General features: G+C 71.4%; 50 protein-coding genes and 2 tRNA genes (2 of these 52 only partly in view). 20 read left to right on the forward strand and 32 right to left on the reverse strand.

All coding sequences use genetic code 11. The annotated features are described in order from the left end of the window. Positions 1 to 899, reverse strand: partial view of an ArsA-related P-loop ATPase gene (locus tag ABEB12_RS02185; RefSeq protein WP_185058688.1) — the 5' portion only. The gene continues 142 nt to the left of window position 1, outside the view; the window shows 899 of its 1,041 coding nt (coding positions 1-899); it begins with the start codon at positions 897 to 899; the stop codon falls past the left edge of the window. 156 nt (positions 900 to 1,055) lie between these two features. Between ABEB12_RS02185 and ABEB12_RS02190 the strand changes: the two genes are divergently transcribed. The 4 genes from ABEB12_RS02190 (at position 1,056) to ABEB12_RS02205 (ending at position 3,610) form a co-directional block, all read left to right on the forward strand. Next, a complete protein-coding gene (locus ABEB12_RS02190; RefSeq protein ID WP_185058689.1) occupies positions 1,056 to 1,229 on the forward strand; it encodes a DUF4177 domain-containing protein in 174 nt (57 codons plus the stop codon). Next, positions 1,229 to 1,699: an Atu1372/SO_1960 family protein gene (locus ABEB12_RS02195; RefSeq protein ID WP_185058690.1), complete on the forward strand. Its 471-nt coding sequence runs from the start codon at positions 1,229 to 1,231 to the stop codon at positions 1,697 to 1,699. The genes ABEB12_RS02190 and ABEB12_RS02195 overlap by 1 nt, the downstream gene beginning before the upstream one ends. Next, complete coding sequence (locus ABEB12_RS02200) at positions 1,696 to 2,379, forward strand: hypothetical protein (RefSeq protein ID WP_185058691.1); 684 nt, start codon at positions 1,696 to 1,698, stop codon at positions 2,377 to 2,379. The genes ABEB12_RS02195 and ABEB12_RS02200 overlap by 4 nt, the downstream gene beginning before the upstream one ends. A gap of 61 nt (positions 2,380 to 2,440) precedes the next feature. Further along, positions 2,441 to 3,610: a hypothetical protein gene (locus ABEB12_RS02205; protein WP_185058692.1), complete on the forward strand. Its 1,170-nt coding sequence runs from the start codon at positions 2,441 to 2,443 to the stop codon at positions 3,608 to 3,610. A gap of 63 nt (positions 3,611 to 3,673) precedes the next feature. On the opposite strand, the gene ABEB12_RS02210 is transcribed toward ABEB12_RS02205, so the two are convergent. Next, a tRNA-Gly gene (locus ABEB12_RS02210) sits at positions 3,674 to 3,749 on the reverse strand. Between the two features lie 170 nt (positions 3,750 to 3,919). Between ABEB12_RS02210 and ABEB12_RS02215 the strand changes: the two genes are divergently transcribed. Further along, positions 3,920 to 5,677, forward strand: a complete 1,758-nt coding sequence (locus ABEB12_RS02215) for a sodium:solute symporter family transporter (RefSeq protein ID WP_185058693.1) — start codon at positions 3,920 to 3,922, stop codon at positions 5,675 to 5,677. Here the strand turns inward: ABEB12_RS02215 and ABEB12_RS02220 are convergent. Further along, on the reverse strand, positions 5,672 to 5,986 hold the full coding sequence (locus ABEB12_RS02220; protein WP_185058694.1) for a hypothetical protein: 315 nt from the start codon (positions 5,984 to 5,986) through the stop codon (positions 5,672 to 5,674). The two genes, ABEB12_RS02215 and ABEB12_RS02220, sit on opposite strands and share 6 nt — an antisense overlap. Before the next feature lie 138 nt (positions 5,987 to 6,124). On the opposite strand from ABEB12_RS02220, the gene ABEB12_RS02225 reads away from it, so the two are divergent. After that, entirely contained in the window at positions 6,125 to 6,886 is a 762-nt protein-coding gene (locus ABEB12_RS02225) for a GntR family transcriptional regulator (protein ID WP_345702493.1), read from the forward strand. 20 nt (positions 6,887 to 6,906) lie between these two features. Continuing rightward, positions 6,907 to 7,575, forward strand: a complete 669-nt coding sequence (locus tag ABEB12_RS02230) for an ElyC/SanA/YdcF family protein (protein WP_185058696.1) — start codon at positions 6,907 to 6,909, stop codon at positions 7,573 to 7,575. 107 nt (positions 7,576 to 7,682) lie between these two features. On the opposite strand, the gene ABEB12_RS02235 is transcribed toward ABEB12_RS02230, so the two are convergent. The 11 genes from ABEB12_RS02235 to ABEB12_RS02285 form a co-directional block, all read right to left on the reverse strand. Continuing rightward, positions 7,683 to 9,299, reverse strand: coding sequence for a GmrSD restriction endonuclease domain-containing protein (locus ABEB12_RS02235; protein WP_185058697.1), 1,617 nt, complete (start codon positions 9,297 to 9,299; stop codon positions 7,683 to 7,685). A 207-nt stretch (positions 9,300 to 9,506) separates the two neighbouring features. After that, positions 9,507 to 9,583 (reverse strand) — tRNA-Thr (locus ABEB12_RS02240). A gap of 49 nt (positions 9,584 to 9,632) precedes the next feature. Continuing rightward, on the reverse strand, positions 9,633 to 11,033 hold the full coding sequence (locus tag ABEB12_RS02245) for an amidohydrolase family protein (protein WP_185058698.1): 1,401 nt from the start codon (positions 11,031 to 11,033) through the stop codon (positions 9,633 to 9,635). A gap of 54 nt (positions 11,034 to 11,087) precedes the next feature. Then, complete coding sequence (locus ABEB12_RS02250) at positions 11,088 to 11,972, reverse strand: LysR family transcriptional regulator (protein ID WP_185058699.1); 885 nt, start codon at positions 11,970 to 11,972, stop codon at positions 11,088 to 11,090. A gap of 839 nt (positions 11,973 to 12,811) precedes the next feature. Next, positions 12,812 to 13,966: a DNA polymerase III subunit delta' gene (locus ABEB12_RS02255; protein ID WP_185058700.1), complete on the reverse strand. Its 1,155-nt coding sequence runs from the start codon at positions 13,964 to 13,966 to the stop codon at positions 12,812 to 12,814. Positions 13,967 to 13,969: 3 nt separating this feature from the next. Further along, positions 13,970 to 16,105 (reverse strand): MFS transporter, encoded by a 2,136-nt coding sequence (locus ABEB12_RS02260; RefSeq protein WP_185058701.1) that lies wholly within the window; start codon positions 16,103 to 16,105, stop codon positions 13,970 to 13,972. A gap of 40 nt (positions 16,106 to 16,145) precedes the next feature. Beyond that, positions 16,146 to 16,793, reverse strand: a complete 648-nt coding sequence (locus ABEB12_RS02265; RefSeq protein ID WP_185058702.1) for a hypothetical protein — start codon at positions 16,791 to 16,793, stop codon at positions 16,146 to 16,148. Positions 16,794 to 16,872: 79 nt separating this feature from the next. Further along, positions 16,873 to 19,572, reverse strand: coding sequence for a type I DNA topoisomerase (gene topA / locus ABEB12_RS02270; RefSeq protein WP_345702494.1), 2,700 nt, complete (start codon positions 19,570 to 19,572; stop codon positions 16,873 to 16,875). Positions 19,573 to 19,827: 255 nt separating this feature from the next. Beyond that, positions 19,828 to 20,415: a hypothetical protein gene (locus ABEB12_RS02275; RefSeq protein WP_221497780.1), complete on the reverse strand. Its 588-nt coding sequence runs from the start codon at positions 20,413 to 20,415 to the stop codon at positions 19,828 to 19,830. Between the two features lie 695 nt (positions 20,416 to 21,110). Further along, positions 21,111 to 21,653 carry a hypothetical protein gene (locus ABEB12_RS02280; protein ID WP_185058705.1) on the reverse strand — a complete coding sequence of 181 codons (543 nt, stop codon included), beginning with the start codon at positions 21,651 to 21,653 and terminating at the stop codon, positions 21,111 to 21,113. Positions 21,654 to 21,730: 77 nt separating this feature from the next. Beyond that, positions 21,731 to 24,046, reverse strand: coding sequence for a sodium-translocating pyrophosphatase (locus ABEB12_RS02285; protein ID WP_185058706.1), 2,316 nt, complete (start codon positions 24,044 to 24,046; stop codon positions 21,731 to 21,733). A gap of 266 nt (positions 24,047 to 24,312) precedes the next feature. Between ABEB12_RS02285 and ABEB12_RS02290 the strand changes: the two genes are divergently transcribed. The 3 genes from ABEB12_RS02290 to ABEB12_RS02300 all read left to right on the forward strand — a co-directional run bounded on the left by ABEB12_RS02290 (position 24,313) and on the right by ABEB12_RS02300 (position 28,267). Continuing rightward, positions 24,313 to 26,964 (forward strand): DEAD/DEAH box helicase, encoded by a 2,652-nt coding sequence (locus ABEB12_RS02290; RefSeq protein WP_425572186.1) that lies wholly within the window; start codon positions 24,313 to 24,315, stop codon positions 26,962 to 26,964. A 733-nt stretch (positions 26,965 to 27,697) separates the two neighbouring features. Continuing rightward, positions 27,698 to 27,907 (forward strand): hypothetical protein, encoded by a 210-nt coding sequence (locus tag ABEB12_RS02295; protein ID WP_185058707.1) that lies wholly within the window; start codon positions 27,698 to 27,700, stop codon positions 27,905 to 27,907. Positions 27,908 to 28,120: 213 nt separating this feature from the next. Beyond that, on the forward strand, positions 28,121 to 28,267 hold the full coding sequence (locus ABEB12_RS02300) for a hypothetical protein (protein WP_185058708.1): 147 nt from the start codon (positions 28,121 to 28,123) through the stop codon (positions 28,265 to 28,267). Between the two features lie 581 nt (positions 28,268 to 28,848). On the opposite strand, the gene ABEB12_RS02305 is transcribed toward ABEB12_RS02300, so the two are convergent. The 7 genes from ABEB12_RS02305 to ssd form a co-directional block, all read right to left on the reverse strand. Beyond that, positions 28,849 to 29,226, reverse strand: a complete 378-nt coding sequence (locus ABEB12_RS02305) for an Rv3654c family TadE-like protein (protein WP_185058709.1) — start codon at positions 29,224 to 29,226, stop codon at positions 28,849 to 28,851. Further along, positions 29,223 to 29,666 carry a TadE family type IV pilus minor pilin gene (locus ABEB12_RS02310; RefSeq protein ID WP_185058710.1) on the reverse strand — a complete coding sequence of 148 codons (444 nt, stop codon included), beginning with the start codon at positions 29,664 to 29,666 and terminating at the stop codon, positions 29,223 to 29,225. Before ABEB12_RS02310 ends, ABEB12_RS02305 begins: the two co-directional genes overlap by 4 nt. 17 nt (positions 29,667 to 29,683) lie before the next feature. Beyond that, complete coding sequence (locus ABEB12_RS02315; RefSeq protein ID WP_185058711.1) at positions 29,684 to 29,872, reverse strand: DUF4244 domain-containing protein; 189 nt, start codon at positions 29,870 to 29,872, stop codon at positions 29,684 to 29,686. A gap of 37 nt (positions 29,873 to 29,909) precedes the next feature. After that, positions 29,910 to 30,641 (reverse strand): type II secretion system F family protein, encoded by a 732-nt coding sequence (locus ABEB12_RS02320; protein ID WP_185058712.1) that lies wholly within the window; start codon positions 30,639 to 30,641, stop codon positions 29,910 to 29,912. After that, a complete protein-coding gene (locus ABEB12_RS02325) occupies positions 30,638 to 31,270 on the reverse strand; it encodes a type II secretion system F family protein (RefSeq protein WP_185058713.1) in 633 nt (210 codons plus the stop codon). Before ABEB12_RS02325 ends, ABEB12_RS02320 begins: the two co-directional genes overlap by 4 nt. A 200-nt stretch (positions 31,271 to 31,470) precedes the next feature. Next, positions 31,471 to 32,631, reverse strand: a complete 1,161-nt coding sequence (locus ABEB12_RS02330; protein ID WP_185058714.1) for a TadA family conjugal transfer-associated ATPase — start codon at positions 32,629 to 32,631, stop codon at positions 31,471 to 31,473. Then, positions 32,628 to 33,719, reverse strand: coding sequence for a septum site-determining protein Ssd (ssd, locus tag ABEB12_RS02335; RefSeq protein WP_185058715.1), 1,092 nt, complete (start codon positions 33,717 to 33,719; stop codon positions 32,628 to 32,630). The genes ABEB12_RS02330 and ssd overlap by 4 nt, the downstream gene beginning before the upstream one ends. 563 nt (positions 33,720 to 34,282) lie before the next feature. Here ssd and ABEB12_RS02340 point away from each other — a divergent pair. Then, positions 34,283 to 35,281: an HAD-IB family hydrolase gene (locus ABEB12_RS02340; RefSeq protein WP_185058716.1), complete on the forward strand. Its 999-nt coding sequence runs from the start codon at positions 34,283 to 34,285 to the stop codon at positions 35,279 to 35,281. 501 nt (positions 35,282 to 35,782) lie between these two features. Here ABEB12_RS02340 and ABEB12_RS02345 read toward each other — a convergent pair. Beyond that, positions 35,783 to 36,556 (reverse strand): Fic family protein, encoded by a 774-nt coding sequence (locus tag ABEB12_RS02345; RefSeq protein ID WP_185058717.1) that lies wholly within the window; start codon positions 36,554 to 36,556, stop codon positions 35,783 to 35,785. A 182-nt stretch (positions 36,557 to 36,738) separates the two neighbouring features. On the opposite strand from ABEB12_RS02345, the gene acs reads away from it, so the two are divergent. From acs to ABEB12_RS02375, 6 genes are all read left to right on the forward strand, one after another. Further along, a complete protein-coding gene (gene acs, locus ABEB12_RS02350) occupies positions 36,739 to 38,718 on the forward strand; it encodes an acetate--CoA ligase (RefSeq protein ID WP_185058718.1) in 1,980 nt (659 codons plus the stop codon). 44 nt (positions 38,719 to 38,762) lie between these two features. Beyond that, positions 38,763 to 39,191 (forward strand): alternative ribosome rescue aminoacyl-tRNA hydrolase ArfB, encoded by a 429-nt coding sequence (gene arfB / locus ABEB12_RS02355; RefSeq protein ID WP_185058719.1) that lies wholly within the window; start codon positions 38,763 to 38,765, stop codon positions 39,189 to 39,191. Positions 39,192 to 39,267: 76 nt separating this feature from the next. Next, entirely contained in the window at positions 39,268 to 40,080 is an 813-nt protein-coding gene (locus ABEB12_RS02360; RefSeq protein WP_185058720.1) for an SDR family oxidoreductase, read from the forward strand. 107 nt (positions 40,081 to 40,187) lie between these two features. Beyond that, complete coding sequence (locus tag ABEB12_RS02365) at positions 40,188 to 40,637, forward strand: CBS domain-containing protein (protein WP_185058721.1); 450 nt, start codon at positions 40,188 to 40,190, stop codon at positions 40,635 to 40,637. Between the two features lie 143 nt (positions 40,638 to 40,780). Continuing rightward, on the forward strand, positions 40,781 to 41,269 hold the full coding sequence (locus ABEB12_RS02370) for a phage holin family protein (RefSeq protein WP_185058722.1): 489 nt from the start codon (positions 40,781 to 40,783) through the stop codon (positions 41,267 to 41,269). 12 nt (positions 41,270 to 41,281) lie between these two features. Continuing rightward, positions 41,282 to 42,208 carry an alpha/beta fold hydrolase gene (locus ABEB12_RS02375; RefSeq protein WP_185058723.1) on the forward strand — a complete coding sequence of 309 codons (927 nt, stop codon included), beginning with the start codon at positions 41,282 to 41,284 and terminating at the stop codon, positions 42,206 to 42,208. A 16-nt stretch (positions 42,209 to 42,224) separates the two neighbouring features. On the opposite strand, the gene ABEB12_RS02380 is transcribed toward ABEB12_RS02375, so the two are convergent. Genes ABEB12_RS02380 through nth form a run of 4 tightly spaced genes read right to left on the reverse strand, consistent with a single transcriptional unit; the run spans position 42,225 to position 45,881 of the window. Next, positions 42,225 to 43,424, reverse strand: a complete 1,200-nt coding sequence (locus ABEB12_RS02380; protein WP_185058724.1) for a MarP family serine protease — start codon at positions 43,422 to 43,424, stop codon at positions 42,225 to 42,227. Then, positions 43,421 to 44,389: an NUDIX hydrolase gene (locus ABEB12_RS02385; protein WP_425572188.1), complete on the reverse strand. Its 969-nt coding sequence runs from the start codon at positions 44,387 to 44,389 to the stop codon at positions 43,421 to 43,423. Before ABEB12_RS02385 ends, ABEB12_RS02380 begins: the two co-directional genes overlap by 4 nt. Next, entirely contained in the window at positions 44,386 to 45,093 is a 708-nt protein-coding gene (locus tag ABEB12_RS02390; RefSeq protein WP_185058725.1) for a redoxin family protein, read from the reverse strand. Before ABEB12_RS02390 ends, ABEB12_RS02385 begins: the two co-directional genes overlap by 4 nt. After that, complete coding sequence (gene nth / locus ABEB12_RS02395) at positions 45,090 to 45,881, reverse strand: endonuclease III (RefSeq protein WP_425572189.1); 792 nt, start codon at positions 45,879 to 45,881, stop codon at positions 45,090 to 45,092. The genes ABEB12_RS02390 and nth overlap by 4 nt, the downstream gene beginning before the upstream one ends. A gap of 154 nt (positions 45,882 to 46,035) precedes the next feature. Between nth and ABEB12_RS02400 the strand changes: the two genes are divergently transcribed. From ABEB12_RS02400 to ABEB12_RS02410, 3 genes are all read left to right on the forward strand, one after another. Further along, the gene (locus ABEB12_RS02400; protein WP_185058727.1) at positions 46,036 to 46,311 is read left to right on the forward strand and encodes a hypothetical protein; all 276 of its coding nucleotides are present in this window, start codon (positions 46,036 to 46,038) and stop codon (positions 46,309 to 46,311) included. Between the two features lie 182 nt (positions 46,312 to 46,493). Continuing rightward, the gene (locus tag ABEB12_RS02405; RefSeq protein ID WP_185058728.1) at positions 46,494 to 47,168 is read left to right on the forward strand and encodes a cyclic nucleotide-binding domain-containing protein; all 675 of its coding nucleotides are present in this window, start codon (positions 46,494 to 46,496) and stop codon (positions 47,166 to 47,168) included. 281 nt (positions 47,169 to 47,449) lie between these two features. After that, a complete protein-coding gene (locus ABEB12_RS02410; protein ID WP_185058729.1) occupies positions 47,450 to 48,727 on the forward strand; it encodes an MFS transporter in 1,278 nt (425 codons plus the stop codon). A gap of 54 nt (positions 48,728 to 48,781) precedes the next feature. Here ABEB12_RS02410 and ABEB12_RS02415 read toward each other — a convergent pair whose 3' ends face one another. From ABEB12_RS02415 to gcvP, 6 genes are all read right to left on the reverse strand, one after another. Then, positions 48,782 to 49,570, reverse strand: a complete 789-nt coding sequence (locus tag ABEB12_RS02415) for an MBL fold metallo-hydrolase (RefSeq protein WP_425572204.1) — start codon at positions 49,568 to 49,570, stop codon at positions 48,782 to 48,784. Positions 49,571 to 50,603: 1,033 nt separating this feature from the next. Continuing rightward, a complete protein-coding gene (locus ABEB12_RS02420) occupies positions 50,604 to 51,986 on the reverse strand; it encodes an L-serine ammonia-lyase (RefSeq protein ID WP_185058730.1) in 1,383 nt (460 codons plus the stop codon). A 5-nt stretch (positions 51,987 to 51,991) separates the two neighbouring features. After that, on the reverse strand, positions 51,992 to 53,263 hold the full coding sequence (glyA, locus tag ABEB12_RS02425) for a serine hydroxymethyltransferase (RefSeq protein ID WP_185058731.1): 1,272 nt from the start codon (positions 53,261 to 53,263) through the stop codon (positions 51,992 to 51,994). Next, the gene (gcvH, locus tag ABEB12_RS02430; RefSeq protein ID WP_185058732.1) at positions 53,260 to 53,664 is read right to left on the reverse strand and encodes a glycine cleavage system protein GcvH; all 405 of its coding nucleotides are present in this window, start codon (positions 53,662 to 53,664) and stop codon (positions 53,260 to 53,262) included. The genes glyA and gcvH overlap by 4 nt, the downstream gene beginning before the upstream one ends. Beyond that, complete coding sequence (gcvT, locus tag ABEB12_RS02435) at positions 53,657 to 54,760, reverse strand: glycine cleavage system aminomethyltransferase GcvT (RefSeq protein ID WP_185058733.1); 1,104 nt, start codon at positions 54,758 to 54,760, stop codon at positions 53,657 to 53,659. The genes gcvH and gcvT overlap by 8 nt, the downstream gene beginning before the upstream one ends. After that, positions 54,757 to 57,671, reverse strand: partial view of an aminomethyl-transferring glycine dehydrogenase gene (gcvP, locus tag ABEB12_RS02440; RefSeq protein ID WP_185058734.1) — the 3' portion only. The gene runs 16 nt beyond the window's last position; only the last 2,915 of its 2,931 coding nucleotides appear in the window; its start codon lies off the right edge, out of view; the stop codon is at positions 54,757 to 54,759. The genes gcvT and gcvP overlap by 4 nt, the downstream gene beginning before the upstream one ends.

Here is a 57,671-nt window from a genome sequence, read left to right on the forward strand (position 1 = left end):
CCCTCCGGCGGGCCGGCCTCCAGCCGGGCCAGCGCGGCGGCCTCGGCGCGCACCCGCATCGCGTGTTCCACCGTCTCGGCGATCAGCCCGTCCAGCTGGGCGTCGGTGAGCTCGATGTCGGCCGAGGCCAGCCCGGACCGCACCCGGGTGCGGTCGACCCGCCCGTCCGCCGCGCTGTCCACCGAGCGGGTGGGCAGCCGCCGCTCGTCCGCCCGGTTGACGATCACCGCGCCCGGCCGCAGCTCGGCCGCCTCCAGTTCGGCGACGGTCTCCAGCGACTCGGTGACCGGCAGGTCCTCCAGCGTGGTGACCAGGTGCACCGCCGTGTCGGAGGAATGCAGCAGCCGCACGACGCCTTCGCTCTGCCGGTGGATGGGGCCGGCCTTGGCCAGGTCGGCCATGGCCTTGGTCACGTCCAGGAAGGTGACCACCCGGCCGGTCGGCGGCGCGTCCAGCACAACCGCGTCATATAGATGACGGCCGTCCTTGCCGGTGCGCCCGACACACTCCTTCACCTTCCCGGTGAGCAGTACGTCGCGCAGGCCGGGGGCCAGCGTGGTGGCGAACTCGATGGCGCCCATCCGGCGCAGCGTGCGCCCGGCCATGCCCAGGTTGTAGAAGGTCTCGAAGTAGTCGAGCAGCGCTTCCTCGGCGTCGATGGCCAGCGCGCGGACCTCGCCGCCGCCGGGGGCCACCGCGATGCGCTGCTCGGCGTAGGGCAGCGGGCTGGTGTCGAACAGCTGGGCGATGCCCTGCCGTCCCTCCACCTCCACGAGAAGGGTGCGCGCGCCGCCGGTCGCCAGGGCCAGCGCCAGCGCGGCGGCGACCGTGGTCTTCCCCGTGCCACCCTTGCCGGTGACGACATGCAGGCGAGCGCGCGCGAGCTCATCGGGCCACATGGCTGTGCAGCCTACGTCGCGGTAGGTACGGCGGCCGGACAGCGCGCGTCCGCACGTGCTTGAGCCCGGGCTTGGCCCAACAGATGCAGATGCCTCGCGGAGCGGTCATCGACTCACGTGAGCCCGGGCTTGGCCCAACAGATACAGTGACGAACCATGAGCGCCTCGGTGACCGCGTGGGAGTACGCAACCGTGCCGTTGCTGACCCATGCCACCAAGCAAATCTTGGACCAGTGGGGCGGCGAAGGGTGGGAACTGGTGACCGTGTTGCCCGGCCCAACGGGTGAACAGCACGTCGCGTACCTCAAACGCCCGGCGGGGTCCGGCTGATGTCGGCCCGCCAGCGACTGCGTGACCTGGGGATCGAGCTTCCCGGGGTGGTGCGGCCGGCCGGTGCGTACCTGCCCGCCGTGCGGACCGGGTCGCTGGTCTACACCGCCGGCCAGGTGCCCATCGTGGACGGCAAGGTGGCCGCGACCGGCAAGGTCGGCGGCGATGTTTCTGTCGAAGAGGCGGCCGACCTGGCGCGCATCTGCGCGCTGAACGCGCTGGCCGCCGTGCACGACCTGGTCGGCATCGACGCGGTGACCCGGGTGGTCAAGGTCACCGGATTCGTCGCGTCGGCGCCCGGTTTCGGCGGCCAGCCGAAGGTGGTGGACGGCGCCTCGGCGTTCCTCGGCGAGGTGTTCGGGGACGACGGGCGGCACGCCCGCTCCGCCGTCGGGGTGGCCGAATTGCCGTTGAACGTGCCGGTCGAGGTGGAGATCATCGTCGAGGTCAACGGGGAGGTTGCCGGATGAGCGAACCGACTACGGCCATTACCGGTGCGGACCGCGCCTGCCACGATCTGCTGGTACGGCTGGCCGGTCGGCTGCCGGACCGGCTGGTCTGGCGGCTGCGCGACTGGCTCGCCGCCGGCGCGTACACCGCGCTGGTCCGCGCGCTGCCCAAGGCGCTGCTGCGGCACCGGATCGGGCTCACCGACGCCGAGCGCGAGCTGATGGAGGCCTGCCTGCCCCTGTGGGGCGCGCCGCGCCGCTCGCTGGACGCGGTGCTGCCGGCGGTGGAGGCTCCCGAGACCAAGGCGAACTTCCGCGCCGAGCTGAACCCCGGCGAGCCGTGCACCGACCTGCCCGGCCCCGGCGCCTGGCGGGACAGCGTGGACATGATGCTGGCCGCCGTGGTGCGCGGGCACCCCGGCGCGAAGGAACTGCGCCGCAGCTGGCGGATGGACGACGGCAAGCCGCAGCGGGTCGTGCTCGCGCACGTCACCAGCGACCTGCCCACGCTCACCGGCACGCTGCAGCGGATGCTCCGCGCGCACGGTGACGTGACGCCGTGCGTCGAGGTGGTCGCGCCGCCGCTGGCGCTGCCCACGTACCACCGGCTGGCGCTGCGCGAGTCCGTCTCGCTGTGGCGCACGCCGGAGCGAGACCAGTCCGGCCGGGCCAGGCGCGACCCGGCCATGGCGGATGCTTGAACGAGCGCTCCCGCGCGACCGGGTGGGGACCCCGGAGGACTACCAAGGTGAAGGAGGCGAAGTGCTGGACGGCCAGGAAGACACCGACCTGACAGTCGAAACGCACAGCCTGCTGCTCTCACTCGCCGGCTTGCTCGATGACGAGCTGCTCGGCTGGTGCCGTGAGCTGGTGGCGGTCGGCGAGGGGGACTATGCGCTAGAACTGATCACCGGCACCGTGCAGGCGGACCGGCTGCGATTGCCCGAGGGCGCGCACGATGCGCTGCTGGGGATCGTCCGCCGGCGCCAGCTGCTCGGCCGGTCCGACACACTGCCACCGTCGGACTCGGCGCCGAGGATGCGCCACCGGTTCGTGGCCGACCCGGTCAGCGCGGGTTTCCCGCCGGTCGGTGAAGACCACTCACCGGAGCTGGCACTGCAGACCGTGCCGGCCCGCTTGCTGCGGGACTGCCAGCTGTTCGTGACCTGGCGGATCACGCCGGCGGGCGGCTCGCCCGGCCCGGTGCCGCACCCGGTGGTGCTGATCGAGACCCTCGAACTGGACGGCGCGGACGTGCTCGCGTACCAGGTCGGCGAGGTCCTCGCCCGGGCCGGCCTGTTCGCCTCGGTAGAGGTGTTCGCGGCCGGCATGGAGCTGACCGACTACCACCGCGCAGCCCTGGACGCGGCCCACCGGATCGAGTTCACCGGCCCTGACGGTGCTCCTTCCTCCGGGGCCGGTACCCCGGCGACAAGGTTTGCCGAGGTGAACCGCCCGGAACCACCGGCCGCCGGTCCTCAACCGGGTGACGTCAACCGGCGGGCTCCGGCCGCCGGCCCGAACGCCACCCGCGACGATGGCCGGCGGGCGCCCTTACACCCGGTAGACCGAGTAATCGCGGCGCGCGGCTCCGCCCAAACGCGGCGCCCGCACCCGGAGAACCCCAACGGCACCCTCGACTCGTCCGGCCTGAACTTCGACCGAGGCACCGCCGGCGGGCGGCGCACCGACCAACCCATGGGCTCGGACGACGCCGCCACGAGGGCGCTCCCCTCGAGCGGCGCGCCCGGCGGGCCGCCGCCGGAGGGCGACGACCTGTCCGACGTGGAACAGCGCCTGCTCCGCCAGCTGCACGAGGAACTCGCCGCCCGGGAAGACGACCACCCGGCCGACGACGCCACCCGCGCCTTCCGCAGCAACGGCGGCCGCAAACGCCCCCGCCCGAACACCGGCCCCGACCAGGCCAGCTAACTCTGTTCTGACGCGAAAGTGCCCGGTAGATCACGTGATCTACCGGGCACTTTGCTGTCTCCGTGGAGCGGACGACGGGACTCGAACCCGCGACCCTCACCTTGGCAAGGTGATGCGCTACCAACTGCGCTACGTCCGCATATCGACCACCGGATAAACCGGCGGGGTCGCGTGTTGCACAGCTTAGCGGATGCCGCACCGGGGGCTGCGCGTTCCCCCGGTGGACCGGCAGTCGTACTGTGGCGGTCCGTCGTCGTTCGTTCACCCCGTGTCGCCGGCCGGCGCGGGATTGGTTAGATTTTGGCTGCTATGTCGCTGGTCACCGCCGTTGCGCTGGGTTGCGTGTTGCTGGTCGCGGTCGCCTCGGGGGTAATCGGGTCGTTCGGGGTCCGGTTCGCCCGCAGTACGTCGGACTTCCTGGCCGCCTCGCGCACGGTCAGCACGACGACCAGCGCCGGCGCGATCTCCGCCGAGTACCTGTCGGCCGCCGCGTTCCTGGGCGTGGCCGGCCTGGTGCTGAAGGACGGAGCGGACGCGCTGTGGTACCCGGTGGTGTTCACCGCCGGGTACCTGATGCTGATGATCTTCGTGGTCGGTCCGTTGCGGCGCAGCGGGGCATACACGCTGCCGGACTTCGTCGAGCTGCGGTTGCGCAGCAAGACGGCCCAGCGGCTTTGCAGCTTCGTGGTCATGAACATCGGCTGGCTGCTGTTCACACCACAGTTGCAGGGCGCGGGGCTGGCGGTGGCCACGCTGGTGCCGGGCGTGCCGGCGTGGACCGGTTCGGTGCTCACCGGGGTGCTGGTGGTCGCGGTGGTGTTGTTCGGCGGGATGCGTTCGATCACCTTCGTACAGGCGTTCCAGTACTGGGTGAAGCTGACCGCGCTGGCGGTGCCGCTGCTGGTACTGGCCTCGGTGGCCGGGTTGGGCACGCTGAGCTACGACCGGCCCGCCCCGCCCCGCTTCACCGCCGACACCAGGCTGGCCGTGCACTCGGACGTGCGGCTGCAGGTGGTCGAGCCGGTCCGGCCGGTGGTGCACGGCGTGGTGGACGGACGGCCGGTGGACGGGACGATGACCTGGCTGCCCGGTGAACACACCGTGGCCGAGGGCAGCACGCTGTGGTTCCCGGCCGGCCGCGCGGTACCGGTCCCGGTCGGCTCGCCCGCGCGCGACGACGCCTGGCTGGTACCGGACACGGAAAATGGCGGCGTTCGGCTGCTTGCGCTCTACTCCGTGCTGGTCGCCGGGCTGTTCGGGGCAATGGGGCTGCCGAACATCATCATGCGCCTGTACGCGAGCGCCGACGTGAGCAGCGCCCGGCGCGCCGGGGTGGTGGTGCTGGCGCTGCTGGGCGGGCTCTTCCTGCTGCCCACCCTGCTCGGCGTGCTGGCCCGGGCATACGTGCCGCAGCTGCTGGTCAACGGCGACGGTGACGCGGCCGTGTTGTTGCTGCCCACCGCCGTGCTCGGTACCGGCCCGCTGGGCGCCGCGGTGACCGGGCTGGTCGCGGCGGGAGCCTGGGCGGCCTTCCTGGCCACCTCGTCCGGCCTGGCGGTGAGTATCGCCAGCGTGCTGGCGGCGAACCCCACCCTGCTGCGCCGGAAGGGTTGGGGCGACTTCCGGCTGGCCACGGTGATCGCCGGGCTCGCCCCGCTCGCACTGGCCCTGGGCCTGCCCCGGCTGGACTTCGTGGTCGGCGTGTCGGCGGCGCTCGCGGTGGCCGCGTCCACGTTCTGCCCGCTGCTGCTGCTCGGCATCTGGTGGCGCGGGCTCACCCTGCCCGGGGCCGTTGCCGGGCTGATCACCGGCGCGCTGGTCGCGGACCTGTCGCTGCTGTGCTCCGCGCTGGTCGCCGACCCGGCCGCGCGCACCATGCTGGAGCGACCGGCCCTGTTCACCGTGCCGCTGGCGTTCGCGGTATTCATCCTGGTGAGCAAGCTGACCGCCGGCCAGGTGCCGCCGGACGTCGCCCGCACCATGTCCCGCATGCACCTCCCCGAACGCCTCTCCCTGCACCGCCCCGACCCGCACAACGAACCCGCCCCACCAGACCAGCGCTCATAACCGCTGGCTCCCGCCGGCGCTGGTGTCCCCGAGTTCGAGCACAATCTGGCCGTTGGCAAGCAGGAAGGCGCGGTTCACCTCGCCCGCCGAAGGGGTATCGGCGGGAGCCAGCCGGCTCCGCCGCCCCCAATCCGCCCAGTACAAACCCGGCTGAGTCGACGCGATCGCCAGCGACCGCACGACCTGGTAGAGAGCGCCGGGCTCGTCGTGGCACCGCACCCGGCTCACGGCCGTCGGCTGTGGACACCCACGTACAACGCGGTCGACGTAGGTGACAACTTCGTAGCAATCAGCGTCCTCGCCGGCCATCACGCACCCCCATCGGCCGAAAATAGAGATGTTCCTATTGAACATCGCTCGCGCCCGTTCGTCAATAGAACTGTCTCTATATGGGTCATCCTGGTGTGGGGGGTTAGTAGAACTAGAGTTATTAGCGGAGGTGGGGTGGTGACCGGCTACCGAGAGCTAGCAGCCGAGCTGCGCGACGCGATCGAACGCGGGCAGTACCCGCCTGGCGACACGCTGCCCAAGCAGACCGAGCTTGCCGCCAGCCATGGCGTCCACCTCAACACCGTGCGCAAGGCGGTCGGTGTCTTGGAAGCCGAAGGACTGGTCACCGCCGTTCGACGCAAAGGAACCGTCGTTCGGCCTCGACCCCGGCTCAAGAGGCTGGGCATTGACCGGTACGCGAAGAGCAAGTGGAAGTTCGGGCTGGTCGCGTTCGCGGCTGACCGCGAAGCCTCCGGCCAGGCCTGGAAACGTGAGGACCAGACGAACACCGTTCGCAGGATCGAGGCGAACAACGAGATCGCGACGGCGCTGCGGGTCGAGGTCGGGTCGGCCGTGTACGAACGGGCAAGGCTGGTCAAACAGGACAACACGCCGACCCACACTCTGGTCAGCTACTACCGGCCGGAGCATGTGGAGGACACACCGATCGTGGACCCCCAACCGGGCACCGCCACGCCAGGCGGTGGTTTCGCGGTGCTCACGCTGCAAGGCCTGGAACCCGATCACATGACCGAGACGATCCATTCCCGGATGCCTACCCCACAGGAAGCCGACGAACTTCAACTCCCCGCCGGCGAGCCGGTCATGGTGCTGCACCGAACGACCTACACCGCCAACGACACACCCGTCGAGTTCGCCCGTGGGGTCCATCGAGCGAGCCGCTTCTCCTGGACCTACGAGTTCAAACTGCCCGACTGACAGAAGAGCCAAACCACGCGATGACCGCCGCAGCCGCGATTCCGCCCGCGCTCGTGGACGACGTGCAGACCCTTTGGGACTACCACGACATGCACCATGCCCTAACGCCAACCGACGTCGGAATCGGCCTCGGCAGCCACGACCTCGGCGTGGCCACCCACACCGCCGAGCTCTACCTCGCGGGCCTGTTCCCCCGAGTGCTGTTCACCGGCGCCAACGCACCGAGCACCCTCGCCCGTTTCCCCCGAGGCGAAGCCGTGCACTACCGCGAGCACGCCCTCACCCTCGGCGTCCCCGATGAAGCGATCCTGGTCGAGCCCAAGGCCACGAACACCGGCCAGAACATCGAGTTCTCCCGCTCGGTGCTCCAGGACGCCGGCGTGAACCCACACGCCGTCACGCTGATCTCCCGCCCCTACCAACAGCGCCGCGCCTACGCCACCTGCCGCAAGGCATGGCCCGAGGTCGAGGTCATCTGCGCCGCCCAACGCCTCCCACTCGTCCAGTATGTAGCCGGGATCGGCGACGCCGACCGAGTCATCAACATGCTGGTCGGCGACACCCAACGAATCACCGTCCACGCCGAACAAGGATTCGCCATCCACCAGGATATCCCCGACCACGTCACCGTCGCGTACCAGCGCCTGATCGAGGCCGGCTATACCTCACGCCTACTACCACCCGTATGAAACGCAGGGCTCGTACTACTCGGTACGGAGATCACCCAGCGTTGATTCGGCGCATAGGCCGCGCCCTGTGGGAATAACTCCAACAACTCCCTATGTGACACAGTTACCTAATCGGACCCTTCCGGCGGCGTCTTCATCGGCATCTTAGGCACGTCACACAGTAAACACGCAGCGGTGGCTAGGAGATCCGCTCGCTCAACAATAAACTTTGAATAGTTATCTTCGAAGAGCGAGTCCGGCAGAAGTGCGGAGCGCTGGATACTTGTCGTATCGGCAGGCATAAGTGTTCGATACTCCGAAGGGGCGCGGCCGCCGATATCTCGATTTTCCGACCGCGAGATAATGGCATAGTTCGCGAGGCAATTTATCAGCCGATCGTCAAAGCTATTCTGCATCAGGTATGCGCGCGGGTAGCAATGGTGGTATTCTCGGCGGTTCGGCTCCGCTAGTACGTCATCCAGCATTACTTGCGATCCGGACATAAATGTAAGCGGTCGCAGTGAGGCGAGAAGGAGAATATGAGTCTTTGTCGCCACTGTGCGGAAATTAAACACATTGTCGGTGAAGTAGTCGAAATCTAGGGGTCCAATCCCGAACGTCGCAAGGGTTGAAGGTTCGCCCTGGCGGAGCTTTACTGCTTCAAGTATGTCACGCTTAATATTCCGCTGAGGGTTACCGCTGTAACGATGAAAGAAGCAACATCGCCAGAACCAGAGCGTTAGTTCCTCATGCTGATCGCCGGTCACTGGCCGTGCCTGGTTAACAAAGAAGAACGCCGTTAGTGGAATTAGTAGTGCCGAGTATGGAAGGAACCTAATGTGGCGCACGTGGAAGTTAGTCCGTAGAAAGTCGACGCTGCGCCGGATTGCCTCCTCCACTTGCGGAAACTGATTACGCACCGCACCGCCGTGCATCTCCACCAAGCTCGTCGGGGAAGGGTCATTTTGAAGAGCAGCAGCACAGCAACGCATCATTAGGTCGACGTCATCGCCTACATCTTGAAATCCGAACTCCTCAAATTCGTCAGCGAGATCCTCAAATCGCTGCTGTAGGTCGAATTCGTCGCTCCAAGTCCAGGCCGTAAGTAGCTGATAGGTATTTAGCGGAATTCCCATCCGGTTGACGCGCTCAAAAACGATCGCAACAGTGGCACGGTCCTCTGTTTCGAAGGTTTGGACCGGTAGTAGCGTCGTCAGAAACCGTTGCTGCACATGAACGATTTCGCGATGTTGATCCGTAGTTAGATCCCGCGTGGCGGTAGAGAACTCGACAGGGTCAAAAAATGAGGACAGTGGAAAATAGCGCCTGACCTCCATACTCTCGCTAGTGAGTGCAACAAATCGGGAATCCTGGGCATCCTCCTCAGCCGCAAAATCATAATAGATCGGCAGCCACGTATCAGGGTCCTCACTCGAAGGCGCAAGAGACCGTTGAAAAGTAGTAAATACGCTAGTTAACCGCTGTTGTCCATCGAGAACGTAATCAACCGGATAGTCCTTTTGTGGCGGCGGCAATTCGAACGCGCCGAGCCTGTTTTCGCTCTTAAGTCTAGATCCGGTTCGCCATAGCAAAATAGAGCCCACAGGGTATTGCTTATATAGCGAATCCATCAAAAGGGCGGCCTTCTCTGGCGGCCAAACGAACTTCCTTTGAAAGCCGGGGATTCGAATTGTCCCGTCAAGCAAGCGGTCGATGGCTTTCTGAACTGTAAGAGGATCGCTCACCCGCGACATGTTACTCAACTCTCAGTCGGCCGGTGATTCGAACTTTTGTGCCCATCCCTGCGATCATGGCCGGATGTACGGAGTATCGCCACCTGCCAAGGGGCAGTCGGCGCTTCGACATTGCGCTGGTGAGGTTAACTGCAACTAGCGGTGCAACCAGGCGGGCCTTGAAACGATCTCTAACGGCGGGAAAGCCCTGGTCAAACGTGGAGCCGCCTGAGGGAGTCGAACCCTCGACCTACGCATTACGAGTGCGTCGCTCTGACCGACTGAGCTAAGGCGGCGTCGTGCCTGTGCAGACCTAGTTTACCGGCCGGGTTCGGGTGGGGGCGATCAGGGGCGGAAGGGTTCGGCCGAGGAGTTCAGGGTGGAGAGTGCGCCGGGTGGGGTGCCGGGGAGGGGTCTGCCGACTCGGGCGAGGATCGCCTCGGCGGCTGTGTCGGCGGCGGTCAGCAAGGCGGGGAGGTCTACGCCCAACAGTGCGCCGTCGCGCTTCACCACGCGGCCGTCGACCAGGACTGTGCGGACGTCGGTGGGGGTGGTTTGGAAGGCGAGGGTGCCGTAGGGGTCGGTGATCGGGTGCTGTTCCAGCGAAGCACCGCCGATGAGCAGGATGTCGGCGCGTTTGCCGGGGGTTAGGGAGCCGATTTGGTCGGCCAGGCCTAGGGCGGCGGCGCCGTTGAGGGTGGCCCAGGTTAGGGCGTCTCTCGCGGTGTAGGCGACGGTTTCGGGCATGGCGCCGGACTCGTTCAGCGCGCGGGTCGCGTCCCAGCGGGCGAAGCCTAGGCCGAAGCGGAGTTGGTGCCACAGGTCGCCGCTGTTGAGGGAGATCACGTCGGCCGAGAGCGTCGGGGCGAGTCCGTGTTCGCGGCAGCGGGCGAAGACGGGGCGGCCCATGCCCATGTTCAGTTCGGTTTCCGGGGAGATTGAGATCTTTCCGCGGCTGCGGGCCAGGGCGGACCACTCGGCGTTGTTCAGGGCGTTGCAGTGGACGTGGACGATGTCGGGGCCTAGTAGGCCGGCGGCGTCCAGTTCGGTGATGCCGAAGGTTACCGGGGAGCCCCAGACGCAGCCGGTGTGGTTGATGATCAGTGCGCCTCGTTCGCGGGCTGCGGCGAGCTCGTTCACCGTGCACCGCCACGGTAGGCCGAAGATCTCGGACAGGGATACGCCGGGGGTGATCAGGGGGGCGCCGGCCAATGAGTCCGCGATGCGGTGGAAGTCCCTCACTCGGTCCTCGTGGGGGCCGAAGCGGGTGGCGCCGGGGGAGCTTTCGAAGAAGCCGTAGCAGAAGGCGGCGCGGATTCCGGCGTCGTTCAGGCCGGCTAGCGCCGCATCGGCGTGTTCGGGGGTGTTGTTGCAGTGGGAGAAGTCGAGCAGGGTGGTGACGCCGGCGTTCAGGGCGTCGAGTGCACCGACGCGGTTGCCTAGGTGCACATCCGCGGCCGTGTATACAGGCGATATACCGAGGCGGATGCCGAAGAAGTAGTCGCCGAGGGTCCAGTCGACGCAGATGCCGCGGACCAGGGACTGCCAGGTGTGGCGGTGGGTGTCCACCAGGCCGGGGATTACCAGGTGGCCTCGGGCGTCCAGGATCTCGGCGTCGGTGACCGGGACGTCGGGAGCCACCTCGAGGATTGCGCCGTCTTCGATCAGGACGTCGCCGGTTGGCAGGTCGCCGATGGCCGGGTCCATGGTGAGCACGTGGCCGGCTTGGATCAGGGTGCGCGCCATTCGGCCAGTGTGGACGGGTTCGAGCCGGGGATCATGTGCCGGATTGGTTGTGATTCAGGCTGCCGCCAGGAGGTGGGCGGCGCGGCGGAAAGCGGTTACGCCTGGGTGGTGGTCGTTTTCTCGGGTGGCGATTGCCACCTGGCAGGGTGGGCCGTCGGTGGGGATGAAGCGGACGTCGGGGTGGGGGTAGAAGCGCGCGGCGGGGGCGCCGTGCAGGCCGATTCGGCCGGTGGTGGCTACGGCTGCGCTCAATGCCGCCGGGTAGCGCAGGGCGGGGCCGGACGGGCGGCCGAGGCCGGTCCATTCGGCCAGGCCGGGGTGGCCGCCGGTGAAGCCGACCAGTCCTTGTGACTCGGTGAGCGTTCGGAGTTCGGCGGTGGTCAGGTGCGCGGCGTCGGCATGGGGTGAGCGGGCGGGTAGCAACGCCACCCGGGGGGCGGTGAGGACGCGTAGGAGCTCGAGGCCGTCGACCGGGCCGACCTCGTGCACCACCGCGATGTCCACGTCGCCCCGGCGGACCGCTTCGTACTGGTTGGCCATGTCTAGTTCGACGTGCGCCAGTTCGAGGTTGGGGAGCTGGCGGCGGACGGCTTCGCGGAGGTTTGACCAGCGTTCGGCGGCGCCGAAGCCGAGGACGCCGACTCGCAGGGGTGCGGTGTCGTCGGGTGGTGGGGCGTCGGCGGCTTCGTCGGCCAGGTGGTCCAGCGCTGCCAGGAGGCCGGTGGCGCGGGTGAGGACCCGCTCGCCGGCGGGGGTGAGGGTGACTCGGCGGCTGGTGCGGTGGAAGAGGGTGAGGCCGAGGTCCGACTCCAGCTGGCGGATTCGGCGGCCGAATGCCTGCGCCGCGATGTAGTGGCGGGCCGCCGCCCGGCCGAAGTGCAGCTCGCTCGCCAGCGTCAGCGCGTACCGCAGCGAGCGGAGATCGGGTTCTCGGCTCATGGCGTCCTCCACCGGCACCGTATCTCCTGGACACGGGCTGGCGCACCGGCGTCGGGTGCGTAGGGTCCGGTCATGTCTCGGCGCGGGAGGATCACCTCGGATCCTGAGATGTGTCACGGGCAGCCCGCGGTGCGAGGCATGCGTTATCCGGGACTCACCCAGCCCATCCGGGCGCCGAGCGGCAGTCCAGTCCCTTTTGATCACGCTTCGCGGGTGACTGTGCTGCCGCTCGACACTCTAGGAACCCAAGTGCTCGGAACGCGCGACGCAGGTCCCGAGGTCGAGTAACCACGCTTTGGCTCTGCGCAGGAATACGCAACACCTGGTGTGTCGAGGTCAGCGCCGGTCGTTCTCGGCCGGCTGGTTCGGTGTGGGTTGGGTTGGGAAGATCGGCCTGGACGGTGGCGCGGTGGTCGCTCTGGCGCGGTTCCCGTTCCGAGCCGCCGGGTTTGCTACGGGGTGTGACCGGTGTCGGTCGGTTCGGCCCGCTCGGTTCCGCGAGGTCGACACGAGTCTGGCTTTTCGAGATCAAATCAGAATGGTGTCGCACTCGATGAGGACCAGTCGTGGAATTGCCCGCGCGGGCTCGGCGGTTAGCAACGCTGCGTGACGAAGGGCGCGACGCACACTGCCGCTTGCGTGGGCGCGGGTGCGGGCGGGACCCGAGCCGCGGCGGGTTGACCAGCCGGGGCCGTCCAGGCCGATCTTTCGAACCCAACCCACACCGAACCGGCGGGGATGAGGACAACCGACGCGACCCTTAGCCGAGCGGCATTGGTGTCGGGGTAGGACGGTGTCGCATATTTCCACGCAGAGCTATAGCGAGCGAGCGGGCGAGATCAGCCCTGGTAGAGGGCTGTGAGCATGGCTTCCACGGCGATGCGGGGCTTTACGTTGAGTTCCAGGGCCTCGCGGCAGGCCAGGACGGCTTCCAGGCGGTTCAGGGTGGCTTCCGGGGACCACAGGCGCGCCGCCTGGCGGGCGTCGGCGGCTCGGTCGGGGTGGGTGGGCGCCACTCCTGAGGCTTCGAAGCCTACGGTCAGCACGTCGCGGTAGAAGCCGGCCAGATCGACCAGGGCGCGGTCCAGGGAGTCGCGCTGGTTGCGGGTGGCCCGGGACTTCTGTTTGCGCTCCAGCTCGCGCTCGGCGGCCTTGGCGCCGCGTTGCGCGGCGGCCACGCCCTTGCCGGTGCCGCCGGCGCCCATCGCTACGGCCAGGGCCTCTCGTTCCGCCGCGTCGCGGGTGCCGGCCACGTCGGCGGCTTCGGCCTCGGCGGTGCCGATCAGCTCGTCGGCCGCGTTGAACACGTCGCCGAAGCCGCGCAGGCCCAGGGGCAGCGCGAGCACCCGTTCGCGGCGTTCGCGGGCGGAGGTGTCGCGGGCCAGGCGGCGAGCCCGGCCGACGTGGCCGCCGCACACCGAGGCCGCCCAGTCGGCCGTTTCGCGGTCGATTCCGTCGCGGGAATGCAACACGTCGGCGATCGCGGGGGCCGAGGGGGTGCGCAGCGCGACCAGGCGGCAGCGGGAACGGATGGTGATCGGCACGTCGTCCGGGTGGTCGGACGGGGCGCAGAGCAGGAACACCGTCTGCGCGGACGGCTCCTCGACCGCCTTGAGCAACGCGTTGGCCGCGCCTTCGGTGAGCCGGTCGGCATCGGCGATGATCACGATCTGCCAGCGGCCGGAACTGGGCCGGCGGGCCGCGATCTGGACCAGCGCGCGCATCTCGGACACCGAGATGGACAGACCCTCGGGGACCACCTCGCGCACGTCGGCGTGGGTGCCGGCGAGCACGGTCCGGCAGGCCTGGCACTCGCCACAACCGCCGGTGCCGCACTGCAGCGCGGCGGCGAACGCCCGGGCGGCCACCGAGCGGCCCGAGCCGGGCGGACCGGTGAACAGCCAGGCGTGGGTCATGGCGCTCGGCGAGGAAGCCGCCGCGAGCAGCGGCTCGATCGCCTTGCCCTGCCCGACCACGTCGGCCCAGACGGACATCGCTCAGGACACCGGGTCGGGCCGGCCCAGCGGCGAGCGGGCTCGAGCCAGCAGGGGGGTAACACCCTCCCGGATGCGCTGGTGCACCTGGTCGGGCGAGGCGTCCGCGTCCACCACTACGTAGCGGTGGGGCTCCTGGGCGGCGAGGCGGGTCAGCCAGCGGTGCACCCGCAGGTGGTCGGAGTTGATGTCCAGCGGCCCGCGTCCGGTGCGCGGGACCCACCCGGGGGCGCGGTCCAGCAGCACGGTCACGTTCGGGCGCAGGCGGCCGGTGGCCCAGCTGGTGAGCTCGGTCAGCTCGTCCAGGTCCGGCTCGGGTTGCGGGGCGTCGGCGGCGCCCAGTGGACCCGAGGCGACCAGGCCGAACCGGACCAGCGGGATGGCCAGGAAGCGGTCCGCGATCACGATCTCGCCGGCGTCCAGGGACGGCTGGATCTCCCGCTCCACGATGTCCGCCCGCACCGCCGCGGCGGCCAGCGCGCGGGCCCGGGGGCTGGTCAGCTCGCTGCCGAGCGCCGAGTCGCCCTCGAACCGGTGGGCGCCGGGCAGGGTCACCGTGTAGCCCTGGCCGCGCAGCCAGTCGGCCAGCAGCTCGCTCTGCCGGGAGGCGTCGTCCGGGGTGCCGCCCTCGACCGAGATCAGCACGCCGCGCAGCGGGCGGCGCCCCTGGCGCAGCGCGCCGAGCAGGTCGGGCAGCAGCGGTTCCGAGCGGCGGTCGTCCATCTGCCGGTAGGCCAGCACGCCGACCACGGCGGCCACCAGCCCGGCCACGCCGAAGACCGTGCGGGTGCCGTCCACGTGCACCGGGTGGCCGAACGCCTCGATGGTGCGGGTCTGCACCAGGCCCACCGCGACCGGCGCCACCGCCATCGAGGCGAGCAGGTCCAGCCGCACGATGGACTGGACGAACGCCACCACCCGGCCGCGGATCTCGTCGGCCACCTGCGAGCCGATGATGGTCAGGCCGGTGAGGAACGCGGTGCCCGCGCAGCTGCCGACCAGCGCCACCGCGGCCAGCGCGACGAACAGGTGCGGGGCCAGCGCGACCAGCACCAGGCTGGCCCCGGCGGCCACGATCGCCGCGCCGAACAGCCGGTTGTGCGGCAGCCGCCGGGCCAGCCGGGGGGCCGCGCCCATCCCGGTGGCCATGCCGATGAACACCGACACGAACAGCATCCCGTAGGCCGCGTCGCCGCCGCCCAGGTTGGTCGCGTACAGCTTGGCCAGCGCGATCACCGCGCCACCCGCCGCGAACGCGCCGGCGATGCCGACCACCAGGCCGCGGATCAGCGGGGTGGAGCCGACGAACTTCGCGCCCTCGCGCAGCAGGGTGAGGATGCCGGCCGGGCGCGGCTCCTCGCGGCGCTCTTGTGAGTGCGGAGTATCGCCATAGCGGTCATCGCCACTCACGGATCCGGCCGGAGCCCGGCCGGACAGCTCCGGAATCCGGAACCAGACGGTCAGCGCCGTCAGCAGGTAACCGGCGCCGTTGATCATCAGCGCGATGTACACCGTGGTGGTGGGGCTGGGGTGCTCGCCGAGCAGGTTGCCGGCCGTGGAGACGGCGGTGAACAGGCCGGACGCGGTGATCACCGCGGCGCCGTAGGTCATGGCCAGGGAGAGCTGGTTGGCCGTCTCCACCTGGTCCGGGCGGCGCAGCAGGTTGGGGATGGAGGCGTCCTTGGCCGGGATCCAGAACATCGAGCAGATCTCGATCAGGAAGATCGCGCCGAACAGCCACCACAGCGACCCGACCAGCGGGATCGAGAAGAACAGCGCGAACCGCGCCACGTCACAGACGACCATCAGCTTGCGCCGGTCGAACTTGTCGGCCAGCGCGCCGGCCAGCGGCCCGAGCAGCAACGCCGGCAGCAGCTTGGTGGCCACCACTCCGCCGAGCGCGAAGCTCTGCGCCTGGAAACCGGTGGTCAGCTGGGTGGCCAGGGCGGACATGGCCAGCAGCGACAGCCAGTCACCGGTGGATGCCAGCGCGGTGACCAGCCACAACCGGCGGAACGCCGGGATGGCCAGCACACCACGAACCCGGTTCGCGACCGAGGGGTCGGTTATCGCGCCGGTGGACACCTGATCGGGGCCGATCGCGCCGCACCTCCTCGACGTGGGCCAAATGGGCGGCACCCAGGGTAGCTGTCGCGGATAACCGCCTCGATACGCCCCGTCAGGACGGGCTCAGCAGGCTCACCGCCGCCTGGATCAGGATCAGCACGAAGATCACTACGAACGCGATGGTGAACAGGCGCGAACCCAGCCGGCCGCGGGAACGCTCGGTGATGCCGGTGAGGCTCAGGGCCTCGTAGTGGCGGTCCGGTTCCTGGTGGATGGGCGGGCGGAAGTCGCCGTACTCGGAGTGGATCACCGGTGGGGTCGGAGCCGGTCGGGGGCCGGCCATCGCGGCCGTCCCGTTCCCGTTGGTGGTGGGCCGGGCGGGCTTCGGCCCGGCCGCGGAGTCTTCGATGATGCGGTCTTCGGTGAGGCGGTCTTCGTCGACACGGCCCTTCGCCGGGCCGTCCCTGTCGACGCCGTCCTCGTCGGGGGCGACGCGCGGCAGGCACTCGGGGCGGGGCGGGCGGTCCTCGTCCGCCTCCGGGCTGCACCGGGGGGCGTACACCGGCGGCGCCGGGCGGGACGGCTTCTCATCGTCCAGCTCGGCCAGCAGGTCGGCCAGGTTGTGGTCGTCCAGCCGGGGAATGTGCGGGGTCTCCAGCGGCGGGAGCATGTCGTCGGTGATCACCGGCAACATGGGGTCGGTGCGCCACTCGGGCGGCTCCGTGCCCCCGTCAAGCTCCCCCGAGCGCTCGTTGCTCACAGCCGACGAGGGTAACCGCCGCTATCCCGATCCCGTGGGAACTTGGCCGTCCCAAATTCCCCACGGGCACCGGAACATCTCAGGTCGAGGCGGGGGCCTTCTTGCGGCGGGCCGGGGCTCGCTTCTTGGGGGCGGTGCCGGCCTTGGCGCGGCGTTCGGCCAGGAGCTCGGCGGCGCGTTCGTCGGTGAGGGTGTCGACCTCGTCGCCCTTGCGCAGGCTCGCGTTGGTCTCGCCCTCGGTGACGTACGGGCCGAACCGGCCGTCCTTGATCACCATTGGCTTGCCGGTGGCCGGGTCGTTGCCCAGCTCGCGCAGCGGCGGGGTGGCCGAGGCGCGGCCCCGGCCGCGCTGCTTGGGCTGGGCGTAGATCTTCAACGCCTCGTCCAGGGTGACCTCGAAGAGCTGGTCCTCGTTGGTCAGCGAGCGGGAGTCGGTGCCCTTCTTGAGGTAGGGGCCGTACCGCCCGTTCTGCGCGGTGATCTCGTCACCGGACTCCGGGTCGGTGCCGACCACCCGGGGCAGCGAGAGCAGCTTGAGCGCGTCCTCCAGGGTCACGCTGTCCAGCGCCATCGACCTGAACAGCGAGCCGGTGCGCGGTTTCGGCGCCTTGGTCTTCGGCGTGCCCTCCGGGGGGTCGGGCAGCAGCTCGGTGACGTACGGGCCGAACCGGCCCTCCTTGGCCACGATCTCGTGCCCGGTCACCGGGTCGGCGCCCAGCGAACGGCCCTCCTGCGGCACGGAGAACAGCTGCTCGGCGATCTCGGCGGTCAGCTCGTCCGGCGGCAGCTCGTCGGAGAGGTTGGCCCGCTGGGACGCGGTGGCCCCGGCGTCGTCCTCCACCAGGCGTTCCAGGTACGGGCCGTAGCGCCCGACGCGGACCACCACCTCGCGGCCGGCCGAGTCTGAGAACAGCGGGATCGCGTTGATCTCCCGCGCGTCGATCTCCTCCAGGTTCACCCCGACCAGCTTCTTCAGCCCGCCGGCGTGGGCCACGGTGTCGTCGCCGTGCCCGTTGCCGTCGGCGCCGAAGTAGAAGCCGGCCAGCCAGTCGGTGCGGGCCTGCGAACCGGACGCGATGGCGTCCAGCTCGTCCTCCATGGCGGCGGTGAAGTTGTAGTCCACCAGCCGGCCGAAGTGCCGTTCCAGCAGCCCGACCACGGCGAACGCCACCCAGGACGGCACCAGGGCGCTGCCCTTCTTCCACACGTAGCCGCGGTCCTGGATGGTCTTGATGATCGACGTGTACGTGGAAGGCCGGCCGATGCCCAGCTCTTCCAGGGCCTTCACCAGCGACGGCTCGGTGTAGCGGGCCGGCGGGTTGGTGGTGTGCCCCTCCGGGTTCAGCTCCTCGGCGGACAGGCCCTGGCCCTCGGTGAGGTTGGGCAGCCGGCGCTCGGCGTCGTCCGCCTCGCCGCCGGACTGCTCGTCCAGCGACTCCACGTAGGCCTTGAGGAAGCCGGCGAAGGTGATGGTGCGCCCGGAAGCGGCGAACACGCACTCCTCGCCGGTGGCGGCGCTGCCGGACACCCGCACGGACACCGTGGTGCCCCGCGCGTCGGCCATCTGCGAGGCCACCGTGCGCTGCCAGATCAGCTCGTAGAGGCGGAAGTCGTCGCCCTCCACCTCGCGGGCGATCTGGCCCGGCGTGCGGAAGGACTCGCCGGCCGGCCGGATCGCCTCGTGCGCCTCCTGGGCGTTCTTCACCTTGCGGGTGTACTGCCGGGGCTTGTCCGCCACGTAGGCGTCCCCGTACAGCTCGCGGGCCTGCGCCCGGGCCGCGTTGATGGCCGACTCGGACAGCGTGGTCGAGTCGGTACGCATGTAGGTGATGTAGCCGTTCTCGTACAGCCGCTGGGCGGAGCGCATGGTCCGCTCGGAGGAGAACCGCAGCTTGCGGCCGGCCTCCTGCTGCAGCGTGGACGTCATGAACGGCGCGTAGGGCCGGCGGGTGTACGGCTTCGACTCGACGGACTGCACCGTGAAGTCGCGGCCGTCCAGGGCCTCGGCCAGCCGGCGGGCGGACGCCTCGTCCAGCGCCAGCGCGTTGCCCTTCAACTGGCCGTCCGGGCCGAAGTCGCGGCCGGTGGCCACCTTCGAGCCGTCCACGCTGACCAGCCGGGCGCCGAAGCTTCCCGGCCCGTCGGCGGGCTTCTCGACCATGCCGAAGCGGGCGTCGATGTCCCAGTAGCCGGCGGGGACGAACGCCATCCGCTCCCGCTCGCGCTGCACGATGATCCGGGTGGCCACCGACTGGACGCGGCCGGCGGACAGCTTGGGCATCACCTTCTTCCACAGCACCGGGGACACCTCGTAGCCGTAGAGGCGGTCCAGGATGCGGCGGGTCTCCTGCGCGTCGACCAGGTCCTGGTCCAGCTGGCGCGGGTTCGCGGCGGCGGCGCGGATGGCCGGCTCGGTGATCTCGTGGAAGACCATCCGGCTGACCGGGACCTTGGGCTTCAGGGTCTCCAGCAGGTGCCAGGCGATGGCCTCACCCTCGCGGTCACCATCCGTCGCCAGCAGGAGCTCGTCGACGTTCTTCAGAGCGTCCTTGAGCTCGGTGACGGTGGCCTTCTTCTCCGGGGTGACCACGTAGAGGGGCTCGAACTCGTTGTCCACGTTCACCCCGAGCCGCGCCCAGGCCTCGCCCTTGAACTTGGCCGGCACGTCCGCGGCACCGCGCGGGAGGTCGCGGATGTGTCCCCGGGAGGACTCCACCACGTAGTTGGAACCCAGGTACGACGCGATCTTGCGCGCCTTCGCGGGCGACTCGACGATCACCAGACGACGCCCAGCGGAACCGCTGCCGCCGTTTCCGCTGGGGGTCTTCTTCGCGCGTCCGCCAGCCGTGCCCGCGCTTGACTTGCCCGCTGCCACTGCTTAGCCCGTTCCCTTTCTCCCGGCGCCCGAACAACACGCCACCCGCCAGACTCGCACATCCCGGGCGGATCATGCACACGACTAGTCATGCGTCACGGTGCGCGCTCGGCTGGCCGGCAGCGTAACTATCGCGTTTCGTTCGCTGTCACTCGTACCTCATTTACCGGTGCCGCCGGTCGGCCAGTGTCCTTCCGGCAGGTGTTCCGGCGGGTCGCCGACCAGCTCGGCCAACCGGCGCATCCGGCGTGCGCCGGTGATGCGCAGGGCCGGCCCGGCGCCCCTCGGACCCAGCCGCTGAGCCGGCAAGCCTAGATAACTGACCGCGTCGGCCAGCGGTTGGTGGGTCTGCGGCGCGTGCGGATCCAGGCCGAGAAGGTACCCACCCCGGCGGTCCGGAATGCCCGCACCCAGTGCCCACATACGTAACAACGCGCCGTCCAGGCGGAATTCCTCGGGTACCGCCTTCACCGCGCCACGGCACCACTGACCTGCGAGTTCGACCAGATCGCCGCGAAACGCGGTGCGCAGCACCAGGGAGCCGGACTCCGAGGTGGCGAGCTCGGCGTTGACCCCGAACTCGGCCAGCCGGGCGGCCAGCGGACGGGCCCGGCCGGGGTCCGGCAGCAGCACGCTCAGCCGCGCGGTGCCGCTGGCGCCGAACCGGACCAGCTGTGCCGGCCCGCACAGCAGCCCGGCCAGGTCACTGGTCCGGGCCTCCCGCGCCTCGGCGGAGAAGAACGACATCTGCGCCACGCGGGGCAGGATAGAACACTAGTTCGATCTCCGGGTGGCGGCACGCCGACGGCGAATTTCCTCCAACAGAGTGAAGGCGCCCGCCGGATTTGCGTCACACGTCACAGTGTCGACGCGGTCGATCTTCAGACGATGCGGCCGGGTTACCGACCGTGGCCGGACGGTGGGCGGCTGGGCCGGGCGGCTTCATCGAGCGCGCGCTCAGTCCGGTGAATTCCATGATCGAAACGGACTGAGCCAGCACTCGGCGAGTGGTGGGGCGCGGACTCGTTCGGGAGCCGCTCCGGGGATTACGGTACGTAGCAAACGGGACGGCTCGGGTGTGCAACGGGCGGGACCCGAGCCGCGGCAGATGGGCATGCCGCTGGTGTGGCGCTCGCGGGTCGTATGCGAATGACCTCGCTGGTCGTCTTCGCTCCGGCCGGTGGAGTGTGATCGTTGTTTCTGGCGGTTTGGCGTCGATTTTCGACGCTGAAGCGCCATGGATGGCGATCAAGCTGGGCGAGGGCCGCGAATGTCGGCCGGGCCAGTTCGAAGGGCCGGGGCCCGCCGCACCAGCCTCGCTCGTCCCGTCTGTACCTATTCCCGTCTCAGACCACCCGACCGCGCCGTCCAAGCCGACTTTGAGCCGGCGCCGCCATCTGAGCCGGCGCCGCCGCCCCGGAGCGGCGCGGGGTCAAAGTCCGCTAGCGGGCGGTGACGGCGCAGCTGGAGGCCTGCTTGACCGCCTCGTTCAGTGCCGCGTTGTCGCCCATCGAGCTCAGCGCGCTGGACGCGTGCGCCACGTCCAGCCGGGTCTTGATGGCGGCGAGGCGGGTGGCCAGCGCGGCCGGGTCCTTGGGGTCGATGCCGTCCAGCTCGGTGCGGGCGTCGGCGAACGCCCCGCGCAGCCCGTTCAGCGCGTCGCGCAGCTGCCGGGCGGTGTCGTCGCCGCCCTGGATGGGGGATGGGCCGGCCGCGTCCAGGCCGCGCAGCGACTCGCCGATCCGCTGCTCGGTGTCGGCCCAGGAGCGGGCCAGCGCGTCCTTGCTGGCCGCCGGGTTGTTCGGGTCCAGCGCCGGGCCGCTGCTCGCGGAGAGCAGGCTCAGCGCCGAGCATACCCGGCCGGCCCAGGCCACCGGGTCGTCGGCCGGCGGCAGTCGGTCGCCCTCGGCCACCGCGTCCGGGTCGTTCCCGCCGCAGCCGGTGAGCAGGATGCCGGCCAGCAGGGTCAGGATCAGCTTCCGCATAGTGCGCCTGAACGTACAACGCCGCCCGGTCCAGCTTCCGGACCGGGCGGCGCGCGTACGTTACTGCCAGCGGTTTTCTAGCTGACCGACGCCTCGGCGGGCGAGTCGGCGATCGAGGTGGAACGCCGCTTGGAAACCACGACGGCCGCGACGATGATGATCACCGCGACGGCCGCGATGGCCAGCCGCACCGGGGTGGACGCGCTGGAGCCGATGGACAGGGTCACCACGGCCGGAGCGATCAGCACGGAGACCAGGTTCATCACCTTGATCAGCGGGTTGATCGCCGGGCCGGCGGTGTCCTTGAACGGGTCACCAACGGTGTCACCGATGACGGTGGCGGCGTGGGCGTCGGTGCCCTTGCCGCCGTGCACGCCGTCCTCGATCAGCTTCTTGCCGTTGTCCCAGGCGCCACCGGAGTTGGCCAGGAAGATGGCCATCAGGGTGCCGCAGGCGATGGCGCCGGCCAGGTAGCCGGCCAGCGGGCCGACGCCGAGACCGAAGCCGACCGCGATCGGCGCGAAGATCGCCAGCAGGCCGGGGGTGGCCAGCTCGCGCAGCGAGTCCTTGGTGCAGATGTCCACCACGCGGCCGTAGTCCGGCCGCACGGTGCCCGCCATGATCCCGGGCTCCTCCCGGAACTGCTTGCGCACCTCGAACACGATGGCGCCCGCCGCGCGGGACACCGCGTTGATGGCCAGCCCGGAGAACATGAACACCACGGACGCGCCGATGATCACGCCGACCAGGGTGCTCGGGGTGAACACCTCGAACCCGAAGGAGCGGGGCAGCTCGCCGGCGGCCTGGCCGGCCGCCTTGATCGCGTTGGTGATGGCGTCCCGGTAGGAGCCGAACAGCGCGGTCGCGGCCAGCACGGCGGTGGCGATGGCGATGCCCTTGGTGATGGCCTTGGTGGTGTTGCCGACCGCGTCCAGCTCGGTCAGCACCTCCACGCCCGGGCCGGTCACGTCACCGGACATCTCCGCGATGCCCTGCGCGTTGTCGGCCACCGGGCCGAAGGTGTCCATGGCCACGATCACGCCGACCGTGGTGAGCAGGCCGGTACCGGCCAGCGCCACCGCGAACAGCGCCACGGTCACCGAGACGCCACCCAGGACGAACGCGCCGAACACCGCCGCCGAGATGACCAGCGCGGTGTAGACGGCGCTCTCGAAACCGATCGCGATGCCGGCCAGCACGACGGTGGCCGCGCCGGTCAGCGCGGAGTCGCCGACGTCCTTGACCGGCTTGTGCTCGGTGCCGGTGAAGTAGCCGGTCAGCCACAGGATGATGCCGGCCAGCACGATGCCGATGAGCACCGCGACGGACGCGAACAGCCTCGGGTCCAGGCTGCCGGCCTGGGTGACCACTTCGGCGTCGGTGGGGTTGCCCAGCTCGCCGAAGCTGCCCGGCAGGTACAGGTAAGCGGCCGCGATGCACAGCACGGCGGAGAACACCGCCGAGATGTAGAAGCTGCGGTTGATCGCCTTCAGGCCACCCTCGCCCGGCTTCGCCCGGGTGATGTACACGCCCAGCACGGCGGTGATCACGCCGATGGCCGGCACGATCAGCGGGAACAGCAGGCCCTGCAGGCCGAACGCCGCCGAGCCCAGGATCAGCGCGGCGACCAGCATGACGGCGTAGGACTCGAACAGGTCGGCGGCCATGCCGGCGCAGTCACCCACGTTGTCGCCGACGTTGTCGGCGATGGTGGCGGCGTTGCGCGGGTCGTCCTCGGGGATGCCGGCCTCCACCTTGCCGACCAGGTCACCACCGACGTCGGCGGCCTTGGTGAAGATGCCGCCGCCGACCCTCATGAACATGGCGAGCAGGGCCGCGCCGAAGCCGAAGCCCTCCAGCACCTTCGGTGCGCCGCCGGCGTAGACCAGCACCACCAGCGCGGCGCCGAACAGGCCGAGGCCCACGGTGAACATGCCGACCGCGCCACCGGTGCGGAACGCGACCCGCATGGCCTTCTCGCGGCCGCCGCTTTCCTCCCGCGCCGCCGAGGCGACCCGGATGTTGGCCCGGGTGGCCAGCGACATGCCGAGGTAGCCGATGGTGGCGCTGAACACCGCGCCGACCACGAAGAAGATCGACCGGCCGACGCGCTCGCTCATCGTGTCCGCCGGCAGCGCGAACAGCAGCAGGAACACGATGACGACGAAAACGCCGAGCGTCTTGAACTGGCGGTTGAGGTAGGCCGAGGCGCCCTCCTGCACCGCGCGACCGATGTCCTGCATGCGCTCGGTACCCTGGCCGGCGGCCAGTACCTCCTTGCGCAGCCAGAAACCGATCGCCAGCGCGATGAGGGCGACCACGGCGACCACACCAACGATGGTCTGGTCACTCGAGGAGAGCGTTAGGCCCTCCGCGAGAATGTGCCGGGACATCCGTCCTCCTGGTTGAATCGCTATATCAACGAGGGGCCGGAGCTGAGCGTGGCTTTGCTACCCGATCCCGCACGTTGTTCAACAGCGGCAGAATTGCTCAGCGTCACCGGGTGGTGACTGACTGGTCAACGCTGCCCGATATCGCGGCAGTGTATGGGGCTGCTGACCGGGGTCGCGCACGGGTCTGATGCTGACTCGATAAACGTGTCGTGGGTCATTGCGATGGGCGTCGCGCCTTTGTCAGGGGTGGGAGTGAGAATGGCGGGGTGTCCACATCGGTCCAGCCCCTGTCGTCGGTGGCCCCCGGGTCCTTGCTGGGGCGCGTGTTGGCCGGTGTGGCGCCTGGTGAGTCGCCGCTGACCCACGTCGCGTCGCTGCCGGCCCGGGGCGCGGTGTGCGTGGACTGGCCCTCGTGGGCTGATCCTCTGGTGGTGGCGGCGCTGCGTGATGCCGGGGTGACCCGTCCCTGGTCGCACCAGGTTGCGGCCGCGTCGGCGGCTTTCGAGGGCCGGCACGTGGTGCTGGCCACCGGCACCGCCTCCGGCAAGTCGCTGGGCTACCAGCTGCCGGTGCTGACCTCGCTGGTGGACGACCGGAAGGCCACCGCGCTGTACCTGTCGCCGACCAAGGCGCTCGGCGCCGACCAGCTGCGCTTCGTGGCCGGCCTGGGGCTGGACGACCTGCGCCCGGCCGCCTTCGACGGCGACACCGCGATGGCCGAGCGCGACTGGGTGCGCTCCCACGCCCGCTGGGTGTTCAGCAACCCGGACATGCTGCACCGCAACATGCTGCCTTCCCATGCCCGGTGGGCTTCGTTCCTCCGCCGGCTGCGGTACGTGGTGCTGGACGAGTGCCACGCGTACCGGGGGGTGTTCGGCTCGCACGTGGCGCTGCTGCTGCGCCGGTTGCGCCGGTTGTGCGCGCGGTACGGGTCGTCGCCGGTGTTCGTGCTGGCGTCGGCGACGGTTTCCTCGCCGGCCGCGTCCGCCTCCCGGCTGACCGGGCTGCCGGTGGTTTCGGTGGACACCGACGGCTCGCCCCGGGTGGCGCGCACGGTGGCGCTGTGGGAACCGCCGCTGCTGGATGAGCTGACCGGGGAGAACGGTGCGCCGGTGCGCCGATCGGCGGGCGCCGAGGCCGGCCGGATGCTGGCCGACCTGGTGGTGGAGGGCGCCCGCACCCTGGCCTTCGTGCGCTCCCGCCGGGGCGCCGAGCTGACCGCGTTGCGGGCGGCGAACTCGCTGGCCGAGGTGGACCCTTCCCTGGCTTCACGGGTGTCCGCGTACCGGGCGGGCTACCTACCCGAGGAACGGCGCGCGCTGGAGGCCGCCCTGGACTCCGGCGAGCTGCTCGGCGTGGCGTCCACCAATGCGCTGGAGCTGGGCATCGACGTGGCCGGCCTGGACGCGGTACTGGTCGCCGGTTTCCCGGGCACCCGGGCATCCTTCTGGCAACAAGCCGGCCGCGCCGGCCGCCCGACCAGCTCGACCCCCGACGAGGCGGACGGAGCGCGGGCGCGGGACGGGTTGCGGGAGCCGAGGGAGTGGCCCGAGTCGCGGGCGGGCCGACCGGCGCGGGAGGCCCTGGTGGTTCTGGTCGCCCGGGACGACCCGCTGGACACCTACCTGGTGCACCACCCGGAGGCGCTGCTCGGCCGACCGGTCGAAGGCTGCGTACTGGACCCGTCGAACCCCTACGTGCTGGCCCCGCAACTGGCCTGCGCGGCCGCCGAGTCGGCGATCACCGAGGCGGAGGTGGACACGGTGTTCGGCGGCGCCCGGGCGCGTGCCGTGCTGGACGAGCTGGTGGCCGACGGCGTGCTGCGGCGCCGCCCGGCCGGCTGGTTCTGGCCCCGGCCGACCGAGCGTCCGGCCGCCGAGGTGGACATCCGGGGCAGCGGTGCGGGCCAGGTCGTGGTCGTCGAGGCGGAGACCGGCCGCATGCTGGGCACCGTGGACGGTGGGACCGCCCCCGCGACCGTTCACCCGGGCGCGGTCTACCTGCACCGAGGCGCCAGCTTCGTGGTCGACGAACTGCACCTGGCGGACGGGCTGGCCCTGGTGCACGCCGAGGAACCGGACTGGAGCACCTCCGCCCGCTCCGTGGTCGACGTGGCGATCCTCGACCCGCCCGCCGCGCCGGTGGCCGCCGCGGTTGCGGTCGCCGCATCCGCCGAACCGCCGGGAGTCGGCGAGGTGCCTACGGGCAACGGGGCTGACTCGGGAGAGGCCGCTGCCGCGTCCGGGGAAGCGGTTGTTCGCGGAGCCGGGCCCGAGCCCAGGGGCGCTGGCCGCGACGTCGAGCTCCGGCCGGAGGTTCGCGGGACCGAGCCGGGGATTGGGCCGGGCGGCGGCGTGACCACGATGCCGGCCGGGGACGGCGTGACCGTGTGCTTGGGCGAGGTGACCGTGACCTCGCAGGTGGTGTCCTATCTGCGCCGCCGCCCGAGCGGCGAGGTGATTGAGACCGTGCCGTTGGACCTGCCCGCGCAGACCCTCTACACCCGCGCGGTGTGGTACACGATCGAGGAGCCGCTGCTGCTGGAAGCCGGCTTGGACCCCGCGCGCATTCCAGGGGCGCTGCACGCGGCCGAGCACGCGGCGATCGGGCTGCTGCCGCTGTTCGCGGTCTGCGACCGCTGGGACATCGGCGGCATGTCCACCGCCCTGCATCCCGACACCGGCGCACCCACCGTATTCGTGCACGACGGCCACCCCGGCGGCGCCGGCTTCGCCGAGCGCGGGTTCGCCGAGATCGTGCCGTGGCTGACCGCGACCCGTGCGGCCATCGCCGACTGCGAATGCCCGACCGGCTGTCCCTCCTGTGTGCAGTCCCCCAAGTGCGGCAACGGCAACAACCCGCTCGACAAGGCCGGCGCCGTCGTCGTGCTCGACCTGGTGCTCGCCGCCTGTTCCTGAACGGGTGGCACACGTCGCCGAGCCGACCGGTGTTGGCTAGGCGCTTGGCACCGCCGGCTTCGCCGGTACGGGAGCCTCGCTCGGGACAGCAGCCTTACCCGCGACCGAGGACTTCGCCGCGACCGCCGGCGTAGTCCGAAGCGAGGTACGCGGGACCTCCGCGATTGTGTCGACAGGCACCGCCGGATCGACAAGACCGGTGACGGCGGGGCCTCGGGCGCTGATCGACGGCACGGCCGAAAGCGCCCCCTCGACCGGGGTGAGCGGAACCGGAGGCGTCGGTGGTGAGCCCGATGTCGTCGGGGCGCCTGATCGGCTCGGAGCGATGGAGCCCGACGGTTGCGGCTTCGGCGGTGCTGCTGTCTCCGACGCGTCGGCGGGCCGGGGCGTCGGAGTGGCGTCGGGCATCGGTTGGATGCCGGTTGCCGTCTCGGTACCGGTCGCCGTGTCGGTACCGGCCGCCGGTTTGGGGCCGGTCGTCGGTTTGGGGCCGGTCGCGGGTTCAGCGCTGGTCGCTGATTTGGTGCCGGTCGCGGGTTCGGGACCGGGGACTGGTGCTGGGTCGGGCGTCGGCTGATGGCCGGAGCGAGGCCTGGGGCTGGGTGTTGGTCTGGGGCTCGGCGTTGGTTTGGTGCCGGGGGTTGGTGGTGCTGGGTCGGGTGTCGGCTGGTCGCTGGAGCGAGGCCGGGGGTGGGGTGTCGGCCTGGGTCTGGGTGTCGGCGCGGAATCGGGCGTGCGCGCGACCTCCGGCGACGGCGTGGTGTCCGGCTTGGGTGAAACGGTCGTCGGCTCGGACGCGGCGGTCGTGCCGGCACTGGGCGACAGAACCGGGATCGGCCCGGTGACCGGGGTGGACGAGGCGAGTGTGGTTGAGCCGAGCGTCGCCGCCGACGCGATCACCGGACGTTGGACGAGCACCTCGAGCAGAGCCACCTGCAGGTGATGTGGATCGGGCAACTGCCAGTCGCAGGCGGACGGCGGGGTGCGCCAGGACTCCGCACCGAGCGCCCCCTCTGACGGGGGCATCGCCACCCAGGAACCACGGCTGTGCAGCACCACTTCGGCACGTGAGGCGAGCTCGGGCCGCAGTACTTCGCCGGCCCGGACCGCGAACCACCAACGCCCGGCGGGCGTGACCGCCACCGGGACGACGAGCTTGGCCTCGCGGAGCAGCGCGCACACCCGCCGGCCGACGGACGCGGAGACCTCGACGACGTCCACCGTCGATCCGGTGGCCACCAGCACCGAGTACGGACGGGCCGACCACCATTCCTCGATCTTTCCCCGGTCCTGGGTGGCCTGAGACATCCAGTCCTCGACGATGGGCGCCGGGTCGGACCGGTCGAACGCGGACGGAGAGTCGACGCGACTACCGATCGGTATGGGGCGGGTCTGGTCGTCCGATGCCTCGCCGGTCCACCGGTTGCCTTGGCGGTAGGTGCCGGGTATCACCGGCCACCCATGAGCGGCCAGCTCGATCGCGCTCGCTTTCAGCTCGGCGCGGTACCCCGCCCGGTAGCTGTCCCACCACGACATCGTCGTGTCCTCGTCCCTCGTGTCCGCAACTTTCGCTAACAGCCGTGTGCTGCGTGAAACCTCGTCGCATCGCGTCGGCCCCGCCCACGCCGCGCGCGACACCCGGATCTCCGGGAGAGTGCTGGTATCGATCAGTAATGCTGGTCCCGTCCAGTATGGCCAGCGGACATCGCCGATCGGTGTGATGGCGACGACGAGCGAGCGCGGACAGTCCTGTTATCGGGTGAACGTCTCGATCGGTGACACAAGCGAAATCGTTCCGTCATCGAACGCCCACTCAGCGAAAACGCGCGACCGCTCATCGTTGTCCCGGATCTACTGGTGCTTGTCTACCGACGCAACCTGTGGTCAGTACTCGGTACCCGTCGCCGGTCCGGCCCGCGCCCGGCCGCGCGCGGCTCCCGACCAGGGCAGATCCACGCCCGGAAGGACCTCCACCGCGATCGTCACCTCCCAACCGGTGACGCGGCAGGCGGTCATCCGTGCGCTCATGGGTTCGGTAACGCGGAGGGCGTGCGCGCAGGCCACCGGCTCGCCATCGGCGGCGTGCACGGCGGCGGCCAGCGCCGCGAGGTCGGCGGCGGCCTCGGCCTGATGCCGCCGGACAACCGCTGCACCCAGTTGCACCGCGAACACGGTGAGCACCAGCAGCGCGGCGACCGCCGATGCGGCCCACACCGTTGCGAAGCCGTCGTCCGCCGGAGTGCTCGCGGGAGGTCCGTTCACGGTGGGCCACCGGCGGGCGCCGGAGCCACGCCGACGTCGGCGGCTGGTGTGCCGGCGGGGGCGTGCCCAGGGCTTTGAGGCAGGCCAGCCGCATCGAGAAGCGCACCTGGCTCGAGCACGCCGATCGCCCGGCCCGTAACGGTCAGCCCCGGTAGGCCAGCGGCGTTGCTGACCACGTCGACGGTCACCTCGTCGCCGTGCACCCTCACCTCCACACGGGCACCCGTGGGTGCGACAGCCTCGCCGACCTCGCGCGCTCGGTCCGGCTCGCCGCGCGCGACCAGTCGAGCCGTCTCGCGCGCGGCGTCCAGGCAGCGCAGGCGCGCGCTGGTCACCGCCACCGTGCCGATGGCCAGGGCCAGAACCAGCACCAGGGTGCACAGTGCGAGCGCCGCCTCCACGGTCACCGCGCCGCGGTCCTCGCTGAGCGCGGTGCGCATCCGGGTCCACCCGCGCCTCAGAAGCTGACCGTGAGGGCACGCTGCACGATCCCGGTGAGCGCGTTGGTTACCGAGTCGCCGCTGACTACCGCGTACAGCACGGCCGCGAATGCCGCCGCCGCGATCGTGCCGATGGCGTACTCCGCGGTGCTCATGCCGTCGTCGCCTCGCAACGCGGCACGCACCTCGTGGATCAACTGGTTCATTGCCTGGTCCCTTCTCTTGGGTTGTTGTCGTGGCTCGTCACCACTGGGTGGACAAGCCGCTGGCAAGGCCGAGCACCACCGGCACGACGCCGAGCGCCAGGAATGCGGGGAGGAAACAGAGCCCGAGAGGTCCGGTGATGAGCACTCCGGCGCGTTGGCCTCGGGCGACGGCCAGGTCGAGGGCGCCCTCACGCAGCTCGCGCGCGGCCGCCTGGGCTACCGCGGCCAGGCCGGTCCCGCTTTGCGCCGACCGGCGGGCGGCACGGGCCAGTTTGCTCAGGGCCACCGAGGTGTCGTCGCCTCCGGTGGCGGGCACCTGCCACGCATCTCGGGCGTCCGCACCGAGCGCCAGGCGGTCGGCGATCATCCGCAGCTGATCGGCCACCGGGTCAGGCACCTGTTCGGCGGTGGCGCGGACCGCGGTGGCGACGGGAAGACCTGCTCGAAGGCAGGCGGCGAGCACGTCCCAGCCCGCGGCGAGACGCAACGGGTCCGTCGCCGGCGACCGCGCGACCAGCAGCCGCCGGCACACCAGGCCGGTTGCCGCTCCGACGACCGGCGCGACTCCGAAGCCCACCGGGTTGTCGACGGCGGTCGCTACCAGCAAGGTCACCGCCAGGCCGCACAGTGCCGCCAGCGCGCCGTGGTGACCGGCTTCGCCGGGCCGGGCCTTCGGGCCCGCGAACAGCCGGTTCACGCGTGCGGGTCCCCCGGAGTTGGCCGGCGAGACCAGGAGAGCGGCCGCGAGCAGGAGCAGGCAGGCGGTCATGGCGCCGCCTTCGCCATGATTCGTCCGCTCCAAGTCACCCCGGCGCAGATCAGGCCGGCACCGAGAACCAACAGCGCCTGCCCGGCGGGCGTGGCACTGAGTACGTGCCAGGGGTTGGCGCCCACCCCCTGGCCGAGCGCGATGCCCAGCAGGGGAAGCCCGGCCAGCACGGTCGCGGTGGCCCGTGGCCCGGCGAGCTGCGCGCCGACCTGGCCGGCCAGACGTTGGCGTGCGTCCAGGTCCACCCGGACCGCGTCGACCAGGTCTGCGAGCGCGGTCCCATGACGCTCCGCCAGAGCCCAGCAGCCGGCCAGTCGGGCGACGTCCGCGGCGATCACCGGTTCGCCTGAGGCGTGCCGTGCCAGCAACGCGGGTACCTGGGCGCCCAGGCGGGCACCGACCGCGACCGCGTTGAGGACCCGGTGCACGGCGGCAGTCCCACTGGCGGCGGCCTGCGCGGCGTTCGCCGGGTGTACGCCGGCCCGCAACTCGGCCGCGATAACGCCGACCGCATCGAGCAGCGCCGCGACCTCGGCCCGGGCCTGCCGACGCCGCGTCGCGGCACGGACCTGCTGCGTAACCAGGCACCCGAGCATGGCGGCGGCGAGCGCCCCACCAACTCCCGCCACGAGAGCACCCAGCAGCGACGCAGCCGGAACGGCCAAGACCGTGGGATGGGCCCGATGGCGCCGTCGGACCACGTTCGTAGGCGGGTGTGACGGTACGAGCACGGTGGCCAGTCGCCATCGGCTGGGGCGGGCGGGCCAGCACAACAGAGCAAGCGCGAGGCTGGCCGCCACCGACGGCCAGTACAGCCAACTCGGCGAGGTCACCATGACGGGGTCACCCCGCGCTCCCGCAGCAGCCCGTCGAGCCGGGTCCGGCCCACGCCCCAACCGCCGCCGAACTCCCACACCGGGACGGCACCCAGCTCGCCGTTCCAACGATCGAGCACAGCCACTCCGTGCAGCCGGCGGATACCGCGCTCGGCGCGAACGACGTGCAACACCACCTGAACCGCCGCGGCGAGCTGACTGCGCAACGTGGTCGGCGACATCCCGCCGAGCGCCGCGAGCGCTTCCAGCCGCGCCGGGACCTCCCGGGCGGAGTTGGCGTGGACCGTCCCGGCGCCACCCTCGTGGCCGGTGTTCAACGCGGCGAGCAGGTCACACACCTCGGCGCCCCGGACCTCGCCGACGACGAGCCGATCGGGCCGCATACGTAACGCCTGCCGCACCAGGTCGCGCAGCACCACTTCGCCGGCACCCTCGATGTTCGGCGGCCGGGCAACCAGCCGGACCACGTGTGGGTGGCTGGGGCGCAGCTCCTCGGCGTCTTCCACACAGACCACGCGCTCGTGGTGCGGAACCCGCCCGACCAGTGCCGAGAGCAGCGTGGTCTTGCCCGACGAGGTACCGCCGGCGACGAGGAACGCCAGCCGGCCGTCGACGATCGTTTCCAGCAGCTGGAGGCCGACGTCATCGATCATGCCCAGGCGGTGGAGGGCGACCAGGTCGTGCGCGGCCGGCCGCAGGGTCCGCAGCGACAGGCACGTGCCGTCCGCCGCGATCGGTGCGAGTACCGCGTGGAGCCGGACCCCGCTGCCGGGCAGACGGGCGTCGACGTAGGGGCTCGCGTCGTCCAGCCGCCGGCCGGCGGACAACGCGAGCCGTTGTGCCAGGCGGCGCACGGCGGCCTCGTCGGGGAAGGTGAGTCCGGTGCGTACCAGGCCATGACCCTGGTCCACCCACACCGCGTCCGGCGCGGTGACCAGCACGTCGGTGGTTCGTTCGTCGCGCAGCAGCGGCTCGAGGGGGCCGGCGCCGGTCAGTTCCTGCTGAAGTACCCGCAACGCGGCCAGAACGTCCCGGTCCGACACCACGCCACCGGCTTCGGCACGCACCGCCGCCGCGACGACCGCCGGGCTGATCTCGCCGCCCGCACCGACCAGCCGCTCGCGGACCCGGTCGACCAGGTTGGGCGCGCTCACGGGGTCGCCTCGCCGGCCGGACCGTGACGCCGCAGTTCTGCCAGCACAGCGGCGGCCGCGTCGGCGAGCGGACCCCGCCGCGATCCGGGCGGGCTGCCTCGATCCAGGGCGTGGGCGAGGCCCGGCTCCGGCCGCATCGAGTGCAGGAGGGGCAGGGCGAGTGCCTCCGCGACCTCGTCGGGCCGGATTCCGCCCGGCGCGGGCCCGCGCACCACCAGGCTCGGGTCCGTGCCGTGCTCGCGGAGCACGCTGGCCACCCGCGCGGCGGCGGCCGTGGAGCGGACCTCCGCGGGCACGATCAGCACGGCCAGGTCGGCGGCGGCCAGTGCCGCGAGCGCGGCCTCGGTGGGATAGCGCGGGATGTCGCACACCACCGTTTCGCCCGCGCGGCGTCCCGCGTCCAGCACCGACGAGACGGCTCCCGGCCTCGGACCGGATCCGACCCGGTCGCAGGAGAGCAGGCTGAGCTGCCCCGATCCCGTGCGCAGCGGCGGTGACGGCAGGGCCGCGCGCAACGAGGCCGATGGCACTCGGCCTTCGGAGAGCGCCAGATCGGGCCAGCGCAGACCGGTCGCGTCCTCCGCGCCGAACAACAGGTCCAATCCGCCGCCGAGGGGATCGCAGTCCACGAGCATCACTCGGTCGCCCGCGGTTGCGCCGGCCACCGCGACCGCCGCCGCCAGCACCGACGCGCCGGCGCCCCCGCGTCCGCCGACCATGGCGACCACCCGTCCCTGGCGGCGGGTCCCTTCCGCCGCATCGGCCAGTGCAGAGACCAGCCAGCTCTCGCCCTCGGGTAACGCGAGCACATGCTCGGCGCCGATCGCCACGGCGTGCCGCCAGAGCTCGGCCGGCGGCTCACCCTGGCTCAACGCGACCACCTGGTGGCGCCTCGGCAGCGCGGCGGCGGCACATCGTCGCGCACCGTGTTCGTCCAGCAGGACCAGTGGCGCTACGGGCCAGCGTGGTCGTGCCGCCGCCGCGTCCGGAACCCGCTCGATCTCGCAACCGGCCGCCGCCGCCAGGCGAAGGACGTCGTCGAGCAGCTCGTCGTCGCTGATGATCGCGAGAGCCCGCGCCTGCTCCATGTGCCCGTCCTCCTCGAATGGTGCCGCCGCCGGTGGGTCGGCGTGCCGCGTGCTTCCACGATCGGCGTCGGCCGTCTTGTGAGAAAGCGGTCTTGATCGAACTGTGGACAACCGCGGCAATGTGGATAACTTCGGTACTCGCTGCGTCGAGCGGCGCGAAACTGTCAGGGGTTTCGGGAATGCTGGAAATTGGGGGGACCCCCCTCACGTGCGGGCGCGCATACACGAGCGGGCACGCCGGCGCGGGTACGCGCGGTTCATGCGGAGTAGGCCGATTGCCGGCGTCGCGCCTGGTCGACGGGATCTTGCCGCCGGCGCGGAATGCGTGTGAGGAATTGGCCGCAAACGAGGACGACCCCCGCCAGGGGGGTAGGCGGGGGTCGTCGGCGGTTCAGCTCCGGGGGGTCGAACTGAACCTATCCGGCATGCACCGGACCTAAGTACTGTAGCGCCAACTCGCCGATGTCGCCCAAGATTCTTATATTGTGTTACCAGGCGAAATCTCTTGAATACGGAGCGTTGTCTAACCGTCCGCGCTGTGACCGAGCCTTTATGCTGCGGCTGTGTCCGGCCCTGCCACGCCCCCCGCCAAGCCGGCGACCGGGCGCCAAACCGCCCCAGAGGATGCCCACGCGGGCCAAGGTGAAGGCGTCGCCGCCTTCTTTGACCTGGACAAAACAATCATCGCCGGGTCCAGCACGCTGGCCTTCAGCGGGCCGCTGCGCGAACGCGGCCTGATCGGCCGGCGGGCGCTGGTGCGCAGCGGCTACGCGCAGTTGTTGCTCATGGTCGCGGGCGCGGACGCCAACTTCATGGAGCGGATGCGCGAAAGGATCAGTGCACTCTGTGTCGGATGGGAAGTCGCCGAGGTCCGGGCGGTGATCGACCAGGCGCTGCACGAAATCCTCCGACCGATGATCTACCGGGAGGCCGCCGACCTGATCGACTGGCACCATCGGCGCGGTCACGAGGTGGTCGTGGTTTCCGCGTCCGGGGTGGAGATGGTGGAGCCGATCGCGGCGGCGTTGGGCGCCCAGCACGCGGCCGCGACCCGGATGGCGGTGGCCGACGGCCGGTACACCGGGGAGATCGAGTTCTACTGCTACGGGGAGGGCAAGGCGACCGCCGCGCGCGAGCTCGCCGCCCGGCACGGCTATCGCCTGGCCGACTGCTATGCCTACACCGACTCGATCACCGACCTGCCGCTGCTCGAGGTCGTCGGCCACCCGCACGCGGTCAACCCGGACCGGGCGCTGCGCCGGGTCGCCCAGGCGCGGGGCTGGCCGGTGCTGAACTTCGCCGCGCCGGTGCCCCTGTACAGCCGGATGCGGGCGCGGGTCCGCTCGTTGCTGCCCGCCGGGTCGGTGCCGCTGATGCTTGCCGCGACAGGTGTGGTGGCAATCACACTGCTCGGATGGCGTCGCTACGGACGGTTGGCGCGAATGACACAAGTACCCGAAGGCGTGGCTACTCCACGGTCGGACCAACGCAAATGGATACATTCCGCATCTGAAACGGTGCACCTGCGATCAGCTCTTGATGTGACCGCAGCCACCCACTAGGAATAGATGCACGGACTTCTGGCAGGCCAGGGGCGATGCGGAAGAGAAGCAGCGTCCACCCCAGCCAGGACTCCGGGTATGAGTTCCGGGCACTCCACGCACAGCACGCCGCGGGAGGCATGTCGTCGTGGGCCTGCGTACTGGGACGCCGGACGCCGAGGCCATGAGCACGACACGTAGTGCACGCCTGGATCCCGGTAACTCATACGCGTCGGGCGGTGTTCCCTCCGGGGGGCGCCGCCCGACTCATTTCTGGGGTCCGAATCGCCGGCGCTGAGTGATGCGGCTGGTCGCGTCGACGGTCGGCGGGTCGATCGCCGCGCCAAGTTCCGGCGCTTTCGCCACGGTGTCGTACCGGCGAACCCGACTCAGGGGGCGAGCCGGCCGACTCACGAGACCCAACGAGCCCGACCCGCCGTACCTGAATCCCCGACTCGCCGTACCTGAATCCCCGACTCGCTGGGTGGGAAACCGACTCGCTGGGTGGGGAGGTGCGGCTGGTTAGGGGGTGGCGGCGCGGGCTATGGACTCGGCTTCGCGGGCGCCGGTCTCCCAGGCGGTGCAGGAGTGCACCAACCACTGAGCCAGTCCCGACTCGGTGCCTTCGGCGAAACCGGCAGCGGCCGACCGGTACTCGGACTGGCGGCGCAGGTGACCGACCTCGGGGACCACCAGGCCGCGCGGGTCGAGTCCGCTGGCGATGCCGGTGAGGCGGGCGGCGGCGCGAGCCACCACCCCGTTTCCGCTGGTGAACGGCGCAAGCGCGAGTAGCTCCCCGTGTACGACGGCGACCAGTACCGGGGCCGGCACGCGCGCCGAGGCCAGGGATGACACGAGCAGCGTGGACAGCAGGTCCAGGCGCGCGGCGACTCCGGGAGCGGTGCGCGGCCGGCCCAGCTCGGCGTCGGCCGAGGACGAGGGAACCACGTCGGCGGCGGCCAGCATGTGCAAGCGGGCCAGCGCCTGCAGCGGCGTGCGCCGCCAGACGGGCAGCAGGCGGCCCAGCTCCTCGCCCACCCGCAGCGCGCCGGCCAGCACCGGATCGCTCACCACACCGGAGGAAGGCACCGCCGAGTCGCCGCCGTCCAGCGCGGCGGAGGCGCGTGCGGCGCGTACGTTCGCCTCGGCGGCGGTGGCCGGCCAGCCCAGCCGGTTCGCCGGGTGACGGTGTACGCGGCCGACGGCCTCGCGGGCCCGCGAGACCGCCTCCGCCACGCCGGGCAGCAAAACCAGCGGGGCCAGCGGATCGGGATCAGTATCAGGATTAGACGGCATAACAACGGGAATTGTGCCATTCGGGTGGTCGAACCCCGCGAGGCCACAACAGCCTCGGTCGGATTCGGGCGCGCGGCCTGCACCCGCTACCGTCGAGAGTTACGTTCGACACCCAGGTAGCGCATATGCATGTGTCGGGGGGCCGAGCACAGCATACGAAGATCATAATCAGGAGGTCGGAGTTGACCGACTCCAGCGTCACTCTGAGCAATCTTTCCACCGAGAACCGTAGTTTCCCGCCCAGCGCCGAGTTCGCCGCGCAGGCCAACGCCACCGAGGCGATGTACGCCCACGCGGACTCCGACCGCGAGGCGTTCTGGGCCGAGCAGGCCGACCAGCTGCACTGGGAGCGGCGCTGGGACGAGGTGCTGGACTGGACCGACAAGCCGTTCGCGAAGTGGTTCGTCGGCGGCAAGCTGAACGTCGCCTACAACTGCGTGGACCGCCACGTCGAGGCCGGCCACGGCGACCAGGTCGCCTTCCACTGGGAGGGCGAGCCCGGCGACTCCCGCACCATCACCTACGCGGACCTGAAGAACGAGGTCTGCAAGGCGGCCAACGCACTCACCCAGCTCGGCGTCAAGAAGGGCGACCGGGTGGCCATCCAGCTGCCCATGATCCCGGAGGCGGCGTTCGCCATGCTGGCCTGCGCCCGGTTGGGCGCGCTGCACAGCGTGGTGTTCGGCGGGTTCTCCCCGGGGGCGCTGCGGTCCCGGGTGCAGGACGCCGAGGCCAAGCTGGTGATCACCTCGGACGGCCAGTTCCGCCGGGGCAACGCCGCGCCGATGAAGGAGAACATCGATCAGGCGCTCACCGACACGCCGACCGTGGAGCACGTGCTGGTGGTCCGCCGCACCAAGACCGACGTGCCGATGACCCCGGAACGGGACATCTGGTGGCACGACCTGGTGGACGACCAGTCGACCGAGCACACCCCGGAGGCGTTCGACTCCGAGCACCCGCTGTTCATCCTGTACACCTCGGGGACCACGGGTAAGCCGAAGGGCGTGGTGCACACCTCCGGCGGGTACCTCACGCAGACCGCGTACACCCACCGCAACGTCTTCGACATCAAGCCGGAGACCGACGTCTACTGGTGCACCGCCGACATCGGCTGGGTGACCGGGCACTCGTACATCGTGTACGGGCCGCTGGCCAACCGGGCCACCTCGGTGATGTACGAGGGCACGCCGAACACCCCGCACGAGGGCCGGCACTGGGAGATCGTGCAGCGCTACGGCGTCACGATCTACTACACCGCGCCCACGCTGATCCGCACGTTCATGAAGTGGGGCGAGGAGATCCCGGCCAAGTACGATCTCTCCAGCCTGCGCCTCCTGGGCTCGGTCGGCGAGCCGATCAACCCCGAGGCCTGGATGTGGTACCGGGAGCACATCGGCGGCGAGCGTTGCCCGATCGTGGACACCTGGTGGCAGACCGAGACCGGGTCGATCATGATCTCCCCGCTGCCCGGGGTGACCGCGGCCAAGCCGGGTTCGGCGATGCGCCCGCTGCCCGGCATCTCCGCCCAGATCGTGGACGACGAGGGCCAGCCGGTGGGCAAGGGCGGCGGCGGTTACCTGGTGCTGGACAAGCCGTGGCCGTCCATGCTGCGCGGTGTCTGGGGCGATGACGAGCGCTTCAAGGAGACCTACTGGCGCCGCTTCGAGAAGCACGGCTACTACTTCGCCGGGGACGGCGCCAAGTACGACAACGACGGCGCGTTCTGGCTGCTCGGCCGGGTGGACGACATCATGCTGGTGTCCGGGCACAACATCTCCACCACCGAGGTGGAGTCGGCGCTGGTTTCCCACCCGACGGTGGCCGAGGCGGCGGTGGTCGGCGCGTCCGACAAGACCACCGGCCAGGGCATCGTGGCTTTCGTGATCATGCGCGGGAGCATCGCCGAGGACGCGGCGAAGGGGGCCGACGCGATCAACGAGCTGCGCAACCACGTGGCGAAGGAGATCGGCCCGATCGCCAAGCCTCGGCAGATCATGGTGGTGAACGAGCTGCCCAAGACCCGTTCCGGGAAGATCATGCGCCGGCTGCTGCGCGACGTGGCGGAGAACCGGGAGATCGGTGACGTGACCACGCTCGCCGACTCGTCGGTGATGGACCTGATCTCGTCCGGGCTGCGGGAGGGCAAGGGCGAGGAGTAATCGACCAGAACGCGACCGGGGCCGGCGGGGCCGGGCTGGGCGGGATGAACGGTATCGCCGTGCCCGGCCCCGTGCCGTTCCTGCTGCCGGAACGGGAGCTGCGCTGGCGGTTCTCCCGGTCCTCCGGCCCCGGCGGGCAGGGGGTGAACACCACCGACTCGCGGGTGGAGCTGGCCGTGGACCTGGCCCGCTCGCCCTCGGTCCCCGAGACGCTGCGGGAACGGCTGTTGCGCCGGCTGCGCCGCCGGCTCACCGACGGCGTGCTGGTGGTGGTCGCCGCCGAGTACCGCTCGCAGCTGCGCAACCGGGCCGCCGCCCGGGAGCGGCTGGCCGAGCTGCTCACCGCCGCCGCCGCTCCCGACCCGCCGTCCCGGCGTGCCACCCGGCCGTCCGCCGGGGCGCGCCGGCGGCGTCTGGACGCCAAGTCCCGCCGTTCCGAGACGAAACGCCTCCGCCGCCGCCCGGACGACTGAGTGGTTGAAAGTGCAACCACATCCAGGGCGGTGGGGTTCCCACGGTTGACGAGCAACACGACCGTTGGGAGAACTCATGGACCTGCAACTCACCGACCGCGTCGCGGTGGTCACCGGCGCCTCGAAGGGGATCGGCCTGGCCATCACCCGGACGCTGCTCGAAGAGGGCGCGAAGGTCGTCGCCGCGTCCCGCAAGGTCACCCCGGAGCTGGCCGAGCTGGCCCGCGACGGTGACGCGCTGGAGCACGTGTCGGTCGACCTGACCGACCCGGACGCCCCCGCCGCCGTGGTGGCCCGGGCGATCGACCGGTTCGCCTGCCTGGACATCCTGGTGAACAACGCCGGCGGGCCGCCGCCCGGGGCCACCCTGCCCCGGTTCTCCTTCTTCGACGCCGACGACGCGGACTGGCGCGCGATGTTCGAGTTCAACCTGTTCAGCGCGGTGCGGGCGTGCCGGGCGGCGATCCCGGCGATGCTGGAGCGCGGCGGCGGGTCGATCGTGAACATCTCCACCGGGCACGCCCGGCAGGCCTCGGCGATCAACGTGGACTACGGCGCGGCCAAGGCCGCGATGAACAACTTCGGCAAGGCGCTGGCCGAGGAGTTCGGCCCGCAAGGAATCCGGGTGAACACCGTTTCGCCCGGCCCGGTCCTCACCCCGTGGTGGACTGACCAGGGCGGCGCCGCCGACGTGCTCGCCGCCAAGCTCGGCACCACCCGCGAGGAGTTGCTCGAGGGCGGCGCCGCCCAGCTGATGAACCTGGCCACCGGCCGCCTGGCCACCCCCGACGAGATCGCCACGGTGGTAGCCCTCCTGGCCTCCCCCCGCTCCGCCAGCACCACCGGCGCCGACTTCGCCGTCGACTCCGGCTGGCTCAAGGCCGTCTAACCGCGACCGGTCGTTGCCGCGGCACGGCCGCCGGCCGCGCGTTAGAGGGGCGTTAGAGCGGCGTCAGGGGGGCGGGTGGGGTGGGTGGGTGCGGCTAGGGTGATGGGGTGAAGGCTGGTGAGCTGGCGCAGCCGTTGCCGACGGTGCGGCTGGACGACTCGGCGTTGGACGCCGCCCGGTTGATCACTGCGCACGGGCTGCCGGGCATCGCGGTGCTGTCCGAGGACGGCCGGCCGGTGACCGTGCTGCCCGCCGCCGACCTGCTGCGCGCGCTGGTGCCCGGCCCGGTGCTGGACGACCCCTCGCTGGCCCGGGTGCTGGACGAGCGCACCGCCGACCGGTGCGCGGCCGACCTCGCGCGCCGGACGGTGCGCGAGGTCGTGACCAAGAAGGACCGGCTGGCCTCGGTGGACGCCGACGCCACGGTGGTCGAGTGCGCCGCGTTGATGGCCCGCACGCACAGCCCGGCGGTGGCGGTGTTGGGCCGGGCCGGGGGCGACCTGATCGGCCTGGTCACCGCCGGGCACCTGCTCGAGGTGCTCCTCCCCGAAGCCTGACGCGAGGCGTGACCGAAGCCCGACCCGAGGCGTGACCGAAGCCCGACGCGCCGTGGGAAGGCCTCGCCATCCGGCCGCCGCGCGGCGCGTGGCACGATAGCGCTCACGATCACGGCCCGACAGATCGGCAGGAGGACGCCCAGGTGGCCAGCCCGACCCGAAGCAGCGGCGGTGCCGGGGTACCACCCGCGCTGCCGTCCATTCCGCTGTCCGCCGAGGCGCCGGACACCCACTCCATCGGCGGCCTGGTCCGCGAGGCCTCCACCCAGGTTTCCAACCTGGTGCGGGCCGAGCTCAAGCTGGCGCGCTCGGAGCTCACCACCGAGGTGAAGAAGGGCGCCATCGGCGCCGGGTTCTTCATCGTCGCGCTGGCGGTGTTCATCTTCAGCCTGGTGTTCTTCTTCATCGCGCTGGCCGAGCTGCTCACCTACCTGTGGTTCGAGCGCTGGTCGGCGTACCTGCTGGTGTTCGGCGTGATGGCGCTGACCGCCGCCGTCGCCGGGTTCATCGGCTTCCTGGTGGTGCGGAAGATCCGCCCGCCGCGCCGCACGATCAGCTCGGTGCGCGACACCGCGAGCGTGTTCACCCAGCGCGGCCGGGAGGACACCGACCCGGCCGCCGGGCGGTGGTGAACCGCGCTTCCGGTGCGGACCGGGCCTGACCCCTCCTCGGTGCGCATCGCCGGGCCGTGGCAGCACCGCTCGGTATCGGCGAACGGCATCCTGCTGCACGTCGCCGAGTGTGGGGACGGCCCGCTGGTGGTGCTGGTGCACGGCTTCCCCGAGTTCTGGTGGAGCTGGCGGCACCAACTGGTCGGCCTGGCCGAAGCCGGGTTCCGCGCCGTCGCGGTGGACCTGCGCGGCTACGGCGACTCGGACAAGCCGCCGCGCGGTTACGACCTGTGGACCCTGGCCGGTGACCTCGGCGGGCTGATCCGCGCGCTGGGCGCCCGGGACGCCGCCGTGGTCGGGCACGGCTGGGGCGGGCTGATCGGCTGGTCGCTGGCCGCCCTGCACCCCCGGCTCGTCCGCTCGCTGGCCGTGTTGAGCGCTCCGCACCCGCTGGCCCTGCGCCGCGCCTGCTGGCTGGGCTCCGGTGGCCAGCGGCGCGCCGCGGCCCGGTACGCGCTGGGCTTCCAGGTACCCGTGTGGCCCGAGCGCACGCTGCGCGCGGACGGCGGGGCGGCGGTGGAGCGGCTGCTGCGCGCCTGGTCCGGGCCGGCGTGGACCCAGACGCCGGAGTTCGCCGAGGTCGCCGCCCGCAACCGGGAGGCCATGTGTATCCCCACGGTGGCGCACTGCGCGCTGGAGTACTACCGGTGGGCGGTCCGCTCGCAGGCCCGCCCGGACGGCCGGCGGTTCGCCGCCCAGGTGGCCCGCCCGGCCGGCGTGCCGGTGCTGCAGGTGCACGGCTCCGCCGACCCGTACATCCTGGAACGCACCGCGCGCGACTCCGCCCGGTTCGCCGCCGGCCGCTACCTGTACCGCCCGCTGGACGGCGTGGGCCACTTCCCGCACCAGGAGGCCCCGCGCACCACCACCCGCCTGCTCGCCGACTTCCTCACCGGCTGAGCCCGCTCTGGCGCCGTCAGGACGAGCAGGACTGGGTGGCGGTGGAGCTGGACAAACTGGGCGCGCGGTTGACGAACGGGGCGACCTGCTGCGCGGTGAGCACGTAACCGGTTTCCGCGTCGTCCAGGGCGGCGCCGAACACCACGCCGAACACCGAGCCGTCCGGGGCCAGCAACGGGCCGCCGGAGTTGCCCGAGCGGACCACCGCGCGCACCGTGTACACGTCCCGGACCACGGTCTTGGACGTGTAGATGTCGGGACCCTTGAGGTCGATCTGGTCGCGCACCCGGGCCGGGGTGGCCTTGAACGGGCCGTCCAGCGGGTAGCCGAGCACGATCGCGTCGTCGCCGACGGCGGCCGTGCGCGGGGCGAACGGCAGCGGGTCGATGTCCAGGCCGGGCACGGCGAGCACCGCGATGTCCACCTCGGGGTTGAACAGCACCACCTTGGCCGAGCGCGAGCGGCCGGGCCGGCCGGCGGGCTCCACGTTCACCTCGGAGGTGCCGGCGACCACGTGGGCGTTGGTGATCACGCGCTCCTTGGCGATCACGAAACCGGTGCCCTCGAGCGCGCGCGAGCACTGCAGCGCCTTGCCCCGGATCTTCAACACGCTGTCCGCCGCGCGCTTCACCGCCGGGCTGCTGGCCAGCGCCGCGTTGGGCGGGCCGACCTCGGTGATCGGGGTCTGGGCGAACGGGCTGAGCACGTCCGGGAAGCCGGACGAGTCGAGCAGCGCGCGCAGCTCGGACGGCAGCTGCCGGGCGCCCGGGGCCACGCCGCCGACGATCTCGTCAACCGCCGCGAGCACCTTCGAGCCGCGCACCCCGGACGCCAGCGCCGGGAAGCTGGCCGAGGCCAGCGGCAGCGCCACCAGCCACGCCGCCAGTACCACGGTGATCGCCTGCAGCACGGAGCCGAGGGCGGAGTCGACGCGCAGGGTGTGCTCCCCGGAGATCCGGTCCCGGATCTGCCGGCCGAAGTACACCCCGGTGACCTCGCCCGCCGCGACCAGCACCACCACCACGCCGATGCTGACCATCACCCGCGCCGTGGGGTCGGCCACGTTCTGCGCGATCAGCGGCGCCAGCCGCACGCCGATCACCGCGCCGCCCAGCACACCGATGAACGACAGCAGTGCCACCGCCAGCCCGTGCCGCCACCCGGAGATTCCGGCCAGCACCGCGATCAGCAGCACCAACACGTCGATCCAGCTCATCCGCCACCCCTACCGTGCCGCGCCAGCGAAGCCAGCGCCACCGCCCGCGACCGGGCGAACGCCCGGGACGGCGCACGCGCCGCCCGCCAGGCCTCGTCCAGGTCCAGTTCCCGGTCGCGCGGCCAGTCGCGCTCCCAACCGCCGAGGCGCAGCAGCGCGTCCACCAGACCACCGGTGAAGCCCCACACCACCATCCCCGCGACGTCGAAGGCCGGTCCGACCCAGCCCGACGGGTGTCGGGCCGAGAACCGGTTGTCCGGATCGGCCAGCTCGGCGATCGGGACCCGCAGCACGGCGGCGGTCTCCGCCGGATCGACCGGGCCGACCGCCACCGGTTCGCGCCAGTGTGCCAGCACCGGGGTCACCCGGAACTCGGACGGGGTGATGTACAGCTCGGGCAGCAGCGCCAGCGGGGCCACGCCGGCCGGGTCGAGGCCGGTCTCCTCGACCGATTCACGCAGCGCGGTAGCCACCGGGCCGCGGTCGCCCGACTCCACGCCGCCGCCGGGAAACGACACCTGACCTGCATGGTTGCGCAGGCCGCCGGCCCGTTCCTGCAGGAGCACGTCCGGCCCGTGCCGGTCGGTGTGCCCGAAAAGCACCAGTACCGCCGCGCGCCGGCCGACCACGCCGGGCGGCGGAAGGTCGTTCCGGCTCAGCGCGGCCGCGTCCGAGGTGGAAGCCGCGCGCACCAGCGGAACCAACCACTCCGGCGCCGCGGCCGGATCGACGCCCCGGTTCGTCGGAGCGGAACCGTTGGTCGCGCCGTCCGTCTCGGCGCCGCCGGCCGGGCGGGCGCCACCGTTCGTCCTCGGATCTGCCTGGTCGCAGGCGGCTGTGTCTCCGTCGGGCGCCGAACTGGGCGCCCGACCCAGCCCGGCTCCACAGGCTCCGCCGGTGTCACCGCCGGGCGCCGAACTGGGCGCCCGGCCCAGCCCGGCTCCGCATGCTCCGCCGGGGCTCACCGACCCGCCGTGCGGGCTCGGTCCACGGCGGCGGCCACCTCGTCGGCCGTGCGGAACGGCGTCGGCGGCTCCAACCGGGTGACCCGGCCGTCGGCGTGCAAGAGATAGCTGGACGGCAGCGCGGGCGGCATGCGCAGCGCGGCGGCCAGCGCGCCGTCCGGGTCGGCCACCACCGGCAGCCGCACGCCGAGGTCGGCGAGCAGCGCCAGCGCCGCCTCCGGCCGGTCCCGGCGCGCGTCCACGCCCAGCACCACCACCGCGCCCGGCCGGCCGGCGTACTCGGACAGCGCGGGCAGCTCCTCCCGGCAGGGCGCGCACCAGGATGCCCAGACGTTGAGCACCGCGTCCCGACCGGCCAGGCCGGCGGCCGGTTCCACCTCGCCGGGTGCGCCCAGGCAGGGCACCCGCACCCCGGCCAGCGGCCCGGCCGGGCGGGCGCCGGGCACCGGGGTGTCGGCGGCCGGTGCGCCCCCGCCGGCGTCGGCGGACGGGCAGGCCGGCAGGCCGGCGGCCCGCCGGGCGGCGCTCAGCTCGGCGCTGTCCCAGGCCACCGGGGGCGGCGGGGGCGGTTCGCTACCGGGTCCGCCGCCGGGGCCGGCGGTGTCCGACGACGGCCACAGCGCGATCACCGCGGCCGCGCCGAGCGCCACGACGATCCCGCCGGTGAGCCATTCGCCCCTGGTCAGACCGGTGCGTTGGGTCATGGCGCGACCAGGCCGGCCATGGCGAGCAGGTGTGCCGTCTCCGGCCCCTTGACCAGCTTGGCCGCCCGCTCCGGCTCGGTGGGGCCGGCGCCGTAGGACGGGCACTCGGCGGCCAGCGGACAGACCCCGCAGGCCGGGTTGCGCGCGTGGCAGATGCGGCGGCCGTGGAAGATCACGTAGTGGGAGACCATGGTCCATTGCGGCCGGGGCACCAGCGCGCCGACCGCGTGCTCCACCTTCACCGGGTCCTCCTCCGCGGTCCACGCCCAGCGCCGGACCAGCCGGCCGAAGTGGGTGTCCACGGTGATGCCCGGCACGTCGAACGCGTTGCCCAGGATGACGTTGGCCGTCTTGCGGCCGATCCCGGGCAGGGTGACCAGATCGTCCAGCTTGCCCGGCAGCACGCCGCCGAACTTCTCCTCGACCGCCGCGCCCAGGCCCATCAGGGAGTTCGTCTTGTTCCGGTAGAAGCCGGTCGGCCGGATCATCTCTTCCAGCTCGGTGCGGTCCGCGCCGGCGTAGTCGGCCGCCGTGCGGTAGCGGGCGAACAGCGCCGGGGTGACCTCGTTGACCCGCTTGTCGGTGCACTGCGCGGACAGGATGGTGGCCACCGCGAGCTCCAGCGGGGTGGTGAAGTCCAGCTCGCAGTGCGCGTCCGGGTAGGCCTGCTCCAGGATGCGGATCATCCGGCGGACGCGGCGGGTGCGACCCAGCTCACTCTCCCCGGCGGCGATGCGCGCGGCGAGCTTCTTGTTCGGTTGAGGAGCCGATCGAGCGACGTTCGTCACCTGGTCAAGGGTACGGCCGGACCCTGACAACCCGATCAGCGGGCGCGGGATGTGTACCCAGGGTGAGCGCACTGCACCGTCCAGGCGAACCCTGGCGACACGGCCACCCCCGCCGCGACTACGCACCGCGTGGTGCGAGAGACTCGGACCCACGATGACTGCCTGGCTTGCAATCCTGGTGCCGCTGCTGGTGATGTTCTTCGCCCTCGGCATGGAGCGCGTCGAAGCAAAGATGCGCGAGTCCGCCGTCCGCCAGGACGAGTTGGACGACTTCCTGGAGCGCGCTCGCCCGGACGAGGTGAAGGCGCTCTTCCGGTCCGGTACCAGCCGAGCACTCGAGCTGTTCCGGCTGCGCAACCGGGACGGCCGCCGTCCCCGACCCCATCCGCAACCGCGCGAGGCCGACCGTCGGCAACGTGTAGCTTCGTAAGATTCACTGGGGCGAAACGCCCTGGATATACCCCGTATGGGCCGTATTTGGGGTACTTGGGCGGGTCACGGTGGTCGCGGCGCTGGCGGCAAACACTAGACTGCCGTCCGATTGATCTGTTCCGGTCCGCGCGGACTCCCTACGCAGAGGGGCGTTCCCCGGCCGCGAGTTGAGGAGGGGCTATGGACGAGGTCCTGCTCCGCGCGGGCATTTTCCAGGGTGTCGAGCCGAGCGCGGTCGAGGCGCTGACCGGTGAGCTCGAGCCGGTCGACTTCCCGCGCGGGCACGTGATCTTCGCCGAAGGAGAGCAGGGCGACCGGCTCTACATCATCGCCAGCGGCAAGGTCAAGATCGGCCGCAAGTCGCCGGACGGGCGGGAGAACCTGCTCGCGGTGTTCGGCCCCTCCGACATGTTCGGCGAGCTGTCCATCTTCGACCCCGGCCCGCGTACCTCCTCCGCGACCACCATCACCGAGGTGCGCGCCTTCACCATGGACCGCGCCGCGCTGCGCGAGTGGATCGCCAAGCGCCCGGACATCGCCGAGCAGCTCCTGCGGGTCATCGCCCGCCGGTTGCGCCGCACCAACAACTCGCTCGCCGACCTCATCTTCACCGACGTGCCCGGCCGGGTGGCCAAGGCGCTGCTCCAGCTGGCCCGGCAGTTCGGTTCGCAGGAGTCCGGCCTGCTGCGGGTGACCCACGACCTGACCCAGGAAGAGATCGCCCAGCTGGTCGGTGCCTCCCGGGAAACGGTGAACAAGGCGCTCGCCGACTTCGCCCAGCGCGGCTGGCTCCGCCTGGAAGGCAAGAGCGTCCTCATCCTCGAACCCGAACGCCTGGCCCGCCGCGCCCGCTAACCCCTCACATCTCCGCGAGTCGGGGATTCAGGTACAGCGAGTCGGGATTTTGAGTTCGGCGAGTCGGGGATCTGGGTACGGCGCGCCGCTTCCCGCACTCCGGCTCTTCATGGATCATGACCCGACACCGGGGCTGACCTGTCGTCGCGCCGACGAGGTGGAGTGGCCCAGATTCCGGCGCGTACCTCAGCTCCCGACTCGCCGTACCCAGATCCCCGACTCGCGGGAGGGCGAGGGGTAAGTCGTTCGCCTTGGGACTATGAAAATGTGAGGCTGGGGGGATGGCCGCCTCCTTTGCCGACTACCGCGCCGCGCTGCGCTCTCCCGGTGCGATTGCGCCGCTGCTGACCTCGGCAATCGGCCGGTTCCCCATCGCCATGCTCGGGCTGGCGTTGCTGTTCTACGTGCAGCACGGGTACCAGTCGTTCGCGGCGGCCGGGTTCGTCGCGGCGGCCGCGCTCACCGGGGAGGGGACCGCTTCGGTGCTGCAGGGGCGGATCATCGACCGGCTCGGCCCCAGCCGGCCGCTGCTCGTCGCCACGATGATCTTCGGGTGCGCCGGGGCGGGCCTGGTGCTCGCCGTGGAGAACCGGCTGCCGGTGCCGGTACTGGTCGCGGCCGCGCTGGCGCTGGGGTTGAGCGCGCCGGCGCTGCCGGGGGCGTCCCGCGCGCTGTGGACGCAGCTGATCCCGGCCAGCGAGCGGCGCGACCAGGCGCTGGAGGCGGCTTACACGTACGAGGCGGTCAGCCTGGAGGTGTTCTTCATCATCGGCCCGGCGGCGGCCGCGTGGATGTTCGCGGTGGTGCCGTGGGCGGGGGCCGGCCTGGTCACGGCGGTCGCCGGCATCCTGGTCGGCGCGTTCTGCTTCGCGCTGACCCCGACCGTCCGCGCCCGCCGTCCCTCCGGCGCCCCTCGGGGGTCCGGGTTGGGCGCGCTGGCCAGCCCGGGCATGCGGGTCATCGCGATCGCCTCGCTGGGCTTCGGTTGCGTGGTCGGCGTGGTGGAGGTCGGGGTGCCGGCGGTGACCACGCACGCGGGTCAGCCGGCGCTGGCCGGGTGGCTACTGTCCGGCTGGTCGATCGCGTCGGTGCTGGCCGGGTTGCTGTACGGGCTGCGGCCGTGGCCACGCGAGCTGAGGCATCGGCTGCCGGCGCTGCTGGCCGGGTTCGGGATATCGGTGATGCTGATGGCCGCCGCTCCGGGGCTGGACAACGCCGGCCCGCACGGCCTGATCGTGATGAGTGCGGCCATGCTGCTCGCCGGTTGCCTGATCACCCCGCAGGTGACCGGTCACTCGCTGGGCGTGGAGCTCGTCGCGCCGCCCGGCACCGCCACCGAGGCGTTCGGCTGGGTGATCACGGCGGCGGTGCTCGGGCTGGCCGTCGGGCAGGCGCTGGGCGGCGCGCTGGTCGAGGCGGCCGGGGCCAACGTCGCCTTCCTGGCCGGTGGTGGCGCCGGGGTGGCGTTGGCCGTGCTGCTCTGGTTGCTGCGCCGGCACCTCGCGCCGGCCCCCATGCCGCCGGTTCGGCCCGCGGAAGTGACCGAATCAGCCTGCTGAAGTGACTGAATCACCCTGCTGAAGTGACTGAATCAGCCTGCTGAAGGCACTGAATCAGGTGGGGGTGCGCAGGTAGGTGAGTTGGGCTTCGACCGACCACTCGGCGGCGGGCCAGAGGATCTGGTCCACGTCGGCGTAGACCAGTTCGACTATCTGGCGGGCCGTCGCGTCGGGACCCAGGTCGCGTAGGGCGGCGCGGATCTGGTCCAGGCGTTCCTCGCGGTGCGCCAGGTACTCGCGGGCGATCACGCCGGCGTCGGCCAGCTCCGGGCCGTGGCCGGGGAGGACGGCCACCCCGGGGGGTAGTTCGGCCAGCCGGCGCAACGAGTCGAGGTACTCACCCAGCTTGCCGTCCGGGTGGTCGATCACCGTGGTGCCCCGGCCGAGGACGGTGTCGCCGGTGAGCACGGCGTCGTCGAGCAGGAAGCACAGCGAGTCGGAGGTGTGCCCGGGGGTGGCCAGCACCCGCAGCTCCACGCCCGCCGCGGCAACCACCGCCCCCTCGCCGAGGCCCTCGTCGCCGAGCACCAGGGACGGGTCCAGCGCGCGCACCGGGGCGCCGGTCAGCTCGGCCAGCCGGCGGGCGCCCTGGGCGTGGTCGTCGTGCCGGTGGGTGAGCAGGATCTGCGCCACCGGCCCCTGCTCGGCGATCAGCCGCAGGTGCCCCTCCTCCTCGTAGCCCGGGTCGATCACGATGAACCGCTCGGAGTCCGGCCCGCGCAGCAGCCAGGTGTTGGTGCCCTCCAGGGTCATCGGGCCGGGGTTGTCGGCGAGCAGCACGGAGGCGGTCGGGGTCACCTGGCGGGGCTTCTCGTACAGCGGGTGTTCCGGCCGTCCGGGCAGCAGTCCGCGCTTGGCCTGCTTGGGCTTCCGGGGCGGCAGCGGCACGGCGATGATGCCCTCGTTCTCGGGCAGCTCGACCAGCATCCGGTTGCCGTCCCGGCGGGCGCGCGGGATGAACGGGGTGATCGGCCGCGCCTCGCTGGCCCGCAGCGCGGCGGCCACGTCGGGGAAGTCGGCCAGCTGGCGCAGGCTCACCGAGGTCGGCGGCATGAGCAGGATCCGCCCGGCCTGTCCGTCCTCGGCCGCGTCGCCCGGGCGGCGCCAGCCGGCGGAGCGCACCTCGCTGGTCCGGTCGTCGGCCTGTTGCCCGTCCGGCAGCTCGGCCAGGAAGAACACCGTGTCGTAGCGGCGCGGCTCCACCTCCGGGGTGATCCAGTTGGACCACGCGTGCAGCAGGTCGGTGCGCAGTGACCAGCCCCGCCGGGACAGCACCTCGGCCAGCGAGGCGCGCTGGTCCACCAGCTCGGACCGCGCCCGGGCCAGCTCGTTGGCACTCGGCGTCAGCGGGCCGTCGGGACCGCCCGCGAGCAGCACGCCGCACTCCTCGAACGTCTCCCGCACCGCCGCGCAGACCAGCGCCCGGGACAGCTCCTCCGGCTGGCCCAGCCGTTCCGCCCACTCGGCCGGCGACGGCCCGACCCAGTCGACCCCGTTCGCCCGGTCGCGCTCGTCCACCCCGCCGCCGGGGAACACGTGCATGTTCGACGCGAAGGCCATCGCCCGCACCCGGTGCTGCAGGAACACCTCCAGCCCCGCCGGGGTGTCACGCAGCAGCAACACGGTCGCGGCAGGTCGGGGGGTCACCGGGGAGTCGACAGACATACTCGGACGATAACCCCGTTTCGCGGCGCCCACCGTTCGAGCAACCCCGGAGGTGTGCGCGCGTTGTCAGCCGGGCGGTACGCCGCGGAAGCCGTACCCGAAACCCCGACTCGCCGTACCTGAAACCCCGACTCGCCGTACCCAGATCCCCGACTCGCCGTACCTGGATCCCCGACTCGCCGTACCCGGATCCCCGACTCGCGGGATGGGGTTAGCACTCCACCAGGCTGACGGGGACGTTGGTGGCCAGGCCGCCGGTGGCGGTCTCCTTGTACTTGTCGCTCATGTCCAGGCCGGTGGCGCGCATGGTGGCGATTACCTGGTCGAGGCTGACGCGGTGGGTGCCGTCTCCGCGCAGGGCCATGCGGGCGGCGTTGATCGCCTTGCCGGCGGAGATGGCGTTGCGCTCGATGCAGGGGATCTGCACCAGACCGCCGATGGGGTCACAGGTCAGGCCGAGGCTGTGCTCCATGGCGATCTCGGCGGAGTTCTCCACCTGGGCCGGGGTGCCGCCGAGGATCTCGGCCAGCCCGCCGGCCGCCATGGAAGCCGCCGAGCCGACCTCGCCCTGGCAGCCCACCTCGGCCCCGGAGATCGACGCGCGCTCCTTGTACAGCGAGCCGATCGCCCCCGCCGCCAGCAGGAACCGCACCGCCGTGTCGTCCGGCGACTCCTTGCCCGCACGCGTGTAATGCACCGCGTAATGCAGCACGGCGGGGATGATGCCGGCCGCGCCGTTGGTGGGTGCGGTGACGATCCGGCCGCCGGCCGCATTCTCCTCGTTCACCGCCAGCGCGACCAGGTTGACCCAGTCCTCGGCGAACTCGGACGAGCGGTCCGGGTCCTCCGCGTCCAGCCGGCGGAACCAGTCCCGCGCCCGGCGGCGGACCTCCAGGCCACCGGGTAGCAGCCCCTCCTGGGTGATGCCGCGCAGCTGGCAGGCGACCATGACGTCGCGGATGTGCAGCAGTCGGGCCTGCACCTCGTCGACCGTGCGCAGGGTGAGCTCGTGCTCCAGCATCACCCCGCTCACCGACAGCCCGTGCTGCTCGGTCAGCAGGAGCAGTTCGGCCGCCGAGCCGAAGGCCCACTTGGCGTCGCCGCCCGCCGTGACCAGGACCGGGTCGGACTCGGTGACTACGAAGCCGCCGCCGACCGAGTAGTAGGTCTCGTCGAGCAGCGTGCTGCCGTCGGCGGCGGTGGCGATCAGCCGCATGCCGTTGGGGTGGCGGGGCAGCACGGTCAGGGGGTGCTTCTCGATGTCCTCCCGGGTGAGTGGCACCTCGGCGACCCCGCCGACCAGGACCCGCCCGGTCTCCCGCATGACGGCCACCCTTTGGTGCATGGCGTCCGGGTCGACGGACTCCGGGGCGTACCCCTCCAGGCCGAGCAGGATGGCCGGCTGGGTGCCGTGCCCGGCGCCGGTGGCGGCCAGCGAGCCGTACAGCAGCACCCGCACGGCCGCCACCTCCGGCAGCGCATCGCGCCCGCGCAGCTCGTCGACGAACCGCCCGGCCGCGCGCATCGGCCCCACCGTGTGCGAGCTGGAGGGGCCGATACCCACGGAGAACAGGTCGAACACCGAAACGGTCATAGTGGCTACAGCCCCGGGTAGAGCGGGTACTTGTCGGCCAGGAACCGGACCTCGGCGCCCAGAGCGCCCAGGTCGGCGTCCGGCGCGGCGAGCAGCGCGCGGGCGATCAGATCGGCTACGCGGGTGAAGTCGCCCGGGGAGAAGCCGCGCGCGGCCAGCGCCGGGGTGCCGATGCGCAGCCCGGAGGTGACCATCGGCGGGCGGGGGTCGAACGGCACGGCGTTGCGGTTCACGGTCAGCCCGATCGACTCCAGGCGGTCCTCCGCCTGCTTGCCGTCCAGCTCGGCGTGCCGCAGGTCGACCAGGATCAGGTGCACGTCGGTGCCGCCGGTGAGCACGCTGATCCCGGCTTCCTTCACGTCGGCCTGGCTGAGTCGCTCGGCGAAGGCCTTCGCGCCGTCCAGGCAGCTCTGCTGGCGGGCCGCGAACGCCGGCTGGGCGGCCATCTTGAACGCGGTCGCCTTGGCCGCGATGACGTGCTCCAGCGGCCCGCCCTGCTGCCCCGGGAACACCGCCGAATTGATCTTCTTCGACAGCTCGGGGTCGTTGGTCAGGATGAACCCGCCGCGCGGACCGCCCAGGGTCTTGTGCGTGGTGGAGGTGACCACGTGGGCGTGCGGCACCGGGGAGGGGTGCAGCCCGGCCGCGACCAGCCCGGCGAAGTGCGCCATGTCCACCATCAGGTAGGCGCCCACCTCGTCGGCGATCTCCCGGAACCGGGCGAAGTCCAAGTGCCGGGGGTAAGCCGACCAGCCGGCGATGATCAGCTTCGGCCGGTGCTCGAGGGCGGCTTCACGGACGGAGTCCATGTCGATCAGATAGTCCCGCTCGGCCACCCCGTAGGCGGCCACGTTGTACAGCTTCCCGGAGAAGTTCAGCCGCATGCCGTGGGTGAGGTGCCCGCCGGCGGCCAGGGAGAGGCCCAGGATGGTGTCGCCCGGGGTGAGCAGGGCGTGCATCACCGACGCGTTGGCCTGCGCCCCGGAGTGCGGCTGGACGTTGGCGAACCCGGCGTCGAACAGCCCCTTCAGCCGCTCGATGGCCAGCCGCTCGATCGCGTCCACGAACTCGCAGCCGCCGTAGTAGCGCCGGCCCGGGTAGCCCTCGGCGTACTTGTTGGTGAGCACCGAACCCTGCGCCTGCATCACCGACAGTGGGGCGTGGTTCTCCGAGGCGATCAGCTCCAGGCCGGTGCGCTGGCGTTCCAGCTCCTTGCCGATCAACGCGTGCACGTCCGGGTCGAACTCGGACAGCTCCTGGTTCAGCACGTCACTCATGCCGTCACTCCGTTCTTGGCCGCGTACTCGGCGGCGCTGAGCAGCTCACCGATCCCGGTAACTCTGACGCGCAGCAGCCAGCCGTCGCCGTACGGGTCCCCGGTGACCAGCCCGGGGTCGTCCACCGCCGCCGCGTTGATCTCGACGACCTCGCCGCTCACCGGCGGGTACAGCTCGGAAACCGTCTTGGTGGACTCCACCTCCCCACACATCTCGCCGGCGGTGACCGTGCTGCCCACCTCGGGCAGGTCCAGGAACACCAGCTCGCCCAGCGAGTCGGCGGCGACGGCGGTGATGCCGATCCGCACCGGCTCGCCCGGCAGCTCCGCCCCGGGGAGCAGCGACACCCACTCGTGCTCCTCGGTGTAGCCCCGATCAGCGGGAACGGTGATCTCAGCCATTGGTGTTTCTCCTGTAGAAGGGGGGTTTAACCACCGTGTAGGGCTCTTGGCGGCCTCGGATGTCGACGGTCAGCTCGGTGCCGGGCTCCTGGTGCGCGCCGTCCACGTAGGCCAGCGCGATCGGGTGGCCCAGGGTCGGGGACAGCGCCCCCGAGGTGACCACGCCGACCGGCGTGTCCCCGGCCAGGACCGGGTAGTCGGCCCGGGCCGCCCGCCGGCCGGCCCCGCGCAGGCCGACCAGCACCCGCTCCAGCGGCCGGTCCGCCCGCGCGGCCAGCGCGTCCCGCCCGACGAAGTCCTTGCCCAGCCGCACCACTCGGCCCAGCCCGGCCTGGTAGGGGTCGGTGTGCACGGTCAGCTCGTGGCCGTACAGCGCCATGCCGGCCTCCAGGCGCAGGGTGTCCCGGCAGGCCAGGCCGGCCGGTCCGCCGCCGTGTTTCCCGGTCGCCTCGAGCAGGGAGCGCCACAGGGTGACGGCGTCGGCGTTCGGCACGTACAGCTCGAAGCCGTCCTCGCCGGTGTAGCCGGTGCGGGCGACCAGTGCGCCCAGGCCGGCCACCCGGGCCTCGGTGGCCGCGTAGTACTTCAGCGCGGCCACCTCCTCCGCGTCGGCCCCCGGGGCAAGCGACGTGACGATCCGCTGCGCGGCCGGCCCCTGGACGGCGATCAGCGCGGTGTCCGCCGACTGGTCCCGCACGTCGGCGTCGAACTTCGCCGCGCGCCCGGTGAGCTCGGCGGCCACCGTCGGGGCGTTCGCCGCGTTGGCCACCACCAGGTAGCGGTCCTCGGCCAGCCGGTAGACCACCAGGTCGTCCAGCACGCCGCCGTCGGAGTTGCACAGCAGCGAGTACTTGGCCCGCCCGACCGCCGTCTTGGACAGCTCGCCGACCAGCGCGTAGTCCAGCGCGGCCGCCGCGCCGGGGCCGGTGACCGCGATCTCGCCCATGTGCGAGAGGTCGAACAGCCCGGCGCCGCCGCGCACCGCCCGGTGCTCGGCCAGCTCGCTGTCGTACTTCAGCGGCATCTGCCAGCCGGCGAAGTCGGTGAACGTGGCGCCCAGGCCGACGTGTTCGTCCAGCAACGGTGTTTTGGTCATGACGACACCTCGGCGAATGCCTCCGGAGCCGGGCAGGCGCAGACCAGGTTCCGGTCCCCGCGCACGCCGTCGATCCGGCGCACCGGCGGCCAGTACTTGGCCGCGCGCAGCTCCGGCACCGGGTAGGCGGCGGTCTGCCGGCTGTACGGCAGGTTCCACTCGTCGGCGGTGACCTGCTCGGCGGTGTGCGGCGCCTGCCGCGGCGGGCTGTCCTCCAGCGGCCACACCCCGGCGCCGACCTGGTCGATCTCCCGCTTGATCGTGACCATGGCCCGGACGAAGCGGTCCAGCTCGTTCCGGTCCTCCGACTCGGTCGGCTCGACCATCAGCGTGCCGTTCACCGGGAAGGACAGCGTCGGCGCGTGGAAGCCGAAGTCGATCAGGCGCTTGGCCACGTCCTCGGCGGTCACGCCGGTCTGCCGGGTGATCTCCCGCAGGTCCAGGATGCACTCGTGCGCGACCAGCCCGCCCGGGCCGGTGTACAGCACCGGGTAGTGCTCGTGCAGCGACCGGGCCAGGTAGTTCGCCGCCAGCACGGCGGTCTTCGTTGCGTCGGTCAGCCCGTCCGGCCCCATCAGCGCCAGGTAGGCCCAGGTGATCGGCAGGATGCCCGCCGAACCGTAGTTGGCCTGGGAGACCGGGGCTCCCGTCTGGCTGCTTCCGGGGCTGCCGGGGCTCCCGGGGTTGCCCGGGTCGCCGGGCAGGAACGGCGCCAGGTGTTCGCGCACCGCGACCGGCCCGACCCCGGGGCCGCCGCCGCCGTGCGGGATGCAGAACGTCTTGTGCAGGTTCAGGTGGCTCACGTCGCCGCCGAACCGGCCGGGCCGGGCCAGCCCGACCAGCGCGTTCAGGTTCGCGCCGTCCACGTAGACCTGCCCGCCGGCCTCGTGCACCAGGTCGCAGACCGTGCGCACGTCCGCCTCGTAGACGCCGTGGGTGGACGGGTAGGTGAGCATGATCGCGGCGATCTTGTCCGGGTGCTCGCCGATCTTCGCGCGCAGGTCGTCCAGGTCGATGTTGCCGTTCGGCGCGGTGGCCACCACGACCACGCGCAGCCCGGCCAGTACCGCCGAGGCGGCGTTGGTGCCGTGCGCGGACCCGGGGATCAGGCAGATGTCCCGGCCGTGCTCACCCCGCGCGGCGTGATAGCCGTGGATGGCCAGCAACCCGGCCAGCTCGCCCTGCGAACCGGCGTTGGGCTGCAGGGAGACCCGGTCGTACCCGGTGATCTCGGCCAGCCAGGTCTCCAGGTCGTCGATCAGTTGCCGGTAGCCCTCGGTCTGCGCGGCCGGGGCCAGCGGGTGGATGGAGGCGAACTCCGGCCAGCTGATCGGCTCCATCTCCACCGCCGAGTTCAGCTTCATGGTGCACGAGCCGAGCGGGATCATCGTGCGGTCCAGGGCCAGGTCGTAGTCGGCGAGCTTCCGCAGGAAGCGCATCATCGCCGTCTCCGACCGGTGCTCGTGGAACACCGGGTGCCGCAGGTACGGAGACGTGCGCGCCAGCTGCGCCGGCAGCGCCCGTGAGTGATTTGTGTGGCTATAGCCACACAAATCACTCACGGGCTCGGCGCCGAAGGCGCCGAGCACCTTCCCCACGACCTCGTTGTCCGTGCACTCGTCACAGGACACCCCGACGTGATCGGCGTCCACCAGCCGCAGGTTCACCCCCGCCGCATCGGCGCGCGCCACGATCTCCTGAGCGCGGCCCGGGACGTGCACGGTGACCGTGTCGAAGAAGTGCTCGTGCACCAGCCGGTGACCGGCCGCGCGCAGGCCTTCGGCGATGGTGGCCGCGTGCCGGTGGGTGCGCTCCGCGATCGCGCGCAGGCCCTCGGGGCCGTGGTAGACGGCGTACATCGCGGCCACATTGGCCAGCAGCGCCTGCGCGGTACAGATGTTGCTGGTCGCCTTGTCCCGGCGGATGTGCTGCTCGCGGGTCTGCAGGGCCAGCCGGTAGGCCGGCTTGCCGGCGGCGTCCACCGACACCCCGACCAGCCGCCCGGGCAGCATCCGCTCCAGGCCGGCGCGCACCGCCATGTACCCGGCGTGCGGCCCGCCGTAGAACAGCGGCACCCCGAACCGCTGCGCCGAGCCGACCGCGATGTCCGCGCCCTGCTCACCGGGCGGCTTGAGCAGGGTGAGCGCGAGCAGGTCGGCGGCGACCGTGGTGAGCATTCCCCGGTCGCGTGCCGCCGTGATCCAGGGCTCGATTTCCCGCACCCCGCCGCTCACCCCGGGGGACTGGATGACCAGCCCGAACGCATCGTCGCCGAGGTCCTCGGGACGCTGGGTGTGCAGGTCCACCAGCTCGACCTTGATGCCCAGCGGTGCCGTCCGCCCCGCCACGACGGCCAGAGTTTGGGGCAGGCAGTCCGCGTCCATCAGCACCCGCCCGTTGAGGGCGGGTTGGGTCGGGCGCCCAGTTTGGCGCCCGACGGAGACAGAGCCCTTGGACTTGTTGGCCCGGCGCATCAGCAGTACCGCCTCGGCCACGGCGGTCGCCTCGTCCAGCAGCGACGCGCCGGCCACCGGCAGCGCGGTGAGATCCTCCACCAGGGTCTGGAAAGTGAGCAACGCCTCGAGCCGGCCCTGCGAGATCTCCGGCTGATAGGGCGTGTACGCCGTGTACCAGGCCGGGTTCTCCAGCATGTTGCGGCGCAGCACGGCCGGGGTGATCGTGTCGTGGTAACCCTGGCCGATCATCTGCACGCGGGTCCGGTTGCGCCCGGCCAGCGCGCGCAGCTCGGCCAGCACGCGGTGCTCGTCGCGGCCTTCGGGCAGGTTCAGGGGGGAGCGGGTGCGGATCTGCTCGGGTACGGCCGCGTCGATCAGGTCGTCGAGGGTGCGGTAACCGAGGGCGCCGAGCATGCGCTCGATGGCCGGTGCGTCGGGGCCGATGTGGCGGGACG

The sequence above is a fragment of the Actinospineispora eucalypti genome, assembly GCF_039543365.1.
Lineage (GTDB): Bacteria > Actinomycetota > Actinomycetes > Mycobacteriales > Pseudonocardiaceae > Pseudonocardia > Pseudonocardia eucalypti.

Coding starts and splice junctions, on each gene's coding strand:
- ABEB12_RS02245 (WP_185058698.1), bottom strand. CDS start 11,033: ATGGCGCGCACCCTGATCCAAGCCGGCCACGTGCTCACCATGGACCCG.
- ABEB12_RS02315 (WP_185058711.1), bottom strand. CDS start 29,872: ATGAACCAGTTGATCCACGAGGTGCGTGCCGCGTTGCGAGGCGACGAC.
- gcvT (WP_185058733.1), bottom strand. CDS start 54,760: ATGACCAAAACACCGTTGCTGGACGAACACGTCGGCCTGGGCGCCACG.
- ABEB12_RS02190 (WP_185058689.1), top strand. CDS start 1,056: ATGAGCGCCTCGGTGACCGCGTGGGAGTACGCAACCGTGCCGTTGCTG.
- ABEB12_RS02230 (WP_185058696.1), top strand. CDS start 6,907: ATGACCGCCGCAGCCGCGATTCCGCCCGCGCTCGTGGACGACGTGCAG.
- glyA (WP_185058731.1), bottom strand. CDS start 53,263: ATGAGTGACGTGCTGAACCAGGAGCTGTCCGAGTTCGACCCGGACGTG.
- ABEB12_RS02405 (WP_185058728.1), top strand. CDS start 46,494: ATGGACGAGGTCCTGCTCCGCGCGGGCATTTTCCAGGGTGTCGAGCCG.
- ABEB12_RS02285 (WP_185058706.1), bottom strand. CDS start 24,046: ATGTCCCGGCACATTCTCGCGGAGGGCCTAACGCTCTCCTCGAGTGAC.
- ABEB12_RS02310 (WP_185058710.1), bottom strand. CDS start 29,666: ATGCGCACCGCGCTCAGCGAGGACCGCGGCGCGGTGACCGTGGAGGCG.
- ABEB12_RS02250 (WP_185058699.1), bottom strand. CDS start 11,972: ATGAGCCGAGAACCCGATCTCCGCTCGCTGCGGTACGCGCTGACGCTG.
- ABEB12_RS02320 (WP_185058712.1), bottom strand. CDS start 30,641: ATGACCGCCTGCCTGCTCCTGCTCGCGGCCGCTCTCCTGGTCTCGCCG.
- ABEB12_RS02275 (WP_221497780.1), bottom strand. CDS start 20,415: ATGTCGTTCTTCTCCGCCGAGGCGCGGGAGGCCCGGACCAGTGACCTG.
- ABEB12_RS02360 (WP_185058720.1), top strand. CDS start 39,268: ATGGACCTGCAACTCACCGACCGCGTCGCGGTGGTCACCGGCGCCTCG.
- arfB (WP_185058719.1), top strand. CDS start 38,763: ATGAACGGTATCGCCGTGCCCGGCCCCGTGCCGTTCCTGCTGCCGGAA.
- ABEB12_RS02345 (WP_185058717.1), bottom strand. CDS start 36,556: ATGCCGTCTAATCCTGATACTGATCCCGATCCGCTGGCCCCGCTGGTT.
- gcvH (WP_185058732.1), bottom strand. CDS start 53,664: ATGGCTGAGATCACCGTTCCCGCTGATCGGGGCTACACCGAGGAGCAC.
- ABEB12_RS02200 (WP_185058691.1), top strand. CDS start 1,696: ATGAGCGAACCGACTACGGCCATTACCGGTGCGGACCGCGCCTGCCAC.
- ABEB12_RS02410 (WP_185058729.1), top strand. CDS start 47,450: ATGGCCGCCTCCTTTGCCGACTACCGCGCCGCGCTGCGCTCTCCCGGT.
- ABEB12_RS02215 (WP_185058693.1), top strand. CDS start 3,920: ATGTCGCTGGTCACCGCCGTTGCGCTGGGTTGCGTGTTGCTGGTCGCG.
- ABEB12_RS02420 (WP_185058730.1), bottom strand. CDS start 51,986: ATGACCGTTTCGGTGTTCGACCTGTTCTCCGTGGGTATCGGCCCCTCC.
- ssd (WP_185058715.1), bottom strand. CDS start 33,719: ATGGAGCAGGCGCGGGCTCTCGCGATCATCAGCGACGACGAGCTGCTC.
- ABEB12_RS02390 (WP_185058725.1), bottom strand. CDS start 45,093: ATGACCCAACGCACCGGTCTGACCAGGGGCGAATGGCTCACCGGCGGG.
- ABEB12_RS02195 (WP_185058690.1), top strand. CDS start 1,229: ATGTCGGCCCGCCAGCGACTGCGTGACCTGGGGATCGAGCTTCCCGGG.
- ABEB12_RS02255 (WP_185058700.1), bottom strand. CDS start 13,966: ATGTCCGTCTGGGCCGACGTGGTCGGGCAGGGCAAGGCGATCGAGCCG.
- ABEB12_RS02220 (WP_185058694.1), bottom strand. CDS start 5,986: ATGGCCGGCGAGGACGCTGATTGCTACGAAGTTGTCACCTACGTCGAC.
- ABEB12_RS02380 (WP_185058724.1), bottom strand. CDS start 43,424: ATGAGCTGGATCGACGTGTTGGTGCTGCTGATCGCGGTGCTGGCCGGA.
- ABEB12_RS02400 (WP_185058727.1), top strand. CDS start 46,036: ATGACTGCCTGGCTTGCAATCCTGGTGCCGCTGCTGGTGATGTTCTTC.
- ABEB12_RS02280 (WP_185058705.1), bottom strand. CDS start 21,653: ATGCGGAAGCTGATCCTGACCCTGCTGGCCGGCATCCTGCTCACCGGC.